The sequence below is a fragment of the Cryobacterium sp. TMT1-19 genome, from assembly GCF_004403055.1.
GTDB classification, from domain to species: Bacteria; Actinomycetota; Actinomycetes; order Actinomycetales; family Microbacteriaceae; genus Cryobacterium; species Cryobacterium sandaracinum.
In genome coordinates, this window is the sequence record NZ_SOHB01000034.1 from 1 (window position 1) to 56,477 (window position 56,477).

Sequence of the window (56,477 nt, forward strand, 5' to 3'; positions counted from 1 at the left end):
ATGGCGGGGCAGTGGCAGGCTCGCCTCGATCCCGACGGCACCGCCCCCAACGAGCCCGTCGCCGAAGCCCGCAGCACTGTCGGCTTCGGGCTCTTCCGCGAGGGCCTCTACCCGCTCCGCGGCGGCGTCACCCCGGAGCTCCGCGGCATCATGAACGCCATCTTCGACACGTATCTCTCCGCCAACGCCACCCCGGCATTCCCCACGGCCGAGGAACAGGCGCGCATGGCGGCCGGGCAGCTGATCCCGGGCGCCGAGGCCGCGGCCCTCAGCGACGACCGTAACGGCGGTCAGAAGCGCGCCGACATCCTCCGTGGTGTGTTCGAAGCCGCCACCCGCGCCCCGGGGACCCCGACCATGGGCGGCGCCGCCCCCACCGTCATGATCCACGTCAACCAGGCCGACCTGGCCGCGGGCCGTGGGGTGGGCTGGATCGACGGCGTCGAAGCCCCGATCTCGCTGACAAGTGTGAAGCAGGCGCTCTGCGCCGGCGGATTTCAGGAGATCGTGTTCGGCCTGAGGAACGAGGTCCTCAGCCTCAGCACCGAGAATCGTTTCTTCAACCGGGCCCAGCGCCGCGCGATCGCCGCCCGCGACGGCGGCTGCATCATCCCCGGCTGCACCGTGCCCGCAGCCTGGTGCGAAGTACACCACGTCATCCCCTGGCACCGCGGCGGAAAAACCGAGATCACCAACGGGGTACTGCTCTGCTGGTACCACCACCACAGCATCGACACGTCGGGCTGGGACATCCGCATGATCCGGGGCACACCCCAAGTCCGGGCACCCTACTGCTACGACCCCACCCGCACCTGGCGGGCCGCGGGAGGGCACCGGGCTGGGGTCTCCTAAGAACGTGCCCACTTTCGCCACCACCCGGGCGCGAAGCGCCCCCACAGCTCGACATGCGCGACCAGCGTCAAGGTGAGTTCCTGGAATTGCGTCACCGGTCTCGACAGGCCCGATCAGCATCAACGTGAGTTCCCGGAATCGCGTCACCACGAGGGAACGACGGTCTGAAGCGGGGTCGTTGTACACTTTTTCAGGCGTTGCGCATCCGTGACCTTTGTTCGGCGCCGCGCATCTGGCGCCGGCCCGCACTTCTGGGCCTCTCCATTCAGCCTCACAAAGGAATTACAATTCACATGACGACACTTCCCCGCCTGGTTGCCTTCGACCTCGACGACACGCTCGCCGCGTCCAAGTCACCGATCGACCCGCGCATGGCGGAGCTCATGGTGAGCCTGCTCGGCGTCGTCGACGTGTGCGTGATCTCCGGTGGGCAGATCGCTCAGTTCCACATGCAGCTGATCGACAACCTCGGCACCGCGACCGAAGACATCCTCTCGCGCCTGCACCTGATGCCCACCTGCGGCACCCAGTACTACCGGCACGCCGACGGCGACTGGAACCAGGTCTACGCCGAGTACCTCAGCGACGACGAGAAGGCCCGCGCCCTCGCCGCCGTCGAGGCCACTGCGAAAGACCTCGGCTACTGGGAGAGCGACACTTGGGGCCCGATCCTCGAGGACCGCGGCTCGCAGGTCACCTTCTCCGCCCTCGGCCAGGCCGCCCCGGTGGTCGCCAAGACCGCCTGGGACCCCACCGGCGAGAAGAAGAACACTCTGCGCGAAGCCGTCCAGGTGCTGCTGCCCGACCTCGAGGTTCGTTCGGGCGGGTCCACCTCGGTCGACATCACCCGGCAGGGCATCGACAAGGCCTACGGCATGCTCAAGCTGGCCGCCCTCACCGGCGTGCCCCTCGACGATATGCTCTTCATCGGCGACCGCCTCGACGAGAACGGCAATGACTACCCGGTAAAGGTTCTCGGCGTCGAATGCTTCGCCGTGGGGGGCTGGGAAGACACCGCAGCCTTCCTCGAGACGCTGATCCCGAAGCTGGCAGCCTTCGCAAACTAACGGCTAATGGGGTGTCCGCTGAATGCGCGTTCGGGACACCCCAGAGTGCCGTGCTTCAGTTGCCCAGCAACCCCATCAGGTAGCGGCCATAGCCGCTCTTGATCAGCGGTGCGGCGAGTTCGGCCAGCTGCATGTTGCTGATCCACCCGGCGCGCCAGGCGATTTCCTCGATGCAGCCCACTTTGAAGCCCTGGCGGTCCTCGATGACACGCACATACTCCGACGCCTGCATCATTGATTCAACGGTTCCGGTGTCGAGCCAGGCGGTACCCCGGTCGAGCACCTGCACGTGCAGTCGCCCCTGTTTCAGGTAGCGCTCGTTGACCGTGCTGATCTCGAGTTCGCCGCGTGCGCTGGGCGCAATGGTCTTGGCCATGGCAACGACCGAATTGTCGTAGAAATACAGGCCGGGAACCGCGTAGTTGCTCTTCGGCTGTGCCGGCTTCTCCTCGATCGACAGCGCCGTCATGGTGCTGTCGAACTCGACCACTCCATATGAGGTGGGGTCGCTGACGTGGTACGCGAAGATGCGTGCGCCTTCGATGTCGGCGTTGCCTCGCAGGGACGTGCCTAGGCCGGTGCCGTGGAAGATGTTGTCGCCCAGCACGAGCGCGACGCTCTCGTCGCCAATGAACTCTTCACCGATGATGAACGCCTGGGCGAGGCCATCCGGCGATTCCTGCACGGCGTATTCCAGGCGCAGGCCGAGTTCGGAGCCGTCGCCGAGCAGAGCGCGAAACTGGTCGTTGTACTCCGGCGTCGTGATGATCAGGATCTCTTTGATGCCGGCCATCATGAGCGTTGATAAGGGGTAATAAATCATCGGCTTGTCGTAGATGGGCATGAGCTGCTTCGAGATGCCCTTGGTGATGGGCCAGAGGCGCGTGCCGGACCCGCCGGCAAGAATGATTCCTCGCATGGCTACTTCTTCGCGTTCAGCGAGGAGTAGTAGGCCCGGGCTTCATCCCAGCTGGGCAGCAGGCTGCTGGCGGCCGCTTCCATGAGACCGGGGGCGTCGGTGTCCTTGGGGGAGAGCAACAGCTCGCCGGCCTCGGGCGGGAAAATGAGCGCCACATCGCTGTCGAGCGGGTTGATGCCGTGTTCCCGGGAGACATTGAAGACATCCGTCACCAGGTAGCTCACGACCGCGTCTTCGGTGAGCGACACGAAGCAGTGGCCCAGCCCCTCGGCGATGTAGACCGCGCGGCGGTCCACGTCGTCGAGCAGCACGGAGTCCCAGGTGCCGAAGGTTGGAGACCCCACCCGGAGGTCGATCACGTAGTCGAGAACGGCGCCGTGCATGGCGGTGACATATTTGGCTTGTCCGGGCTGAGCGTCGGCGAAATGGATGCCGCGAACCACCCCGCGCTTCGACACCGAAGTGTTCGCCTGCTTCAGGTTGAGAGAGTGCCCGATCGTCTCCTCGAGACGGTTGAAGCGGTACCACTCCAAGAAGACGCCGCGATCGTCGGCATGCTTTTTCGGTGTGATTTCGTAGGAATCTGGGATGGAAAGTTCGCGAATCTTCACGCTGGCCAGCCTAGCAACCGCCTTCCGGTAGGCTCGCCGACGCATCCCCGCGAATGAAATGGACACCATTCAATGAGAATTCTTGTCACCGGTGGAGCCGGTTTCATCGGCTCGAACTTTGTTCGGCGCACCCTCGAAGATGCCTACCCGGGCCTCGAGGGTGCCGAGGTCGTCGTGCTCGATGCTCTCACCTATTCGGGCAACCTCGAGAACCTGGCCCCGGTCGCCGGGTCCTCGCGGTACTCGTTCGTGTACGGCGACATCCGTGACGCCGCACTGCTTGACGAGCTCTTCCCGTCCCTGGACGNCCTGGGGGAGGGAACCCGGCCAACCGGGCACGGCCTCGGCCTCGGCAGGCTCGACCAACGTCAGGGTAAGTCCCCCGGATCGGGTCACCGGTCTCGGCAGGCACGACCGACGTCAGCTTAAGTCCCCGGCCGCGAGCGACCTGAGCCCGGTGGTCGAGGTCGTCGAAACCAGGCGGGCCATCCTCCGAACCCGGCCCGGGGCATCCGTTAGCGCGGGTGGCGACAACGGATGCCGGTGTGGGGGCCTCCGAGGCCGGCGCACCGGGTCTCGACAGGCTCGACCACCGACAGGCTCGACCACCGATCGGCTCGACCACCGGAGGGTGTGCTCGACCGTCTAGGCGCGGAGCTTGGTGATCTGCAGCAGGCCGTCGCCCACAGGGGAGAGGGCACTGATGACTGCGGTGGACGAGGCGATGACGGTCAACAGGGTGCGGAAGCCGGTCGCCACATCGTCGCGCTGGGCCGGGTTGGCCACGCGGCCGCGCCAGAGCGCGTGGGCCACGAGCACGGTTCCGCCCGGGCGGGCCAGGCGCAGGGCATGCTCGACGTACTCGATCACGCACTGCGGATCGGCGTCGACGAACACAATGTCGTAGGAGTTCTCGTTCATGCGTGGCAGTACGTCCGCTGCCCGGCCCGTGATCAGGCGTACCCGGTTCGCGGGGATGCCGGCTTCGGCGAAGTTGGCTTTGGCGTGCTGCTGGTGGTCGACCTCGGTGTCGATCGAGGTGAGGGTGGCGCCGGGGGCGCCGGTGAGCAGCCAGATGCCGGAGACGCCGGCACCGGTGCCGACCTCGAGAATGCTCCGGGCCCCGGTGGCGGCCGCGATCACGGCCGATTGAGCGCCGACCGCCGGAGAAATCGCGTCGATTCCGAGTTCGAGGGACTGCTGTCTGGCCCGCGCCACAGCGTCGGACTCCACGACTGAGTCGTCGGAGAATTTCCAGTTCAGATCTTTGTCAGACACAGCGCAACTCCAGTAGGTGAATGGGTCAAGCCTAAGGGGGGCCGGGCATGGTCCGGGGAGGCCTCGCCGGGGGTTATTCTGGGGGAATGTTCGGTTTGACCTTCGAGAAGATATTACTGATCGGGATTGTCGCCGTCTTCCTGCTCGGACCCGAACGGCTTCCCCACTATGCCGCCCAGCTCGCCCGCCTCGTGAAGCAGCTCCGGAACCTGGCCAACGGGGCCAAAGACCGGATGCGGGACGAGATGGGCCCGGATTTCGACGACGTCGACTGGAAGAAACTCGACCCGCGTCAGTATGACCCGCGCCGCATCATCCGTGAAGCTCTCACCGACGAAGACGAGCTGAAAGGCCAATCGGCGACCGTGTCGCGGGCGGTGCCGAATCCCGACGGCGCCTATCTGCAACGCAAGCGCGCCAGGGAGGCCGCCACGCTGCCGGCGCCCTTCGACTCCGAAGCCACGTAGCCACGTAGCCACGCAGCCACGTGGCCAAACGAACTAGGTGACGAGCACACCGGACGCGGCGTATTCGAGCTGGCGGACGTCGGGAACGGGTACGTTGGGCAGGTTGGGCAGGTTGGGCAGGTCGGGCAGGTCGGGCAGGTCGGGCACGTAGACCCGCGACACGGGCTGAGTGCGCTCGGATCGTGTTCCCGACCGCTGCGATGACCTCGCCGGACAGCCCGAATGACGAGAAGTCGTCGTCGACTACGATCAGGCGCCCGGCCGGAAAGAGCGATGCGCGGAAGGTCCCCTGGTTGGCCGCACCCTCGCCGGTGTCCGCCACGGCCACTCGGTCGTTGCCCAGCCGGGAAGGGGCGACGGCCTGTCCGACGGCGGGCGATAGATCGTCGGCGATGATTCTCGAGCAGGAGAAATGCGTGCCGGGGTCGAACAGGTGTATGTGCCACCCGAGGCTGAGGCCGAGGGCCGGGCGGTGAGCGGGCGGTGAGCGGCGCAGTGCGCACCAGAATATGCAGGCCGGGCCATACGGGCGATGCGTGCACGCTACGCTGAACCCACGTATCTGAGGAGTGTGACCGTGTCGAAGCCGTCGAACACCCACGCGAAGCCCAAGCGGGTGCCGCTGCCCGTCTACTCCGCCGAGTTGCGCAATCTGCAGACCGAGTTGGTCGCCATGCAGGAATGGGTCAAGGAGTCCGGGGCCCGCATCGTCGTGATCTTCGAGGGCCGGGACGCGGCCGGCAAGGGGTCCGCGATCAAGCGGGTCAGCGAGTTCCTCAATCCCCGCGTCGCCCGGATCGTCGCCCTGCCGGTGCCGACCGAGCGCGAGCGCGGCCAGTGGTACTTCCAGCGGTACATCGAACACCTGCCCTCCACGGGTGAGATCGTGCTGATGGACCGCTCCTGGTACAATCGCGCCGGCGTCGAACACGTGATGGGGTACTGCACCCCCGACGAGTACCGCCGGTTCCTGCACCAGGCGCCCCTCTTCGAACGGATGCTGGTCGAAGACGGCATTCTGCTCGTCAAGTACTGGTTCTCGGTGTCCGACACCGAGCAGGAGAGGCGGTTCCGGTCACGGCTGAACGACCCGATGCGCCGCTGGAAGCTGTCTGGGACCGACCTTTTCTCGATCACGAAGTGGGTCGATTATTCCCGCGCCAAAGACGAGATGTTCGTGCACACCGATCTGCCGGAGGCCCCATGGTGGGTCGTCGAGAGCGAGGACAAGCGGGCCGCGCGCCTCAACATGATCAGCCACCTGCTGTCGATCGTCCCCTACACTCATCGCGAGCCGCCCCAGGTGACCATTCCGACTCGCCCCGCCGGCTCGGAGTACGAGCGCCCGCCGCGCGAGCTGAACCGGCCAGTGCCGGACATCACGACCACGCTGGGAAAGCCCACGGCGAAGCCGAAGGGCAAGGCCAAGATCAAGAAGAACGCGAAGAAGGCGACCAAGGCGGAGGCGGCGAAGCTGGCGCCGGAGAAGGCGGCCCAGCAGGCGGCCCAGCAGGCGGCGGCGTCGGCCAAGCTGACCGTCTGAGCCGGGTTCGCGGAGCCGGGTCACGGCTCTGCTGCCCGGGGTCAGCGGCGGCGGATGCCCTTCAGCACGGCCGCCAGCAGCAGCATCGGCCCGGCCAGCCGCTCGAAGTCGTGGCCGGTGCGCGGCAGCTGCACGAGACCCGTCGGGCGCGCGATGGTGACGGCGTCCACGAACCTGAGCAGTCCCTCCGGGCCGTTGCGTCGGCCGAGACCGGACTGCTTCAGGCCGCCCATCGGGGCCGCCACCGAGGAGAACGAGCCGCGATAGCCCTCGTTGATGTTCACGCTGCCGGCCTCGAGGGCCCCGCCCACGCGCAGAGCCCGCCGCACGGAACCGGAGAACACCGACGCGTTCAGCCCGTAGTCGCTGTCGTTGGCGGCCAGGATGGCCTCCTGCTCCGAGTCGATCACGGTGACCGCAACCACAGGGCCGAACGTCTCGCCGGCGAAGCACTCCATCGCCGGGGTGACCCCGGTCAGCACGGTGGGTTCATAGAAGAACGGTCCCAGGTCGGGGCGGGCACGGCCCCCGACCTCGACCGTGGCGCCGTGGGCGACCGCGTCGGCCACCTGCGCGCTCACCCGGTCCAGCTGGGCCTGCGAGGTGAGGGAACCGACGTCCGTCGTGTAGTCGTAGTCGGCGCCGAGCCGGAGCGACCGGGTGACGGCCACGAATTCGTGCAGGAACGCGTCGGCCACACCTCGCTGCACGAAGATGCGCTCAATCGACACGCAGAGCTGGCCCATCGCCGTGAAGCAGGCCGGGGCCGCGTCGGCGGCCGCGCGGGCCGGGTCGGCGTCGTCAAGCACGATCAGCGGGTTCTTGCCGCCCAGCTCGAGCGAGACGCCGGTGAGGTTGCCGGCCGCCTGCGCCGCCACCCGCTTGCCCGTCGCGGTCGACCCGGTGAAGCAGACGTAGTCGGCCTCCGCGGTGACCGCCCCGCCGATCTCCGCGCCGTCGCCGACGACCACGGCCCAGAGCTGCTCGGGCACGCCGGCGTCGATGAATGCCTGACGCAACGACAGGATGCTCAGCGCACCCTGGTCGTCGGCCTTCTGCACCACACCGCAGCCGGCGGCGAGGGCCGGCACGACATCCATGGCGGCGAGGCTGAGCGGGTAGTTCCACGGGGTGATCACGCCCGCGATGCCCTTGGGCCGGTAGCGCACAGTGGCCGTGATGACGAGCGGGATCGCGGAGTGGCGGCGCCCGCCGCGCAGCACGCGCGGCGCGGCGAGGGCATTGAAGCGGGTGACGCCGGCGGCCTGGAAGACCTCCTCGAAGGCCTGGCCGCGGGTCTTGCCGGTCTCCGCCTGCACGGTGTCCTGCAGCAGCCCGCGGCGCTCGAGGATCAGGTCGTGCGCGCGCAACAGGATCGCCCGGCGCCGTGCGAACCCGGCCCGCGCCCAGGCCAGCTGGGCCAGGCGTGCCTGCGCGTAGGCCGCCTGCACGTCGGGCAGCCCGCTGACGGGCAGCTCGTGCAGCACCTCCCCGGTGAAGGGCGCGATCACGGTGACCGTGGCCCCCGTCGTGGAACGTATGGAGCGGGTGAGAGTCGTGATCCCGGCAGGGTCGAGGGGGGAGGCAGGCATGCCGAAAGTCTAGGTGGGGGCGGCGCATGCGCTCCGCCGCGGCGCCGGTGCGGCGACGCTACTTTGGGGTGATGCCGAGGCTCAATCCGGAGAGGCCGCGCGCCCGGGTGGCGAGGCGGTCGGCAACCAAACGGATAGCCACGGCCGCGGGGTCGGTCGGGTCGCCGTGCACCACGGGCACCCCGGTGTCTCCGCCGCTGCGGAGCGGCACGCTGAGGGGAACCTGGGCGAGCAACGGTACGGGGAACTCGTGCCCGGCGCCGAGCCGGCGCGCGACCTCGGCGCCGCCCCCGGAACCGAACAGCTCCAGCACCGTGCCGTCGGGCTGCACGATCCCGGCCATGTTCTCGATCACGCCGTAGATGGTCTGGCCGGTCTGCCGGGCCACGACACCGCTGCGTTCGGCGATGTCGGCGGCGGCCGGTTGCGGGGTGGTGACGACGATGACCTCGGCCTGGGGCAGCAGCTGCCCGACCGAGATGGCCACGTCGCCGGTGCCCGGAGGCAGGTCCAGCAGCAGGATGTCCAGGTCGCCGAAGTAGACGTCGGTGAGGAACTGGGTGATCGTGCGGTGCAGCATCGGCCCGCGCCAGGCGACCGCGACGGATCCGTCCTCCACGAACATGCCGATCGAGATGACCTTCACGTCGAAGGCGATCGGCGGCAGGATCATCTCGCCAACCTGGGTCGGCTTGACCGCGGCGGACTTGCCCGTCTCGGGGGAAGGCGGGGTGACCAGGCCGAGGAGTCCGGGGATGGAGAACCCGTAGACATCCGCGTCGACGATGCCGACCCGCAGGCCGCGCCCGGCCAGGGCCACGGCCAGGTTCGCGGTGATTGTGGACTTGCCGACCCCGCCCTTGCCGCTGGTGATGGCGTAGACCCGGGTGAGCGAGTCCGGGCCGAATTGGTTGCTGCGGGCTTCCTTGCCGCCGCGCAGCTTCTCCGTCATCGCACGGCGCTGCTCGCGCGTCATCACGCTCACATCCACGGTCACGTTGCCGGGGCCGGCCACGGACTCCACGGCGCGCAACACATCGCGCTCGATCTGCCGGGCCGCCGGGCAGCCGGCGATGGTGAGACGGATCCCCACGAGGGCGCGGCCGTCGACGATCCGCACCCCGGCGACCATGTCGAGGTCGGTGATCGGCTTGCGGATCTCCGGGTCGATCACCCGGGCCAGGGCGGTGAGCACCTGGTCGGCGGAAAAGAGGGGCTCAGGCACTGGGCGATCGCTCCTCGCGGTCGCGGTCTCGCTCGCGGTCGCCCTTGCGGAGGCGTTTCCGGGTCTGCTTGTCCGGGTCTTCGCGCTCTTCCAGGTTGTCGAGAAGGGCGCGCAGCTCGGAGCGGAGGAAATCGCGGGAGGCGAGGTCCTTCATGCCGAGGCGCAGCGCCACCACCTCCCGGGCGAGGTATTCGGTGTCGGCCAGGTTGCGTTCGGCGCGCTGCCGGTCCTGTTCGAACTGCACCCGGTCTCGGTCGTCCTGGCGGTTCTGCGCCAGCAGGATCATCGGGGCCGCGTAGGAGGCCTGCATCGACAAGACCAGGGTCAGTGCGATGAAGCCGAGCGACACGGAGTCGAAGCGCCACTGCACCGGTGCGAGCGTGTTCCAGGCGATCCAGCTGACGGCGAAGAACGTCAGCCCGAGCAGGAACCACGGCGTGCCCATGCCGCGGGCGATGGCCTCGGTGAACCGGCCGAAGCGGTCGCGGCTGGGGCGGTCGCGGCTACGCCGGCGCTTGCGGCCGAGGGCGGGCGTGCGCACACCCTTGGGGGAGTCGAGGCGGAGATCCGCTCGGTTAGCTCGGGCCATTGCCGGTCCTCCGTCCGTGGTGCAGCGGGATGCTTCCCGTGGTCAGTTCGGTGCGGGCCTCGGCCCGGCGGCGCACGTCGTCGTTGCCATCGTGGCTGCGCCAGTCGTCGGGCAGCAGATAGTCGAGGACGTCGTCAATCGTCACCACCCCGACGAGTCGGTGGTTCTCGTCGACCACGGGCACGGAGACGAGGTCATAGCTGGCGAGGATGCGGGTGACCTCTGCGGCCGAGGTGTCGGCGGTGACGGGATCGAGACCCTGGTCGAGCAGTGTGCCGAGGCGTTCGTGGGGCGGATAGCGCAGCATCCGTTGGAAATGCACCATGCCGAGGAAGCGGCCGGTGGGCGGCTCGTAGGGCGGGAGGGTGACGCAGATGGCCGCGCCGAGGGCCGGCGCCAGGTCGTGGCGACGGATGAGCGCGAGCCCCTCAGCGACCGTGGCATCGGCCGAGACGATGATCGGTTCGGTCGTCATCAGGCCGCCGGCGGTGTCGGGGGCGTAGGTGAGCAGGAAACGCACGTCGTCCGCTTCCTCCGGCTCCATCAGGTCGAGCAGCTGTTCGCCGAGCTCTTCCGGCAGCTGCGCGATCAGGTCGGCGGCGTCGTCGGGCTGCATGTGGTCGAGCACGTCGGCGGCGCGGGCGTCGCCGAGCCGGGTCAGGATGCTGACCTGCTCACTTTCCGGCATCTCCTCGAGGGCGTCGGCGAGGCGGCCGTCCGGCAGCTCGCCGGCAACCTCGTGCATGCGCTCCGGTGGGAGGTCGAGCAGGGTATTCGCGAGGTCGGCGGGCTTGAGGTCGGAGTAGGTGGCGATGAGCTGCTCGGCCGACTGGGCCTGGCCCTCGGTGGTCTGCTCGCGCACCTCGGCCCAGTCCGTGAAGGTCGTGGCGCCCTTCGCGAAGAGGGACAGGCTGGTCTTGGGGCGGCGCACGAAGAGCTGGCTGATCGCCCAACCGCCCTGGGGGAGCTCCTCGATCGAGACGTCTTCGATGGTCGCCTCACCGGAACCGTCGTTGAAGACCACCGTGCGCCCAAGCATCTCGGCAATGACGCGCACCTCTCCGCCGCGCTGCTCGAAGCGGCGCACGTTGATCAGGCCGGTGGTGATGATCTGACCCGAACCGATGCTGGTGACGCGCCCGATGGACACGAAAACGCGGCGTTTGCCCGGGATCTCCACGATCAGGCCGACGACGAGGGGCGGGTCGTTTTTTCGGTAGACCACCAGCACGTCCCTGACCTTGCCCACACGGTCTCCCGCGGGGTCGAAAACGGTACACCCGGCCAAACGGGCAACGAAGACTCTGGTGGCAGACACAGATCAAATCTAGGCCACCTTCAGGGCAGATCGGTCCTGTGAAAGAATGGACTCATGAGCAATCAGAACCCCTTCGGCGGGCGCAGGGCCGCATTGTTCCCCGTTTTACCCAAGGGGGAGGTGCTCGCGACATACGCCACCTATGGCGAGGCTCAGGAAGCTGTGGACACTCTGGCGAAGTCCGACTTCCCGGTGAAGCAGGTCTCCATCCTCGGCAGCGACCTCAAAACCGTCGAGCGGGTCACCGGCAAACTCACCTGGGGGCGCGTCGCTCTCGCCGGTGCGGCCTCCGGCGCCTGGCTGGGCGTGTTCTTCGGGCTGCTGTTCTTCATTTTCTCGCCGGATGGCGCGGGCCTGCCGTTCGTATTCGCCGCGGTGATGATCGGCGCCGGGTTCGGCATGCTGTTCGGGGTCGTCAGTGCCGCGCTCAATCGCCGTCGCCGCGACTTCACATCGACCATGCAGGTGATTGCCAGCACCTATCAGGTGATCGTCGACGGCGCCCTGGTCAATCGGGCCCGGAACCTGCTCGCCGGGCACGCTGAGGCCGAGCAGGCGGTGCCGGCCCCGCCGCATCCGTCGGAGCCCCCTCGCGTCGAAGAGCCCCCTCGCGTCGAAGAGCCGCCCGCGGCTCCGCAGCATCCGCTGCCCTGACAGTCCGCGGCCAGGTTTAGGTGGTGAGGGCGGCGATCCAGGCCTCGACCTCCTCGACGGTGCGGGGGATGCCGGCCGACAGGTTCTCCGGGCCGTCCGCGGTGACCAGGATGTCGTCTTCGATCCGCACGCCGATGCCGCGGTACTCCGCAGGCACCGTCAGGTCGTCGGGCTGAAAGTAGAGGCCGGGTTCGATCGTGAACACCATTCCGGGCTCGATCACGCCGTCCATGTACATCTCGCGGCGCGCCTGCGCGCAGTCGTGCACGTCGAGGCCAAGGTGGTGGCTGGTGCCGTGCACCATATAGCGGCGGTGGTGGCCGTTGTCGGGCAGCAGGGCCTCCTCGGCGGTGACGGGCAGCATGCCCCATTCGGCCGTGCGACGCGCGATGACCGCCATCGCCGCGGCGTGCACGTCGCGGAACACGGCGCCGGGACGCGCCATGGCGAACGCGGCATCCGCTGCCTCGCGCACGGCGTCGTAGACGCGGCGCTGCACGTCGGTGAAGGTGCCGTTCACCGGGAGGGTGCGGGTGATGTCGGCGGTGTAGTAGCTGTCGACCTCGACGCCGGCGTCGATCAGGATCAGGTCGCCGGGCACGACGGCGCCATCGTTGCGGGTCCAGTGCAGGATGCAGGCGTGAGGGCCGGACGCGGCGATCGTATCGTAGCCGACCGCGTTGCCGTCGGACCGGGCCCGGGTGTTGAACACGCCCTCAACGAGCCGTTCGCCGCGGTGGTGGGTGCTCGAGCGGGGCAGGTCCCGGATAACGTCCTCGAAGCCGCGGGCCGTGGCGGCGACGGCGAGGCGCATCTGGGCGATCTCGTAGGAGTCCTTGACCAGGCGCAGCTCCGACAGGCCGCGGGCGAACTGCTCGTCGGCGGCGTGGTCGCCGTTGATCTCGAGGCTGAACGGCGAGTCGGAGGCGTCGGTCGTGAGCACCTTCTCCGCCGCGAATCGGAGGCGGGCCTCGTCGACCTCGGTGGTGAAGAGCGGGTCGGCCTCCCGCAGCACGAGGCTCTCGGTGTCGATCGTGTTCATGACCAGGGCCAGGTCGGCGATGCCGCGCACCGGCACGCCGAGGTCGGCGGCAACCTGGGCGACCCCGGGGCGTGGGCCGATCCAGAATTCGCCGATATCGGGGTTCGCGTAGAACTCGTCCGAGTCGCGGCCGGCCCGCTCTCGGAAGTAGAGGGTGGCGTCGTGGCCGGTCGCTGTGGGTTCGAGCACCAGCACGGCGCCGGGCTCGGCGTCGCTGCCCCAGCCGGTGAGGTGCGCAAAGGCCGAGTGCGCGCGGAACGCGTAGTCGGTGTCGTTGGAGCGTTGCTTGAGACGGCCGGCGGGGATGATCAGACGCTGTCCGGGGTGCATTGCGGAAAGGAGTTCGCGGCGGGCGGCCGCGAAGCGCGCCTGCTCGCGGGCGAGCGGTAGCTCTTCGGTGCGCTCGGCCCAGTCGCTGGAGATGTACGCCTTGAACCCGGCCGAACCGGGGGTGGTGGAGCGGTTCTCGTTCGATCGGGGAGCAGGGGTGATCGCGGTTTCGCTGGAAGTGGCCATGGCCCATTGTCCCATTGAGCTAGGAGGTCGGGGCGAGGGTGGCCACGATCGGGCGGTGGTCGCTGCCAGCGCCGTCTTCCGCCTCGATCACGCGCAGGCCCTGCACCTGCCAGTTTGCGGTGGCCAACACGTGGTCGATCGGCAAGCCGAGCAGGGCCGGCGCGAAAGTTGGCCAGGTGCCGCCGCGCCCGCACCGGTCGCCGGTCCGGCGTCGTTGCTGACCGTGTAGTCGCCCAAGTCGGGGTGATCAGCAGGGTCGTGGAGCGGGCCTTGGAGATCTGGTCGAAGGCGATGGTGTGCACCCACATCGGACGTCCGCCCTCGCGCATGGCTTCGGCGACGGCCTCACCGGTGGCCTCGGTGGTTTCCGGCAGGGTGACGATGTCGGCGTTCTGGCCGAGGGCGAGTCGGGCGATGGCGGCGGCTGGGAACCCCGCGGGACGGTCCGGGTCCGCCGCACAACTAGCATGGGGGAATGCTTGGTGCTCGACGATTCCGTGGTCCGATCGATCTGCACACGCATTCGAGCGTGTCAGATGGCACGGAGACCCCGTCGCAGCTCGTGCGGGCCGCCGCCGCGGCCGGCCTGGGCACGGTCGCACTGACCGACCACGATTCGACCGCCGGCTGGGCCGAGGCCGGTGTTGCCGCCCGCACCGCCGGACTCACACTCATCCCCGGCATGGAATTCAGCACCCGGGTGGGCTTTTCCAGCGTGCACCTGCTCGCGTACCTGTTCGACCCGTCCAACGCCGGCATCGTGGCCGAAACCGCCCGGGTGCGGCAGGCCCGGCTGGTGCGCGCCGAGCAGATGGTGGAGCGCATCGGCGTCGACTACGCCCTGACCTGGCAAGACGTGCTCGCACAGACCACGCCGGATGCGACGGTCGGCCGCCCGCATATCGCCGACGCACTGGTGGCCCGCGGGTTCGCGCTCACCCGGAGCGAGGCCTTCGCGGGAATCTTGCACTGGGAGGCCGGCTACTACCAGCCCCACTACGCGCCGGACCCGCTGCGGGCCATCACCCTCGTGCGCGCGGCCGGTGGGGTGCCGGTCATCGCACACCCGGCGACGCGCGGGGCGGTCGACGTCATCCCTGAAGCGAAACTGGCCCGGTTGGCCGAGGCCGGCCTTTTCGGGCTCGAACTCGAGCACCGTGAGAACAGGCCCGAGGCGAAGGCCCACCTCTACGCGCTCGCCGAGAAGTACGGACTCTTCGTCACCGGGTCCAGCGATTACCACGGCGAGGGCAAGCCGAACCGCCTGGGCGAGAACACGACGGCGCCCGAGGTGCTCGAGCGCATCATCGGACAGGGAACGGGCTCGCCGCCCGTCTACGGCTGACGCCGCCCACCCTAGGGAACAGGGCGCGCGGTCTACCATGCGCCGCGAGCCCTCACGTGAGCCGCCGCGGAGGCAAACGAAAAGCGCCCCCGCCGAAGCGGAGGCGCTTACGGCCGGAACTGCCGTGCCGGAACTGCCGTGCAGGAACTGCCGTGCAGGGGGTGCCTAGCTGGGGGTGCCGGCCTGCGGGGCGTGGCGACGCGAGCGGCTCCGACGCCGCGGGGCGCTGTTGCCGTCGTGGTGCTCGGCGCCGCCGCCGTCGTGAGTGCCGGCGGCCGGGGTGATGACCGGGGCATCCGGGTTGGTGGTCGCGCTGACCCGGGTGCGCGAGCGCGGCGGGCGGCTGCCGGCCAGTTCGCCGGAGTGGCTCGCGCCCGAGCGTGCGGCGTCGGTATGACCGGCGCCGGAGCGACCGGCGCCCGAGCGCGAGGAGTCGCCACCGGTGCGGCCCCCGCTGGAACGGCCCGAGTCGGAGCGGCCGGTGCGGCCTGCGCCACCCGTGCGTGCAGCCGAGGCGGCGGTCTCTCGGTTGGGCGAGGCGCGGAGGCGCCCCTTCGACCCGGCCGGGATGTTCAGGTCGGCGTAGAGGTGCGGCGACGACGAGTAGGTCTCCATCGGAACCGGCGTGCCGAAGTCGAGCGCGTTGTTGATCAGCGTCCACTTGTGCATGTCGTCCCAGTCGACGAACGTGACCGCAATGCCGGTCTTGCCCGCACGGCCGGTGCGTCCCACGCGGTGCAGGTAGGCCTTCTCGTCCTCGGGGATGGTGTGGTTGATCACGTGAGTGACGTCGTCCACGTCGATGCCGCGCGCGGCGACATCCGTGGCGATCAGGATGTCCTTCTTGCCGGCCTTGAAGGAGGCCATGGCGCGTTCACGCTGTTCCTGGTTGAGGTCACCGTGCACGGCCGTGGCGTTGAAGCCGCGATCGCCGAGCTCCTCGACCAGCTTGGCGGCGGCGCGCTTGGTGCGGGTGAAGATCACGGTCTTGCCGCGGCCTTCGGCCATCAGGATGCGGCCGATCACCTCGTCCTTGTCCATGTTGTGTGCGCGGTAGACAAGGTGCTCGATGTTGGCCTGCATCAGGCCCTCGTCGGGGTCGGACGCACGGATGTGGATCGGTCGGTTCATGAACCGGCGCGCCAGGGCGACGATCGGGCCCGGCATCGTGGCCGAGAACAGCATCGTGTGGCGGGTGGACGGCGTCTGCGAGAACAGCTTCTCGATGTCGGCGAGAAAGCCGAGGTCGAGCATCTTGTCGGCCTCGTCGAGCACCATCTCGCTCACGTTGGCGAGGCTGAGCAGGCGCTGGCTGGCAAGATCGAGGAGCCGGCCGGGGGTGCCGACGACGATCTGCGCGCCGGCCTTGAGCGCCTCGATCTGACCTTCGTACGCCTTGCCGCCGTAGATGGAGACAACCTTGGTGTTGCGGTTGCTGGACGCCATCTCGAGGTCTTCGGAGACCTGCACGCACAGCTCGCGGGTCGGGACGACGACGAGTACCTGCACGCCGGGTGCGGGGTCGAGCCCGAGTCGCTGAATGATCGGAAGGCCGAAGCCGAGGGTCTTGCCGGTGCCGGTCTTGGCCTGACCGATGATGTCCTGGCCGCTCAGGGCGAGGGGGATGGTCTGCACCTGGATGGGGAAGGGCTCGATGATGCCTTGATCAGCGAGAGCCTGAACCATGTCCTGGTCGATGTTGAGTTCGGAGAAAGTCACGAATTATTGCCTTGTCATTAGCTGGAAGCGGGATGCGCCCGTCTTTTGCTTCGGGCACCTGGCCATCGATCCATGCCGATGGCGTGGTCCCAGCCTATCGGGCGGCCCTGTGAAGTCTCTTATACCGGACCTGGACGCATCGATTCGCCCAGCGTGGGCCGGAACCCGCGGTGGCGGCACGACACTGTCCTAAGCTGGGCCTGTGATCATGTGGACCGATGGGCGCAAGAAGCGCGTGGAGGCACCCCGGCAACCGGCTCGGCGGGCACGTCAGTCGACCACGAAAATGGACATCGCCGGTTTCACGCCGGAGTTGCTGCCCTACCTCGGCCAGGCGGCGTACTTCCAACTCGGCATGTTCGAGAACCTCGCCCTGGCCATCGCGATCGCTCCGGACCTCACCGCGAAGGAGGCGCTGAGCGTCGCCGCCGGCCGGGCCCTCGCCAAGCACCAGGGGCTCGTGGCCGAGATCCGTCGCCGCGGCGGTGAGCCGTCCGAGGTGATGGCCCCGTTCGCGCCCCACCTCGACGCGTTCCGCGAGCAGACGGCCGGCGCCGACTGGAACGAACTGCTGCTCAGCTGCTATCTCGCCGGGGGACTGCTCGACGACTTCTTCATCCGGCTGTCCGACGGGCTGCCCGGCGATGTGGGCCCGCGGGTGGCGCACCTGCTCGGCCAGGACGCCGGCACGGAGGTTCTCGTCACCCACCTGAAGGCCGCCATCGGCGCCGCCCCGGCGCTCGGGTCGCACCTGGCCCTGTGGGGACGACGCCTGGTCGGGGACACCCTGCTGGTCGCCCGCTCGGCTCTGCCGATGGAGGGCATCACCGCAGCCGAGTCCCGGATCGAACCCGTGTTCACCGAGCTCATCGCCACGCACACGCGGCGCATGGACGGGCTCGGCCTGACCGCCTGACCGCCGGCCGCACGGGGGAGCCTTCGTCACGCGCCGGCCGGGTGCCCGTCGCGCATCAGGGTGTGCAGCATCCGCTCGTCGCCGGCGGTGCGCGTGCGCACCAGGGCCAGGTCGGCTGCGACGGATGCCAGTGCGGTCACCCCGAGGGTGACCCACCAGATCCAGCCACCGTCCCAGGGCGCGCCGAGCCAGCTCAGCGCCACCCAGACGACGGACGCGACCATGGTGCCGATCGCCGGGACGAGGACAGCGCCGTGTGCGCGGCGCCCCGGAATGGCATACCGTGCGGCAATCCCCAGAACCGCACCGCCGAGGGCGATGAAGAGCAGTTCCACGGTTGTTCAGGCGACGAAGCCGACGCGGCGGGACGCCTCGGAGCCCAGCTCAACGTACGCGAGCCCGACGGTCGGAACGATGTAGACCTTGCCCTTGCTGTCGGAGAGCTTCAGGTACCCGGTCTGCCCGGCGAGGGCGGCAGCGACCGTTTCCTCGACCTCGTTCGCGGGCTGTGAGGTCTCGAAGCCAATCTCACGGGGAGAATTGAAGATGCCAATGCGGATATCCACCAGATGCGCCTTTCGTTGCCTAAGCGCCCAGATTACGACAGAACCGCGCACCGGGCCGACATCGTTCACTGTCGGCGCAACCCGTTACGTTTGAAAACGTGACAACCCTGGGACTCCCGCTCCGTACCGAGCAAGAAACGGTCGTTCTCGACGACTCGCAACGCGCCGTTCTGGCGCTGGTAGCGCAGCCTGCCCTGCCCGTTGGTCGACGCCACATCCCGGGAGTCAGCGCCGCCGTGATCGGCGCACCCGGCACCGGCAAGACCACCACGCTGGTCGAACTCGTCGCCGAGTGCGTGCGGGGCCACGGGTATTCGCCCAGCGAGGTGCTTGTGCTGGTGCCCACTCGCACGGGGGCGACGGCCCTGCGTGACCGGCTTGCGCTGCGCCTCGGCGTGCCCACCAACGGCCCGCTGGCCCGCACCGCGAACTCGGTCGCGTTCCAGATCGTGCGGGATGCCGTGGCCCGGGCGGGAGGCGCGGCTCCCACCCTGCTCACCGGCGGCGAACAAGACCAGATCATCGCCGAGCTGCTTGAGGGGCACCGGCAGGACCACGCCGAAGCGCAGCAGGCCGAAGCGCAGGGCGGGTCGCAGCACATCGAGTCACACCCTGAGTCGCGGCACGCCGCACCGGACTGGCCCGACACCCTCGGCGCCGACGTGCGCAGCCTGCGCGGGTTCCGCACGCAGCTGCGCGACCTGATGATGCGCGCCGTCGAATACGGCGTCACCCCGGAGGCGCTCGCGGCTCTCGGCCGCAGCGAGCAGCGCCCGGAGTGGGTGGCCGCGGCCGAGTTCATCCGCGGCTACGACGACGTGAAAGACCAGTCCCGCCCCGGCCAGTACGACTCCACCGAACTGGCCCAGTTCGCCGCGGCCATCGTGGCCCGGGCCCCGGCCGGTTCCGCGGCGCTCGGCTCGCTCGGCAGCCTGCGCCTGATCCTGCTCGACGATGCGCAAGAACTTACCCAGGCCAACCTGACCCTCCTCGCCCAGTTCGCGGCGCGCGGCGTGGGCGTCATTGCGTTCGGCGACCCCGATATCAGCACCGGCTCCTTCCACGGCGCCCACCCGGATGCCCTCGGCCGGCTGGGCGCGTACCTGTCCGGCGCCGTGCTGCCGACCCTGGTTCTCAGCACGGTGTACCGGCACGACGCGGCCATCCGCGGGGTGGTGCGGGGTCTCACGCACCGCATCGGCGCAGCCTCGGCCGGCACTCAACGGTTCGCCGTCGGCGTGGCTGACCCGGCCGCGCAGGCAGTCCAGCCCGGAGGGCAGGCGGACCAGGCCGAGCCTGCCGGGGAGCCGAACCCCGTGCAGACCATGCTCGCGGACAGCCCCGCCGACCAGCTCGCCGTGATCGCCCGCCGGCTGCGGGAGCGGCACGTGCTCGGCGGCATTCCGTGGGGTCAGATGGCGGTCGTCGTGCGCAGCGGCTCGCTCGTGCCCGCCCTGTCCAAGGGGCTCGCCGCGCTCGAGGTGCCCACCCAGGTGTCGTCGGCGCAGACCGCGCTCCGCGACGATTACGCCGTGCGGGCCTTCATCCTCGCGCTCGAGGTGACCATGGGCCGCACACCCCTGGGGCCCGAGGAGGCGACCCTGCTGCTCCGCGGCCCGCTCGGCGGCCTCGACCCGATCACCCTGCGGCGCCTGCGTGCCGCGCTGCGCCAACAGGAACTCAGCAGTGACCGGAACCGCTCCGCCGACGAGCTCCTGGTGGAGGCCCTCGGCGACCCCGGCCTGTTCGCCGCCATCGACAACCGCACGGCCCGCCGGGCCGCCAGCTGCGGGGAGAGCCTCCGGGCGGCCGCCGTGGAATACGCTGCCGGCGCCACGATCGAGGAACTGCTCTGGGGTCTCTGGCAACGAAGTGGCCTCGCTCGGGAGTGGAAGGACCAGTCCACCGGCACGGGCATCGTCGCCGACGAGGCCAACCACAACCTCGACGCCGTGGTGGAGCTCTTCTCCGCCGCGCAGCGCTACGTGGAGCGCACCCCGACCGCCCCGCCGGTTTTGTTCCTCGAACACCTTGTCGACACCGACGTGCCCGAAGACACCCTCGCCCCGCGCGCGCTGGGCGACGCGGTCATCGTGTCCACCCCGAGCGGCCTGATCGGCCGCGAATTCGACGTCGTCGTCATCGCCGGGGTGCAGGAGAACGTCTGGCCCGACCTGCGCATCCGTGGTTCGCTGCTCGGAGCCGGCGACCTGGCCACGCTCGCCGCCGGCCGGCGCCCGGAGGAGGCCGGCGCCCGCACCACCGTGCTGCACGACGAGCTGCGCATGTTCGCCCAGGCGGCCAGCCGCGCCCGCAGCGAACTGCTGGTGACTGCCATCGACAACGAGGAGAACCAGCCGTCGGTCTTTTTACGGCTGCTGCCGAAGCCCGCACCGCGCACGGCTCCGGAGCCCGGCGACATCAGCCGCTACCCGCTCTCCCTGCGCGGCCTGGTGGGCCGGCTCCGCCGGGATTTGACCCGGGGCACCGCGGCCCACGGCGACGAGGCCGCGAGCCGGGCCACGGATGCCGCAGCGACCCTGGCCCGGCTGGCCCGGGAGAACGTGGTCGGTGCCGCCCCCGACCAGTGGTACGGCCTGAACGAGCCCAGCACCGTGCGCCCGCTCAACGACCCGGAGGCCGGCGACGCCCCGGTGCGCGTCTCGCCGTCGCGGATGGCGGCCTTCGAGACCTGCCCGCTGCACTGGGTGATCGGGCAGGTCGGCGGCGGCACGTCCAACACCGCCGCGAACCTCGGCACGATCATCCACAAGGTGATGGAGGACTCCACCACTCATAGCCCCGACGCGCTCTGGAAGGGCGTCGAGGCGCGCTGGGGTGAGCTTCAGTTCGACGCCGACTGGCAGTCCCGGGTGCAGAAGGTAGAGGCGCGTGCGCTGACCGACCGGCTCGCCTCCTACCTGCTCGACTTCGAACACGGCGGTGGCAGCCTGCTCAGCGCGGAGGGCACCTTCCAGCTCGATGTCGACGGCGCCGTGCTGTCCGGCACGGTCGACCGGGTCGAGCGGCTCGGCGACGGGCGGGCGGTCATCGTCGACCTGAAGACGGGCCGCGGCGACCCGATCAGCGACGCCGGGGTGGCCCTGCATCCGCAGCTCGGCGCCTACCAGCTCGCGTTCAGCGAGGGTGCCATCGAGGGCATCCCCGCCGGAATGCCGCTCGCCGGCGCTCGCCTCCTGATCGTGTCCAGCGGCACGGTCAAGCAGAATTACCGCAATCCCACCCAGCCCACCTTCACCCCTGAGGAGCTTGCGGCCTTCCGCAGCCGGGTCGGTTGGGACGCCGCCGGCATGGGCGGCGCCACCTTCCTCGCCGAAATCAGTTCCCACTGCCTCGACCCGCGCTCGCACGGGTCCTGCCGAATCCACGTCATCAAGCAGGTCAGCTCATGAACCAGTCCGTCACCCCGCCGCCCATCTCGGCCCGCCAGATCGCTGCGACGCTGGGCATGTTCCCCCCCACGGATGAACAGCAGGCCGTGATCGAGGCGCCGTTGGCGCCCACCCTCGTGGTGGCCGGGGCCGGCAGCGGCAAGACCGAGACCATGGCCAACCGGGTGCTCTGGCTGCTCGCCAACGGGCACGCCCGGCCCGACCAGATCCTCGGCCTCACCTTCACCCGCAAGGCCGCCGGCGAACTGTCCGAGCGCATCCGCGACCGCATCGACCAGCTCGACGCGCAGGGGCTGCTGCCGAAGCCGCCGGCGCCCGCGGCGGGGGTGGTCACGATCGATTCCTCCGACCTATTCAACATGCCCACGGTGTCGACGTACAACTCGTTCGCCAGCCGCCTGTTCACCGACAACGCCCTGCTCCTCGGGCGCGAACCCGAGTCGGTGCTGCTCAGCGAGACCAGCGCCTGGCTGCTGGCCCGCCGGGTGGTGATCGAGCACGGCGACAGCCGGCTCGTACCCTTCGGCAAGAAGCTCGACGCGGTGACGGATGCCGTGCTCGCCTTCAGCCGTTCCCTCGCCGAGAACCCCCCGCCCGTTGTCCCGGGCGTTCCGGCCGCGCCGCACGACCTGACCGGCCTCTCCGCCGGCTTCGGCTATCTGCGAGACCTGCCCTACGGCAACCCGCGCAAGAAGATCCCGTATGCCTCGGTCGCCGAGTCGCTCGCGGCGGTGGAGCCGCTGCCGGTTCTGTTCGAGCTCGCCGAACGCTTCGCAGTGGAGAAGCGCCGGCTCGGGCTGATCGAGTTCTCCGACCAGGTGGCTCTCGCCCTGCAGGTCTGCCAGAAGGCCCTGCAGGTCGTCGCTCGCTACCGCGACCAGTACCGGGTGGTGCTGCTCGACGAATACCAGGACACCTCGGTGCTGCAGACCGAGCTGCTGCACACCCTCTTCAGCCGGCATCCGGTGATGGCCGTCGGTGACCCGCACCAGTCCATTTACGGCTGGCGCGGGGCCAGCTCGGCGAACCTGCTGGGTTTCTCGCAGAGCTTCGCCGGACTCTCCAACCGCCAGTCGCCGTCGATGAGCCTCTCCGTCACCTGGCGCAACCCGGTCACGGTGCTCGACACCGCGAACGCGCTGGTGGCGCCGCTGAGCGAGGCGCTCCGGGCCCGGCCCGACGGCATCCAGGTCGACACCCTCGCGGTGCCGGCCGGCAAGGCGAACGGGCGGGTCGAGGCGTCGATGCTGGAGACCATCGCCGACGAGGCCCGGGTCGTGGCGGACTGGTTCGCCACGCGCCTCTCCAGCGGCACCGACAAGTCCGGCGCGATGCTCTTCCGGGCCCGGCGCGAGATGGAGTTCTTCGCCGAGGTGCTACGGGAGCAAGGCGTCCGCGCCCACGTGCTCGGCCTCGGCGGCCTGCTCTCCACCCCGGAGGTCACCGACGTCATCTGCGTGCTGCGGGTCGTTCACGATCCCGCCGCCGGCAGCGAACTGGTGCGACTGCTCGCCAGCGGTCGCTACCGGGTCGGCCCCCGCGACCTGCAGCACCTCGCGGCCGTGGCGCGCTGGCTGGCGGCACACGACTGGGCCCAGCAGGCGGTGACGCAGGAACTCAAAGACAAGATGCGGGCATCCGTCGCCGTCGACGAGGGCGCGTCGCTCGTCGACGCCCTCGACTTCGTGGCTGCCGCCCCCGAGACCCACGGGCAGCTCGCGGGCTTCAGCGACACCGGCCGGGCCCGGGTGCGGGCCGCCGGCCGCCAGCTGGCCTGGCTGCGCGCGCGGGCCGGCCTGCCGCTGCTGGACTTCGTGCGGCTGATCGAGCAGGAGCTCCTGCTCGACGTGGAACTCGTCGCCAACGAGGCCAACGGCCTGGGCCTCGCGAACCTCTACGCTTTCCACGACACGGTCTCCGCCTTCCTTGCCAGCGACGAGGTCGGCAGCCTCGCCGGTTTCCTGCGCTGGCTGGGCAGGGCCGCCGCCTACGACGACCTGGGCCCGCGGATCGAGCCGGGCGAGAGCGGCACCGTGCAACTGCTCACCATCCACGGGGCCAAGGGGCTCGAGTGGGACTATGTGGCCATCCCCAACCTGACCGAGAAGAGCCTGCCGGCTCAGACCCGGGACGGGGCCGGCTGGCTGAAGTTCGGCGAGCTGCCCTACCCGTTCCGCGGCGACCGGGCCGAGCTGCCCGAGCTCGCCTGGCAGGAGCATGAGACCCAGCTGTCGTTCGACACGGAATTTCAAGCCTACAAAGAGCAGCTCGCCGCCCGCCACGACGACGAGGAGCGGCGCCTGATCTATGTGGCCACGACCCGCGCCCAGGAGGAGCTGCTGCTCACCGGATCGTACTGGGGCGGCGGCAGCACCGTGCGCGCCCCCAGTCGGTACCTCGAAGAGCTCGCCGAGGCCGGGCTGATCGCCGCGCTGCCGGAGGGCAGCGAGCACGACGAGAAACCCGACACCGGGGAGGGCGTCGACGAGCACTGGCCCTTCGACCCGCTCGGCACGCGGCGGCCCCTCGTCGAGGCCGCGGCCGCCCGGGTGCGCGCCGAAGCGCAGAGCGAACGCGACACCCGGTGGTCCCACGCGGTCACCCTGCTGCTCGAGGAACGGATGCTGCGCCTCGCCGGCGCGGGCGCCGTCCCGCTGCCCACGCGCATTCCGGCTTCCCGGTTCAAGGACTACATCGACGACCCGGTGGGGGTGGCCGCCGCCCTGCGCCGCCCCATGCCCGAGCGACCGTACCGGGCCACCCGGCTGGGCACCCTGTTCCACTCCTGGGTGGAACAGCGCGCCGGCGGGGCGTCGGGCGGCGACCTGATCGACGCGGACGAGAGCGAACTGGACCTCGGTGACCAGGGCCCCGACGCCTTCGACCTCGACCTCGATCAGAACCAGCCGCTGGAGCAGGCCCAGCTCGAACGGCTGCAGCGCACCTTCGAGCACTCGCCGTGGGCGTCGGTGCAGCCCGAAGAGGTCGAGATCGAGATCCACCACGTGCTGGCCGGGCAGGTCTTCGTGTGCAAGCTCGACGCGGTCTACCGCACCGAGACGGGCTACCAGGTCGTCGACTGGAAGACCGGCCGGGCGCCTTCGAGCGCCGCGGACCTCGAGCTCAAGCAGACCCAGCTGGCCCTGTACCGGCTCGCCTATGCGCGCTGGAAGGGCATCGACCCGGAGATCGTCGACGCGGTGTTCTACTTCGTCGCGGACGACACGATCGTCGCCCCGGACCGGCTCTACTCCGAGGAGGACCTGGTGCGGGCCTGGTCGTCCGTTCGGCTGAAGGCGGTGTCGCCCACGGTGTCGATCGCGCCGGTGGTGGCATCGTCGGCCGATGACGATGACGATGACGATGACGACGAGCCTGGACCCGAACCGGAGCCGGTCTCATCGTCGTCCTCGAACTCGCCGCCGAACTCCGACAGGTTGTAGGCGTCGGTGTGCATGGAACCACCCAGGTCGCGGCGGGGGATGCCGCGCGGTGTGGACTTGAGCATGCTCTCCACCCCGGCAACATCGAGGATCGGGCCGGTGGCCGGTGACAACGGATGCGACGTAGCCTGGTGCACGTTGTCCACCAGACCGTCGAGCATGGCCACGGCGTCGTCGACGATCCCCTGGCTGCGCGTGTCCGTGCCGTGCAGCAGCCAGCGGGCCAGCTCCAGCTCGGCGTAGAGCATCGCGCGCTGCGTGATCCTCGGGTCGTTGCCCTGGCGGGCCGACGCGTACGACGCGACGGCGGTCTCGCCGGCCGCCCCGCGGGAGGCAAGCAGCCAGTGCAGGTCGCGGGCCGGGTCGCCCACGCTCAGTGCGGACCAGCCGAGAACCCCGGAGACGGAGTCGTCGGTGATCAGGAACGAGTCGGCCGACAACGACCCGTGCACCACGCAGGGCGCGAACTGCCAGAGCCCGTCGTCGTCGGTGGCCTGTTCCCAGCGGCGCAGGATCGCGGCGGGCAGGTAGCCAGTGGTGGCCGCCCGGTCGATCAAGGCGATGGTTCCGGTACGGCATTCCTGAGCGCTCTGCTGAGGCAACCCGGCGGTGCCGACGAAGGCCGTCGGCAGTGAGTGCACCGCGGCGATGGCGCGGCCGATCGAACCGGACACGCCCGCGTGGCCGGTGAGGGCATCCGCGTCGAAGGAATCGCCCTCCAAAAACTCGTAGACGACGGCCCGGGTGCCGCTGAGCGGCGCCTGGCCCACGAACTGCGGCACGTCGAAGGGGAGCCGGCTCCGGTTGCCGACGGTGAGCGCGCGCAGGGCTACCAGATCGGCGGACTGCTCGGTTTCGGCAGCCTGCGAGGCGGGGACCCGGATGATGAGGGCACGGTCGTCGCGGTCGATCAGCAGTGCGGATTCGAACGCGCCGCTGGCTCCTCGAGAACGCGCGACGGAGCCGTGCAGACGCACCTGGACGACGTCGAGACCGGGGACGGCGGCAGTGGCCAGCGCGGCTAGAGTGAGAGGGGATCTGACCATACCTTCTAGGTTAGGTCGACTTCCCCTCGGCGCGGTTGTTCGCCACGCCTGGACACAACTTCGGCAGTCTGTCCGAGACCGAGGAGCACCATGTCGTTTGCGTTCACCTCCCGTCTGCCGCTATCCCGTCACGCGGTCGACCGTGACGGCGAGGCGCGCGCCACCCCCGGTTTGCTCAACACGCTGCAGACGGATGCCGGCACGCGCCTGCTCGTGCTGTGGCGAGGCTCCGCGCTGATGGAGGCCGCCGCCCCCGCCCGACTGCGCCTGCTGGCTCCCGACCGAGTTCCCGCCGGCGAGTTCCGGCTCTACCTCGGCCGTTCCCTGGCCGAAGATGCGCCGGAGCCCGTGGGCACCCCGCTGGTCGCGGCCGTGCTGACCGACGAGGAGGCCCTGGCGCTCGAACCCGACGAGTCCCTCTGGGTGTCCCTGCGCCCTGTGGCGACCACCCTGTCCGACCGCGACGCGGGACTGTTCACCGAGACGCTCGGCGTCGTGAACTGGCACGACTCCCACGCCCACTGCCCGCGCTGCGGCACGGCCACCCTGGTCGAGAACGCCGGTTGGACGAGGCGCTGCCCCGACTGCGGCGGCCAGGTGTTCCCTCGCACCGACCCGGCCGTGATCGTGCTGATCACCGACGCCGACGACCGCATCCTGCTCGGCTCGAACGCCCTCTGGGAGGGCAACCGCTACTCGCTCCTGGCCGGTTTCGTCGAACCGGGCGAGTCGCTCGAGGCGGCCGTCATCCGGGAGATGTTCGAGGAATCCGGCCTGCGCGTGGCCGACCCGGTCTACCTCGGCTCCCAGCCGTGGCCGTTCCCGGCCTCGATCATGTTCGGCTTCACGGCCCGGCTCGCCGACGGCCAGGCTCCGGCGGCCTTGCTCCCCGACGGGGAGGAGATCCTCGACCTGCGCTGGTTCAGCCGCGACGAGCTACGGGCCTCCGGCGACGTCATCATCCTGCCCGGCCGTTCCTCGATCGCCCGGGCGATCATCGAGCACTGGCTCGGCGAACCCCTCGAATTCGGCCCCGACAAGGTGCACGGATGGCGCTGACCGCCGGTTCCCTGCTGGCCGGCCTCGACGACCAGCAGCGGGTGGCGGCCGAGGCGCTCGTGGGTCCGGTGTGCATGCTCGCCGGCGCCGGCACCGGCAAGACCCGGGCCATCACCCACCGCATCGCCTACGGCGTGATGACCGGCGCGTACTCGCCGAACCGGGTGATGGCCCTCACCTTCACGGCGCGCGCCGCCGCGGAGCTGCGCGGCCGGCTGCGCCAACTCGGCGCCGGGGGCGTCGCCGCCCGCACGTTCCACTCGGCGGCCCTGTCGCAGCTGAACTATTTCTGGCCGCACGTCGTCGGCGGCCAGGCGCCCCGCATCCTCGACGGCAAGGGCCGTCTGCTCGGGCACGCCGCCGAAACCCTGAAGCTCAAGCTGGACACGGCCACCCTGCGCGACCTGGCCGCGGAGATCGAGTGGCGAAAGACCTCCGGAATCGGCATTGAGGCGTATGGGGCCGGCATCGCCAAGCGCGGCCTGCCCGGCCGGCTCGACGTGGACCAGGTGCTGGCCATGATGGAGTCCTACGAGCGCCTCAAGGACGACCGCAAGCAGATCGACTTCGAGGATGTGCTCCTGGCGATGGCCGGGATGATCGAGGCCGAGCCATCCGTCGCCCTACAGGTGCGCGAGCAGTACCGTTTCTTCGTCGTCGACGAATACCAGGACGTCTCCCCGCTTCAGCACGACCTGCTCTCGCTCTGGCTGGGCCAGCGCCGCGACCTCTGCGTCGTCGGGGACGCCAGCCAGACCATCTACTCCTTCGCGGGCGCCCGCAGCGACTACCTGCTTGACTTCCCCAAGCGGTGGGAGGACGCCACCGTCGTGCGCCTCGAGCAGAACTACCGGTCGACGGGGTCGATCGTCGCCACCGCCAACCAGCTCATGCGCGGGCGGACCGGTGCCCTCACCCTGCGCGCCCACGCCAGCGAAATCGGCACCGAGCCGGGCGTGCGCGAGTACCCGAACGACATGGCTGAGGCCCGCGGCGTCGCCCAGAACATCGTCGAGCTGATCGAGGGCGGCACCCGCGCGGAGGACATCGCCGTGCTGTTCCGGGTGAACGTGCAGGCCGCCTTCCTCGAAACGGCCCTCGGCGACATCGGGGTGAGCTATCAGATCCGCGGGTCGAAGCGCTTCTTCGACCTGGCCGAGGTCAAGCAGGCGGTGATGCAGCTGCGCGCGGCATCCGTCTCGATCATCGGCGAACCGCTGTTCAAATCCGTCAGCGACGTGCTGCGCTCCCTCGGCTGGAGCCAGAGTGCGCCGGAGGCCCAGGGCGCGGTGCGCGACCGGTGGGAGTCGCTGAACGCGATCATGGGCCTCGTCGACCAGGCAGCCCCGGAGACCACATTCCGCCAGTTCACCGACGAGCTGATGGAGCGCCAGGCCGGCCAGCACGAACCCACGGTGTCCGCGGTGACCCTGGCGACGCTGCACTCGGCGAAGGGCCTCGAATGGGACGCCGTCTTCCTGATCGGTCTGTCCGAGGGACTCGTGCCGATCAGCTACGCAGGCACCTTCGAGCAGATCGACGAGGAACGCCGGCTGCTCTACGTGGGCATCACCCGGGCACGCAAACGGCTGTCCCTGAGCTGGTCTGCTGCGGGCCACCAGCAGCGCGGCCCCAGAGAGCGTTCCCGGTTCCTGTCCGAGATCGGCGCCCGAGGCGTGCGTGCGCCCGCCGCCCGCGGCTCCTGAGACCGGCGCGGGGTAGCCTCGGGGCGTGCCCACTTTTCCGTTCACCCGCCTGGCTGCGGTGCCCTACGCGCCGTTGCTGGTGACGCAGGCACGCCGGCTGCGCCGCGACACGCCCCGGCTGCCCGACGCCGCCCTCCCGTGGACCGGTTCCCGGCCCGGCCCCGACCCGCTGCGCATCCTCGTGCTCGGCGACTCGACCGCCGCCGGCGTGGGCGCCGAGACCCAAAGCGAGGCCCTGCCGGGCTGGATCGCCCACGAGGTGGCCGAGCGCTGGGGCCGCGGCAGCACCTGGCGGGCGATCGGTGAGAACGGCGCCACGGCCCGGGACGTGCGCGAGCGCTTCCTGACGGACGCCGCCGCCGTGCCCTTCGACCTGGCCCTGCTGACCATCGGCGCGAACGATGCGCTGGGGCTGCGCTCCCGAAACGCCTTCACGAACGATGTGCGCCGAATCGTGCTCGCCCTGCGGGACGCGGCGCCGCAGGCGGCCGTGCTCGTGTCGCTGATGCCGCGCTTCGACCGCTTCGCGCTGCTGCCCGAACCCCTGCGCGCCACCCTCGCGCGGCACGCCGCGAGCCTCGACACCGGCGCCCGCCTGGCCGTCGAGGGTCTCGACGGGGTCGCCGCGATCCCGACCCCGCCGCCCTACGTCGAGGGCTTCTTCGCCAGCGACGAGTTCCACCCGAGCGCGCTCGGCTACCGCCTCTGGGCCCGGTTCGTCTTCGACTCCGCGCCCGGCCTCCGACTCGACCGCCCGGTCGGCTGAGAGCACCTGATGGCCCTGCTCCGTACACTCGACGAGGTTGTCGCGGTCGTCCGGGCGGTCGAACTCGAACGCACCCGGCAGGCGACGGATGCCGGCTCGCGCACCCTCGTCGGCCTGGCCGGCGCCTCGGGATCGGGAAAGTCGACCGTGGGGGAGGCGCTGGTCGCCCGGCTGAACGCCGGCGCCTCGTGGTGGTGGAGGGCAACTACCTGCTGCACGGCGAGGGCGGCTGGGCCGAAGCCCGGCCGCTGCTCGACCTGACCCTGTTCGTGGGGCTGGAGCGGGGCATCCGGCTCGCCCGAGCCTGATCTGGGCCCCGGTCTGCGACCGGGTCTGACCTGGACCTGTCCCGTCAGTCCCGGGCGGGGCGCCCGGCCCCGGGCAGCGCGGTCACGTTCCCGGGAACGGTGCGGCAGCCGCACGACTCATGCGGCCGGTAGCCACGACGTTTGAGCGTGCCGGACGCCACGTCGAAGACGAGCGCGGTCTCCGTGAGGGTGGACCGCCCGAGGACCAGCCGGTCGTGGCCGATCCCGGCGACGAGGGCGGCCACATCGATGCCGGCCCGCGGGGTCTCCGTGGGTGCCCGGCGGCTGAGCAGCTGGCAGGCCAGGGCGGCCCACGACGGGTCGGAATCCATGTGCGCCAGCTCCAGGCAGTACAGGCAGGGGCCGACCCCCGGCTCGACCAGGGGTCCGATCCGCACCTCGCTGTCGCTGAAGACCACGGGCAGGTGCGGGATGTCCCGGCGCAGCCAGCGCCCGTGCCGCTCCGGTTCCAGGGCGTAGTGACCCAGGACCACGGCCAGCCCGGTGCCGGGGTCGTCGGTCTTGGCCAGGGTCAGACCCAGGGTGCCGATCAGGGTGCGGATCAGGTCCGCCGTGAGCCCGCACCCGTCGACGCAGATTCTGGGCGGCGGTGCCACGGCGACCGGTTCGGGCATCCGGGCCGGGCCCGGAACATTCTCGGCGGTGACCAGAAGAGCCGGCCGCAGGGCGCGGAGCAGCGCCAGGATGGCCTCGTCGGAGGCCCCGCCCTCCCGCCCGATCATCAGGGCTCCGGAGCGGGGCACCCCCACGAACAGGGCCGCGAGCACCCGCTCGAGTCCCGGGCTCAGGGCGGTGATCACGACCAACGGGCGGTCGACGCCGACCTGGATGATGTCGGGCGAGCGCCAGACGACCGGATACCGGGGATCGAGTCGGAGTGTCATTCGGCGATGATGCCGCACTCGGCGCGCGCCCGCGCGAGTCATCCACAGCCCTGGCCCACAGCCACAGCTCCGCACGGCGCGGCCGTTTGCCCGATCCTCGGCGTCAGTCCAGCATCCGCCCCTAGGCTTTCACTATGACGACGCAACGACGTGTACTTGTGACCGGCGCTACCGGGTATATCGGCGGCCGACTCGTTCCCCTGCTGCTGGAAGCCGGATACGACGTGCGCGTGCTCGTGCGCACACCCCAGAAGCTGAAGGATGTCCCGTGGGTCGAACAGGTGGAGGTCGCCGAGGGCGACCTCGGGGACCTGGCCAGTGTGCGATCCGCCGTCGCCGGGGTCGATGTGCTCTACTACCTGGTGCACTCGATGGGCACCCGCGGCGACTTTGAGAGCACGGAACGCCTCGCGGCCACGAATGTGGCTACGGCCGCCGCCGCGGCCGGCGTCTCCCGCATCGTCTACCTGGGCGGGCTGCACCCGGACACCGAGGAGCTGTCCCAGCACCTGCGCTCCCGGGCAGAGGTCGGCCGCATCCTGGTGGAGTCCGGTGTGCCGACAGCAGCCCTCCAGGCCGGGGTGGTCATCGGGTCCGGCTCCACGTCGTTCGAGATGATCCGGCACCTGACCGACGTTTTGCCGTACATGCCGGCGCCGCAGTGGGTGCGCAACAAGATCCAGCCGATCGCCGTGCGTGACGTGCTCTACTACCTCGTCGCGTCGGCGGAGCTTCCCGCCGACGTCAACCGCACCTTCGACATCGGCGGCCCCGACGTGCTGCGTTACGGCCAGATGATGAACGGGTACGCCCTCGAGGCCGGCCTTCGCCAGCGCCCCATCGCGTCCCTGCCCGTGTTCACGCCCTGGCTCGCATCGCAGTGGGTCAATTTGGTCACGCCCATCCCGCGCAGCCTGGCCGTGCCGATCATCGCAAGTCTGCAGAACGACTGTGTGGTGCACGAGCGCGACATCGACCAGTACATTCCCCAGCCGAAAGAGGGCCTCACCGGGTATCGCACCGCCGTGCGCCTGGCCCTCGGCCGCATGCGCGACGGCGACGTCGAGACCAGCTGGCGAAACGCGTCGATCGCGGGCGCGTCGAGCAACCCACTGCCCAGCGACCCCGAATGGGCCGGGCACCTCGTCTACACCGACCTCAAGGAAAAGCACACCGCCGCGAAGCCGGAAGACCTGTGGCGCGTGATCGAGAGCATCGGCGGTGACAACGGCTGGTACTCATTCCCGCTGGCCTGGGCCATCCGCGGCTGGATGGACAAGCTCGTCGGCGGGGTCGGCCTGCGCCGCGGCCGTCGTAACCCCGACCACCTGCATACGGGCGATGTGCTGGACTTCTGGCGGGTCGAACGCATCGACACCGGCCGGTTCCTGCGTCTCCGTGCCGAGATGCGCGTTCCCGGCCGGGCGTGGCTGGAGATGACGGCGGTTCCGGCGCCGGGCGGCGGCTCCGTGTACCGTCAGCGCGCCGTCTTCTTCCCGCGGGGACTGGGCGGTCGGCTGTACTGGTTCGCGATCCTGCCCTTCCACGGCGTCATCTTCACCGGCATGGCCAACCGGATCACGGCGGCCGCCGTAGGGGAGGCTGCCGTGGAGGTGGCCGTGACGAACGCGAACGCCACGACTGCCCCGACTGCCCCCGGATCGGGCCGGCCGGTCGCCGAGCGCGCCGCCTGAGCGGTGAGTTCACCGAGGTTGACCTGACCGGGCCCTGACCTGACCGGGCCCTGACCGCGCCCTGACCGGGCCCTGACCTGACCTGACCGGGCCCTGACCTGACCGGGCCCTGACCTGACCGGTGAAGACCGGGACCGCGACGCGGTATGAATCCGCGTTCCAACCGCCCGGGTTTCCGAGTCCGAGGCCCTGCAGCCACTCAGCCCGGAACGGAGTCGACGGCGATTCTGGCGCCCCGGACGCTTTCGTCGGTCAGGCCCGGCTGAGCCCGCGCGTGTGGCCAACTCAGGACATCCGCCGCCTGGGTCCGCCAGCCGCCGCAGACTAGTGCGGAACCAGCGCGGATGCCCGGCATGCCCCGAGCGGATCTCCTGAGTTGGCCACACCATCTGCCGGATACCAAACGGTGATCGCCGGAGGCGCCGCATGACTTGTGCGGCTCGGGCCTTGACCGGGGCACTCGCCGCCTCGCCGGTGATGACCCGCGTGCACGCGGTGCCTTCGGACCCGATCGTGTGCGCGCGACGCCGCGAAGCGATGAGGACTCACTCAGGGGCCGGTGCGGTCACGGCGAGGCACTATGGAAGACTTGCGAGCAACGCGATGCCGATCCAGCAGATCTGATGTGGGGCGAGTCTGCGCAGTGACTCGTGCGCAGTGGCTAGTGCGTGGGAAGGTGCGCAGAGATCTGCTCGTCGGGCTCGAGTTCCAGCTGGCGCTCACGGAAGAGATTGAGCTGGCGCTGGCGGTATTCGCCGACCAGATTCGTGATGTCGTGGTGTTCGGTGTGGCCGGAAAGGTTCGGCAGGGATGCAGATTCTGAAGTCAATGGGAAAACCAATTCGTCTCGGGGGAACGACCGATGCCCGGATTTGGAGCATTCAGAGACGCTAATTGATTCCACCGGTGATGTCAACGCGGCGGTGCCGCCGGCGTCAGCCTCGGTTGTTGTTGAGTTCGAAGACCTTGAGCAGCTCCGCGATGGCGGTCCCCCGAGCCTCGCCCCCGGCCTCGAACATCTCGGTCACGTGGGTTTGCAGGTGATTGTCCACCAGGAGCTTGTTGAGCGAGCCGAGCGACTTCTGGATTGACAGGGACTGCGTGAGGATGTCGATGCAGTAATCCTCGTTCTCGATCATCTTCTCCAAACCACGCATCTGACCCTCGAGGATGCGGGCACGGTGCAGGGCACGCCGTTTGATGTCGTCAATCATGGGTCTACAGTACCGCGATTCCAAATACCCCGGAGGGGTATTCTGTCGTCTGCCAGCGACGTCACCATCGTGTGCGGCCACCTGGCACCAGGCCCGACGTCATCCGGCTGTCCCGACGCACCCTGCGCGTGATCAGGGGTACCCTGTTCTGCACCTTCTGCTACGGCCGGGCGGCGCTGCCGCTGGCCGTGTTCGACCTGATCAACCCGTTGATCTCCGCCGCAGCGATGGCGTTCTCCAGCCTGTTCGTGGTGCTCAACAGCCTGCGCTCGAACACCGTCCGGTAGCCGCGCCGGCGGTTCGGCTATCCGTGGAGTGAAGGCATGCGTCGTGCGCTCATCCTCTTGCTCACAGCCACACACGGAGCATGCGCGCTGCTCGGCCTGTCCGCCCCCGGCCTCGCGGTAGCCGGCCCGGTGCGGGGGCCGTCCGCAGTGTCGGCGGGCGTCGAGGACTTCACCTTCGACTCGTGGCACTCGGACTTCCGGCTGTTGCTCACCGGCGACGGGCACTCGCGCCTCACCACTACCGAGACGATCGTGGCCCGGTTTCCGGAGACCGACCAGAACCGGGGCATCCTGCGTGCCATCCCCACCCACTACGACGGACATCCGACCGACCTGGAACTGGTCAGCGTCACCGACGAGAACGGGCGGCAGCGCGACGTCGAGACCGAAACCACCAGCGAAGACGGCGGAGACCAGTTCCTGGCGGTGACGATCGCCACCGATGTCTTCGTGCATGGCGCGCAGACCTATGTCATCACCTGCGAACAGGTCGACGTCACGCTCGACCCGGAGGATGCCTCGATCCAGGAGTTCTACCGTGAGGTCAACGGCATCGGCTGGGCCCAGCCGTTCGGCGATGTGTCCGCCACCCTCACCGTCGACCCGGTGGTTGCGCCCCGGCTCACCGGGGATGCCGCCTGCTATCAGGGCACCGGCGATTCGTCGGAACCCTGCGCCTCGCTGACGACGGATGCCGCGGGCGAGGCCGTCACGATCGACGTCACCGCCGGGGCACTCGGCCCGGCCGAGGGGCTCACTCTGTCCGTCGGGTTCGCGCCCGGCACCTTCGTGCCCCGCGACCAGTCGTTCACGGCGAACCCGTTCCCGGGTATCGGCCTCGCAGCGGCCCTGATCGGCCTGCTCGGCGCCGGTCTCGCCGTCGCCTCCCGGGCCACCCGCTGGCGGAACGCACCGGGTCGGCCGACCGTCGTCGCCGAGTACCTGCGGCCGCAGGGCGTCAACCTGCTCGTGGCGGGAAACGTGATGCGCACGAGCGCCAAGGCCATGACCGCCCAGTTGCTCAGCTTCGCTGTGCGTGGCAATGTGCGGGTCCTGGAGGGGGAGGGCACAAAGCACTACCTGCTCGAGCTGCTGCACACCAGAGACCTCGACCCGGCCGAGCAGGCGGTGCTCCGGCTGCTGTTCCCGGGGCTGCACGCGGGCACGAGCCGCGACCTCAAGACGAAGGACACCAAGCTGGGCGCCGGGCTGGCCAAGCAGCTCCAGGCGGTCACCGAGCAGGTGCTGGCCGACGGGCTGCGGGAGAGGAAGGGTGGCCGGCTGCGCCGTTGGCTGCTCGTCGGCGCTGTGCTCACCGGCATTCTGACTCTGGCCGGCTGCGTCGGGGCGTTCGTCACGGAGGTCGGCTGGGGCTGGCCGGTGCTCGTACTGGTGCTCGGCATCGCCACCTCGGTCACGACCCTCGTCGTGTCCGCGAGTGTGCGCCCACTCACCGCTGCCGGCGCCGAGCTGCGCGATTACCTGGCCGGCGTGAAGCTATACATCGATATAGCCGAGGCCGACCGGCTGCGAGTGCTGCAGAGCCCCGAGGGAGTGCTGAGGTCGCCCTACCGGCCGGACCCGGCATCCGTTCTCGGCCTGCCCGATCCGGGGCAGCCGGGGCAGGTGCTGAAGCTCTATGAGCACCTGCTGCCGTTCGCGGTGCTGTTCGGTCAGGAGAAGGAGTGGGCCCAGGTTCTCGGTGACTACTACGCCCGGAGTGACGCGCAGCCGGACTGGTACGCTGAGTCCGCTCCGTTCAACCCGGTCTGGTTCGCCGCCGGGTTGAGCTCGTTTACGAGATCCACCTCGGCCTCCTGGTCGGGAAGCGCGTCGAGTTCCTCCAGTTCCGGTTCGGGTGGAGGTGGCTCGGTCGGCGGTGGAGGCGGCGGCGGAGGAGGAGGCGTCTGATGGGCACCCCGGTCGAACCCACAGTCACACGTTCCGCTCTGGCCCCCGGTCTGCTCGGGGCGGTCATCCTGCTCGGCGGGCTAGCGCTGCTGGACTCCGAAAGCTTCATCATCATCCGGTACGCGGTCAGCATCCTTGCGATGATCCTCTGCGTCTTCGCCATCCAGGCGAAGGCCTGGCTGTGGCTGATCGGTCTCGTTCCGATCGCGGTGCTCTGGAACCCGATCGTGGTCATCGACCTGTCCGGCCGGGGCTGGGTGTCCGCCCAGTTCATCGCCGCGCTGGTCTTCATCCTCGTCGGGGTCGTCACCAAGGTGCCGGTGCATCGGGATTGACCAGCGGGCGTAGACTGAATTCGCGTCGAAAAAGCCCGATTACCGTCTTGACCGTGCCGCTGCATCCTAAATGCCGGTGGCGCAAATAGGGTTGGCACGTTGCTCGATTCAGGCTTCGACGTATCGATCGCACCGGTGTCCACGGATGCCGCACCACGTCGAGCACGGCCTTTGTCTGCTGTGCTGCTGTGAAGTTGGAGAAGAATGGCTTACACCCGCCACCAGGCCGCCGGTTCGAACAACCGTGTTGCCGCCGGAGGTCGCGCTCGGCAGCGACCTCGTTCCCGCGACGATGACGCCCCCATCATTCCCATCCTCGCCCGCAAGGTGCGCGAGGTGGAGGCCAAGGCGCAGATCGGCGCCAAGCTGGGCCCGACCAACCGCACCAAGTACCAGGTCATCGCGCTGCTCATGCGCGAGGAACGCGCCCGGGTCAAGGGCGACAAGGACCTCACCGACGCGAACCGCGCGGAACTGCTGAAACGCCTTGACGGCATCGCCCAGATCCTGGCGAAGACCGCGGCCCGCGACACCAGCCTGATCACCCTGCTGGAACCGGATGCCGGCGTGTCCACGGTCGCGCAGCGGTTCCGCCGCGACTGGCTGCTTGAGTCCGGTGCCGAACTCACCCCCGACGAACTGATCATCACCCGCGAGGCCGAGGCCAAGCCGGAAATTCCGGTCAACCAGGTCATCCCTCAGTCGGTCAAGGCCCGCCAGCTCGCCAACCCGTTCCTCGCGCCCGATTTCAGCGCCGCAACGGCCCAGCCGGTCGTCTCCGGCCGTCGCCTGGCCAACTGGGAACTCATCGGCCCGCTGTTCAAATCCTTCGAGTATGGTTCCGGCGGTCAGGCCGCCAGCATGGACCTGCCCGAGGCACCCCGCGTCGACCGGCTCTCGCCTCGCGGCATGGAGCTGATGCGCCACCAGGCCCGGTTCGTCGAAAGCGCGCGCCTGGGCCACCGCAGCTACCTGCTCGCCGACGAGCCGGGGCTCGGGAAGACGGCGCAGAGCCTGCTCGCGGCATCCGTCAGTGGGGCCTACCCGCTGTTGGCCATCGTTCCCAACGTCGTCAAGATGAACTGGGTGCGCGAGGTCGAACTGTGGACGCCGAACCGCCGGGCCACCGTCATCCACGGCGACGGCGACACGCTCGACGCCTTCGCCGATGTGGTCATCGTCAACTACGACGTGCTCGACCGGCACCGCACCTGGCTGGGCACCCTGGGCTTCAAGGGCATGGTCGTCGACGAGGCGCACTTCATCAAGAACCTGCAGTCGCAGCGCTCCAAGCACGTGCTGGCCCTGGCTGAGCAGATCCGGCGCCGCACGCCCGGCGGCAACCCGCTGCTGATGGCTCTGACCGGAACCCCGCTGATCAACGACGTCGACGACTTCCGGGCGATCTGGCAGTTCCTCGGTTGGCTCGACGGCGACAAGCCGGCCCCCAGACTCATGCAGAAGCTCGAAGCGATCGGGCTGACCCCGGCCGACTCCGGGTTCTACAGCGCCGCGCGTGCCGCGGTGATCGACCTCGGCATCGTGCGCCGCCGCAAGGTCGACGTCGCCGCCGACCTGCCGGCCAAGCGCATCGCCGACATCCCGGTCGAGCTGGACGACGACCTCGGCCGCTCCATCCGCCAGGCCGAGCGGGAGCTCGCCGCCCGCCTGGTCACCCGGTACCACTCCCTCGTCGCCGCCCGCCATCCGGGCCAGACGCCGCCCGTCCTCGACGGCGAGCAGCGGGCCGCCTTCATCCGCGCGGTTGCCCACGCCGAACTCGAGGAGTCGAAGGGGCAGACGACCGGTGAGAACGTCTTCACCATGGTGCGCAAGATCGGTCAGGCCAAGGCCGCCCTCGCGGCGGACTACGCCGTGCAGCTGGCGCACTCGGTGGGCAAGGTCGTGTTCTTCGCCAAGCACATCGACGTGATGGATGCCGCCGAAGACATCTTCGCCAAGCGCGGCCTGCGCACGGTTTCCCTGCGCGGCGACCAAAGCGCACTGGCCCGCCAGGCCGCCATCGACTCCTTCAACGATGACCAGGGGGTGGCCGTGGTGGTCTGTTCCCTCTCTGCCGCCGGAGTCGGCGTCAACCTTCAGGCCGCCTCCAACGTCGTGCTCGCCGAGCTCAGCTGGACTGCCGCCGAGCAGACACAGGCCATCGACCGGGTGCACCGCATCGGCCAGGACGAGCCGGTCACCGCGTGGCGGATCATCGCCGCCCACACCATTGATGCGCGCATCGCCGAACTCATCGGCAGCAAGCAGGGCCTCGCGGCCCGCGCCCTGGACGGCGCCGTCGACGAGATCTCGTCCGCCGATTCCGCGCAGGCCAGCGCCCTGATCTACCTGCTGACCCTGGCTCTCGACGGGGAGTTGTAGAACGCGCCCCTCACCGGCGTGGATTTGAACCGGGCCTCGTTTGGGGTCCATCATTGAGTGGCGGCGGTGTGGGCGCCAATCTGATCACTTGTGCAACAAGGAGCAACGACAAATGAAAATTGGTATCCTCACCAGCGGCGGAGACTGCCCCGGCCTGAACGCGGTTATTCGCGGTTCCGTCCTTAAAGGTATCCGCGTCCTCGATGCCGAATTCGTCGGCATTCGCAACGGCTGGAAAGGCCTGGTCGAGGGCGACTTTATGACTCTGGACCGGCACAGCGTGCGCGGTCTCTCCCGTCAGGGTGGCACCATCCTCGGCAGCTCCCGCACGAACCCGTTCGAGGGTGAAAACGGCGGCCCCATTAACATTCAGAAGACGATGGACGCGGAAGGAATCGACGCGATCATCGCCATCGGCGGCGAGGGCACCCTCACCGCGGCACGCCGACTGACGGATGCCGGACTCCAGATCGTCGGCGTTCCCAAGACCATCGACAACGACCTCGAAGCCACCGATTACTCATTCGGCTTCAACACCGCCGTCGAGATCGCCACCGAGGCCATCGACCGACTGCGCACCACGGCCGAATCCCACGGCCGCTGCATGATCGTCGAGGTCATGGGCCGCCACGTGGGCTGGATCGCCCTGCACTCCGGCATGGCCGGCGGCGCCCACGCCATCCTGATCCCGGAGCAGCCCCAGACCATCGAGCAGATCTGCGACTGGGTCATGCACGTGCGCGACCGCGGCCGCGCACCCGTGCTCGTCGTCTCCGAGGGCTTCAAGCTCGCCGGCATGGAGGAGGCGCTCTCGACCAAGGGCCTCGACGCGTTCAACCGCCCCCGCCTCGGCGGCATCAGCGAGATGATCGCCCCGATGATCGAGGAGCGCACGGGCATCGAATCCCGCGCCACCGTCCTCGGCCACACCCAGCGCGGCGGCGCTCCGTCGGCCTATGACCGGGTGCTCGCCACCCGCCTCGGCATGGCGGCCGTCGACGCCGTCTACGCCGGCCAGTGGGGCTCCATGGTTTCCCTTCGTGGCACCGACATGGAAATCGTCAGCATCGCGGAAGCGACCATCGGTCTGAAGACCGTGCCGCAGGCGCGCTACGACGAGGCCGCGGTGCTGTTCGGCTAAACCCGCACGAGGCGCTGAGGGGATCCGGATCGATTTCCGTCGATTGGCGGAGGTTCAACCGGGACCCCTTCGTTCGTTCCGGGACCGACTCAGGCGAGTTTGGCCTGAACCTGCGCCAGCGACGGGTTCGTCGCGCTGGAGCCGTCCGGAAAGAGGACTGTCGGAACCGTGCGGTTGCCGTTGTTCAGGCTCATCACCAGCTCGGACGTGCCGTCGACCTCCTCCACGTTGATCTCGGTGTAGGCGATGCCGGCCTTGACCAGCTGGGTCTTCAGGCGGGTGCAATAGCCGCACCAGGTCGTCGTGAACATGGTTATGGTTCCGGATTCCGGCACGAAGTTCATAACTGGACCCTAACAAACCGGCCTGAACGGGAGCCGGACCGTACCTCGTTACCATTGGTTCATGTCTCTTCCTCAGGTCTGCGTGGGCTACCTCACCCGGCGTTCTCCATCAGGGGACCTGCAGGTGCTACTCGGCCGCAAGAAGAAAGGACTGGGCCGGGGCAACATCGTCGGCCTGGGCGGCAAGCTCGAGCCGGGGGAGTCGGCCGTAGAGGCGATGGTGCGGGAGATCGAGGAGGAGTCCGGCCTGGTCGTGGCGGCATCCGCCCTGACCCCGTTGGGTCTGCTGACCTACCTGTTTCCGCACCGGGAGATCTGGAGCCAGGAATCGAGCGTGTTCGTCTGCACGCAGTGGAGCGGCACCCCGCGAGAGTCCGACGAGCTGAACCCGGTCTGGTTCGACGTGGCCGCGCTACCGGTGGACGAGATGTGGGACGACGCCCGGCACTGGCTGCCGGGGGTGCTCGCCGGCATTCCGGTGCGGGCCACCTACACCTTCGGCCCCGACTTGGCCACGGTGGTCGACCCGGTTTGAATTGACCTGCTTCCCCGGGAGTGTCAGGCTTATCACTGCGGTGCAGCTTGAGATAACCCCGGCTGTCGTACACCCAGAGGAAGACGCCGGTGGATTTCACCCTGATCGTTGCGCTTGTGATTGCGCTCGCACTGATTTTCGACTTCACCAACGGCTTCCACGACACCGCGAACGCGATGGCAACCCCCATCGCGACCGGCGCCATGCGCCCGAAGGTCGCGGTGGGACTCGCCGCCATTCTGAACCTGGTCGGGGCTTTCCTCTCCACCGAGGTCGCCAGGACCATTTCCGGCGGCATCATCAACAAGGATGACGCCGGAGTTCAGATCACTCCCGAGATCATCTTCGCGGGGCTGATCGGCGCCATCGTCTGGAACCTCATCACCTGGCTGCGTGGCCTGCCGTCCAGCTCGAGCCACGCCCTGTTCGGCGGACTCATCGGCGCGACGATCATCGGCGTCGGCTCGCAGGCGGTCGCCTACGACGTCGTGCTGGCCAAGGTCATCCTGCCGGCACTGATCGCCCCGATCACGGTGGGCATCGTCGCCTACCTCGCCACCAGGCTCGCCTACTTCATCACCCGGCGGGATTCCGGCAAGGCGGATGGCCGGGGCGGCTTCCGCTACGCGCAGATCATCTCCTCGTCGCTCGTTGCCCTCGCACACGGCACCAATGACGCCCAGAAGACCATGGGCGTCATCACCCTCACCCTGATCGCCGGCGGGATGCAAAACGTGGGCACCGGCCCGCAGCTGTGGGTCATCACCACCTGCGCGATCGCGATCGCGATCGGCACGTACACCGGCGGCTGGCGAATCATCCGGACCATGGGTCGCGGCCTCACCGACATCAAGCCGGCCCAGGGCTTCGCTGCGGAGACCAGCACCGCGGCCACCATCCTCGCGTCCAGCCAACTCGGCTTCGCGCTCTCCACCACGCAGGTCGCGTCCGGGTCGGTGATCGGCTCGGGCCTGGGCCGCCGCGGCTCGACCGTGCGCTGGGGCATGGCCGGCCAGATCGCGCTCGGCTGGGTGCTCACCCTGCCGGCGGCGGCCATCATGGGTGCCTTCGCGGCCGGACTCGCCCTGATCGGACCGATGGGCATCGTGCTCGACCTGGTGATCGGTTCCCTCGTTGTCGCCGTGCTGTTTCGCCGGTCCCGCCAGAGCCGGGTCACGCACGACAACCTGCACGACATCGACGACGCCGGGCGGGTCGTGAAGATCCGGAAGACCCCCCGCAAGGCCTCCCGCACGGCCTCTCGCAAGGATCGGAAGCAGGTCGCGCTGTGATCGATTGGTCTGCGTTCCTCGTCGTCGCGGTCGCTTCGCTCCTCTCGTCCGTGGTCGTGGTGAGCCTGTATTCGCTCGGGCTGCGGCTGCTCACCACCGCCGGCCGCGTTCCCGTGGTCGAACCGGCCGAATTCACGGGAGCCATCACCGTGCTCACCCCCAAGCGTGCGGCCAAGGAGGCCAAGCGCGCGCGCAAGGCCGCCGCCGGCCCACTGAGCCCCCTGCAGAAGCAGGTCGCCCTGATGGGCGCCTACGCCTGTTTCGTGCTCTGCAGCGCGGCCGTGCTCTACGGTGTCTACCTGATTGTGCCGGCCCTGCACCGCTGACCCGCAGCGTCCCTGTTGCGCTTCCCTCGCAGCGTTCCGTGCCGTAACGTGCGTTCTCGGTCGCCGCGCGGTAGCCGCGCCGCTGCGCTGGTGGCACGCCACGAGCGGCACGGCGCTGCACGCGCGCAACGCCGGATGCCTGCGAGACCTGGTCCGTCAGGCTGGCGGCGCACCCTGTGGAGCTGGGCGCACGGTAGAACGTGCGCCGCGAGCCAGAACGTGCGCCGCGAGCCACTACCTGCGACGCTGCGGAGGGCCGCGGATGCTACCGTGCGGTGCCGCGCACCCGGGCCACCCACGTCATCAGGTGGTAGATCACGATGGCGGCGACCGTGCCGAGCGCGATGCCGTTGAAGCTGAGGGTGCCGGCCGAGAAGGTGTAGTCGGCGATGCCGATGATCAGCGCGGTGGCCGCGGTGAACTGGTTGACCGGCTTGCTGAAGTCGACCTTGTTGTCGAGCCAGATCTTCACGCCGATGATGCCGATCAGGCCGTAGAGGGCCGTGGTGACGCCGCCGAGCACCCCCGCCGGGATCGTGTTGATGACCGCACCGATCTTGGGGGAGAGTCCGAGCAGCACCGCGGTGATGCCCGCGACCCAGTAGGCGGCCGTGGAGTAGATGCGGGTGGCCGCCATGACGCCGATGTTCTCGCCATAGGTGGTGGTGCCCGATCCGCCGCTGAAGCCGGCGAGCATCGTGGCCAGGCCGTCGGCCATCAGGGCGCGACCCGTGAAGCGGTTCACCTTCACATTCGTCATCTGGGCAACGCCCTTGATGTGGCCAACGTTCTCGGCCACCAGCACGAGCACGACCGGCAGGAACGCCGGCAGCACGCCGAGGGCGGCGGACGGATCCGCGAACGGGTTCATCGCCGCGGTGAACTGGGGCAGGCCGATCCAGGCAGCCTCGCCCACCCCGCTGAAGTCGACCTCGCCGGCCACCACGGCGGCCACATAGCCCACGATCACGCCGATGAAGATGGACAGCCGGCCCAGGATGCCGCGGAACACCACGGTCGAGAGGATCACGGCGAGCAGGGTGATCAGCGCGGTGAGCGGGGCCAGCTCGAAGTTCGACTTGGCGACGGGCGCCAGGTTGAGGCCGATCAGGGCGACGATGGCCCCGGAGACGACGGGCGGCATCAATGCGTCGATCCAGCCGGTGCCGGTGAGCTGCACGATCACGCCGATCAGGGCCAGGAGTAGGCCGACGACGATGATGCCGAACAGGGCGCTGCCCATGCCCGCGCTCGCGGTCGCGGCGGTGATCGGCGCGATGAAGGCGAACGAGGAGCCGAGGTAGCTGGGCAGCTTGTTGCGCGTGATGATCAGAAAAAGCAGGGTGCCGATGCCCGAGAAGAGCAGCGTCGTGCTGGGTGGGAAGCCCGTGAGCAGCGGTACCAGGAACGTGGCACCGAACATGGCGATGACGTGCTGGGTGCCGATCCCGATGGTCAGCGGCCAGTTCAGGCGCTCGCCGGGGCCGACGACATCCGTGGCTCCGACCGTTTTTCCGTCACCGTGCAGGGTCCAGGGCAGAGCCATGTGTTTCTCGTTTCCGTGTCGTGCGTAATCCCGATGGTAGTGAACAATTAAGATCGGACGGTGAGACCATCCGTTCAGCCGGCCCAAGCAGAGCCACTCTCGGTGCGGATTGAGACCGGCTTGCTGCACGGAATCCGGGTGCGCGGGGTGCGCCAGTGGCGCGGGATTCCCTACGCGGCCGCCCCTGTGGACGAGCTCCGATTCCGCGCCCCGCAGCCGGTCGCGCCTTGGCAGGGCGAACGGGATGCAAGCTCCTTCGGCCCGGTCGCCACGCAGAGCCACCGCGGCCAGTTCATCGGCGCGAAACCGACGATCCCGCAAAGCGAGGACTGCCTCAACCTCAACGTGACCGCTCCCGACGAACCGGTCGACCCGCGGATGCTGCGGCCCGTCATGGTCTTCATCCACGGCGGCGCCTACAGCGTCGGGTCCTCGCGGGAGGTGCCCCGGCAGGGCGAGGGGCTCGTGCGGCGCGGCGGCATCGTCTATGTCAGCCTCAACTACCGGTTGGGGGCGCTTGGCTACATCGACTTCAGCCGTTACTCGACCGCGGAGCATGCGTTCGAGAGCAACCTCGGGCTGCGCGACCAGGTGGCTGCGCTCGGCTGGGTGCGGCGCAACATTCGCGCGTTCGGCGGCAACCCGGATGCCGTCACCCTCTTCGGCGAATCGGCCGGAGCCAACGCCGTGACCACCCTGATGACCGTCCCGGCCGCCGCCGGACTCTTCCAGCGCGCGATCGCGCAGAGCGCCCCGCCGAACGCCGTCTATGCTCCCGATGTCACCGCCGAGTGGGCAGCGGACTTTGTGCGGCTCCTGGCCCGGCGCACCGGGCAGGCCGACCCGACGAACTCGACCAACACGGCGACGGATGCCGCTGCCCTGCTTCTGCAGGCCGACCCGGCACATCTGGCCGAGGCCACGAGCGACCTGACCCGGCGCGCCCCGGACCGGTACCCCGGGACGATCCCGCTCTCGCCCGTGATCGACGGCGACTTCCTGCCCGAACGACCTCTCGACGCCTTCCGCGACGGCCGCGCCCACCGGATTCCGCTGATCATCGGCACCAACTCGCGAGAAGGTTCGCTGTTCAGTGGGCGCATCGACATCCTCGCCACGACGCCCGGGCGCATCCGCGCCGTGTTCGCGAACACCAAGAAGAAAGCTCGCACGCGCCTGCGGGCGCAGTACCCCGGGATACCCGCGCTGCGGCCCGCCCTCGATTTCGGTGGTGATTTTTCGTTCTGGTACCCGAGCGTGCGCGTGGGCGAACGGCACTCCCGGTATGCCCCGGTGCGCTTCTACCGCTTCGATGCCGCGCCGCGCCTGGTGCGTTTGATGGGGCTCGACGCCACGCACGGCCTCGAGCTGTTCCCGCTGTTCGACCGGCTCGACGGCTGGTTCGGCCGCGGCATGACCGCGCTCGGCGGTCGCCGCGACTTCCAGCGGATCGGTGCCCGGATGCAGCGTTGGTGGCTCAGTTTCGCCGCCTCCGGGGTGCCGGATGCGGCCTGGCCGCTCTACGACGAGGCCGAGCGCCTGACCCTGGTCATCGACGCCGTCGACCGTGTCGAGTCCGACCCGCGCGGGGACCGCCGCCGGGCCTGGGACGCCTTCGTGCCGCACATCTGAGCCCGGCGTGCCACAGCCCGGCAGCCCGGCCGGTTGCCTCCGCGGGCCATCCTCGCGCAGCCCCGCGGAATCGGCCCGCACTCCGGGGCCGTAAACTGGGCAACTGAGAATCAGCTGAGTCGGACACCAGGAGCACCCCATTTCTGAAACAGAGACCCACACGTCATCCACGCCTGCCCCAAAGCCGGACACTCCGGCGGGCACGAACCCGGGGGTCAAGGCCCGCATCGATCGGTACTTCGAAATCACCCGGCGCGGTTCCACCTACGGCCGGGAAATCCGCGGCGGTCTGGTGACGTTCGTCACGATGGCCTACATCGTGATCCTCAACCCGCTCATCCTCGGCGGCTTCAGCGCCGACCAGGCCGCGGTCGACGTGGCCGGCGGATGGCTGCCCAACGGCCAGGTTGCCGCGGTCACCGCCCTCACCGCCGGCGTCATGACCATCCTGTTCGGCGCCGTCGCCCGGCTTCCATTCGGTTTCGCCGCGGGCCTCGGCATCAACTCCTTCCTGGCCGTGAGCGTCGTCGGCCAGGTGACCTGGCCGGAGGCCATGGGCCTCGTGGTCATCAACGGGCTCATCATCGTGCTGCTCGCCTCCACCGGCCTACGCGAGCTCATTTTCAACGCCGTGCCGCGCCAGCTGAAGATCGCCATCACGGTCGGCATCGGCCTGTTCATCGCCTTCATCGGCCTGGTCGACTCCGGCTTCGTGCGCGCGAGCGGCGCCGCGTCGCCGCCCGTGCAGCTCGGCGACAACGGCTCCGTCGTGAGCCTGCCGACCGCCGTGTTCGTGCTCGGCCTGATCATTCTCGGCATCCTGGTCGCCCGCAAGGTGAAGGCGGCCCTCCTAATCGGAATCGTCGCCACCACGCTGATCGCGGTGGTCCTCGAGGCGATTTTCAAGGTCGGGCCGTCGTTCGGGCAGAACCCCGACGGTTGGAACCTGAACGCGCCGGTACTGCCGAGTTCCATCGTTTCGCTGCCCGACCTGAGCCTCGTCGGACAGGTCAGCTTCGGCGCCTTCGACCGGATCGGCATGCTGGCCGCGTCGATGCTCGTTTTCACGCTCGTCTTCACGAACTTCTTCGACGCCATGGGCACCATGACCGGCCTTGCCAGCGAGGCCGATGTGGCCGACGAGAAGGGCAACTTCCCGCGCCTGAAATCCGCCCTGATCGTCGAGGGCGTCGGCGCCGTCGTCGGCGGGGCCACCTCTGCCTCGTCGAACACGGTGTTCATCGAGTCCGGTGCCGGCATCGGCGAGGGTGCTCGCACGGGACTGGCCAACATCGTCACGGGACTGCTGTTCCTCGCGGCCATGTTCTTCACCCCGCTCACCCAGATCGTGCCGCTCGAGGTGGCCGCGGCCGCCCTCGTGATCGTCGGCGCGATGATGGTGTCCCAGATCCGGTTCATCGACTTCACGGAATTCTCCATCGTGCTACCGGTGTTCCTCACGATCATCGTGATGCCGCTGACCTACTCGATCGCCAACGGAATCGGGGCCGGCTTCATCACCTGGGTGCTGGTGCGTTCGTTCTCGGGGAAGGCGCGCGAGATCAGCCCGTTGCTCTGGGTGGTCGCGGCCGGCTTCCTGGTCTTCTTCGTGCGCGGCCCGATCGAGGTTCTGTTCGGCGCGTGACCGCGTGGCCGCCCCCGGCCCGATTCGGGGGCTAACCCCATGGGTGCCAGAACGGATGCTCCGTAGTGTCGTTGGGAGAGCGGCATCCGTCGCTCCCCATCGAAACGGAGAACCACCCATGTCAACCATCGCTCCCGACCAGGCCACGGTCTACACTGCCGAGCCCGTACCCCCGCGGAGCAGCACCCTGGCCGTGTCGAGCCTCGTGCTCGGCCTCGTGTCGATCGTCGCCGGCTGGACCTTCCTCGTGCCCATTGCCGGCCTGGTCGTCGGCATCCTCGCCCTCGGCCGGGAACCGCAGGCGCGCACCCTGGCGATCTGGGGCATCGTGCTCAACGCGGTGCTGCTGGCCGGCTCGCTCCTGCTCGTGCTGCTGGCGCTGGCCCTCGGCCTGCTGGCGCTGCCGTTCGCGTTCTTGATCTGACCTCGATCTGGCCCGGCGCGGCCTCGCGCTACTCCAGGAAGCCGCGCAGTAGCAGGGCGGTGCCGGCCAGGTGCTCGGCCATCGCATGCGCGGCGGCGTCGGGCCGACCGGTCAGGATCGCGGTCACGATCTGCTCGTGCTGCCGGTCCGAGTGTGCGATGTTCGGGCCGAGTGACGGGATGTTGTCGAGCAGTTCGTTGATCCGCATCCGCACTTCGGCCAGCAGCGGCACGAGCGACGGTGAGCCGGCCAGCTCGCCGATGGTGAGGTGCAGCCTGGAGTCGAGCCGGCGGTAGTCCTCGCCGGTGGCGCCGATCGAGTCGGCCAGGCTGTTCCACAGCACTTCCCGTTCGCCGGGCGACAGGGTGCGCGCGGCGGCATGCCGGGCGGCGCCCTCCTCCAAGATTTCCCGGAGCGCGAGCGCGTCCTCGATCTCGGCCACGGAGATGTCCCGGCGCGCCGGCAGTCCACGCTCGTGGCCTCGGCCGGGCGTCTGCTGGGGCAACGAATCGTTGACGAAGGTGCCGCCGTAGCGGCCGCGTCGGGAGACCAGATAGCCGGCCTCGGCCAGGGATGCGATCGCATCCCGCAGCGTGCCCCGACTCACGGCGAGCATGGCGGAGAGTTCGCGTTCGGCCGGCAGTCGTTCGCCGGGCGCGACGAGTCCCAGCCGCACGGTCTGCAGCAGCCGCTGCACGGTCTCCTCGAAGGCGTTGCCACTGTGCACGGGGCGCAGCAGCAGGCCACTGTCGAGCCCGGGCTGTTCGTCGTCGATCACTGTTCTGGTCCTGGCTCCTGGTCGAACTTCCAGTCCATCACGGTTTCCGCACCCTCCCGCACCGCTACATCGGCGTCACGTAGGCCGAGCTGATGCCGCCGTCGACCAGGAACGTGGAGCCCGTGATGAACGAGGAGTCATCGCTGGCCAGGAACGCGACCGCGGCCGCGAGCTCCTCGGGTTCCGCGAACCGGCCGACTGGGATGTGCACCAGCCGCCGGGCCGCGCGCTCCGGGTCCTTTGCGAATAGCTCTTGCAGTAGCGGGGTGTTCACCGGGCCGGGGCAAAGGGCGTTGACCCGGATGCCCTGGCGCGCGAACTGCACGCCCAGCTCGCGGCTGAGCGCGAGCACGCCGCCCTTCGAGGCGGTGTAGGAGATCTGACTGGTCGCGGAGCCGAGCACGGCCACGAACGAGGCCGTGTTGATGATCGACCCGCGGCCCTGCTTCACCATGTAGCGCAGGGCGGACCGGCAGCACAGGTACACCGACTTCAGGTTGACGTCCTGCACCCGTTGCCAGGCCGGCAGCTCGGTCGTCTCGATCGAGTCGTCGTCGGGCGGGGAGATCCCGGCATTGTTGAACGCGATGTCGACGGAGCCGTAGGTGAGATAGGCGGTGTCGAAGAGGTTGTTGACCTCGTCCTCGTCGGTGACATCCACCTTGACGAAGAGGCAGTCGAGCTGGTCGGCCGCCGCGAGCCCCGCCGCCTCGTCGAGGTCGCCGATCACGACCGTTGCTCCTTCCGCGGCGAACCGTTTCGCCGTGGCCAGGCCGATGCCGCTGGCGCCGCCTGTGATCACGGCGACCCGGCCCGCGAGCCGCTGGGTGAGGTCGATGGGGGTGAGGGTGCTCATGCTGGCTCCTTGGGGTTCGTCTGGGGGTGTGGCGTCTAGTCGACGGCGATGAAGACGTTCTTGGTCTCGGTGAACGACAACGGGGCGTCCGGGCCCAGTTCCCGGCCGAGGCCCGACTGCTTGAAGCCGCCGAACGGAGTCGAGTAGCGCACGGAGGAGTGCGAGTTGACAGACAGATTGCCGGATTCCACGGCCCGCGCCACTCGGATCGCCCGGCCCACGTCGCGGGTCCAGATCGATCCGGAGAGGCCGTAGTCGGTGTCATTGGCGAGGTTCACGGCGTCGTCCTCACCGTCGAACGGCAGCACGGTGACGACGGGTCCGAAGATCTCGTCGGTGACGCAACGGTCCGTGCGGGAGTCCGGGGTGAGCACGGTCGGCGGGAACCAGAAACCCGGTCCGGTCGGGGCGCTGCCCCGGAAGGCCACGGGGGAGCCCTCCGGCACATAGGCCGAGACCGCGGCGTGGTGCGCGGCCGAGACGAGCGGGCCCATCTCGGTGCTCTCGTCGGCGGGATCACCCACCCGCACACCGGCGACGGCCGGCTCGAGCAGCTCGAGAAACCGGTCGTAGACGCTCCGCTCCACCAGGATGCGGCTGCGGGCGCAGCAGTCCTGGCCGGCGTTCTCGAACACCCCGGAGGGTGCGGTGGCGGCGGCCTTCTCCAGGTTGGAGTCGGCGAACACGATGTTGGCGCTCTTGCCGCCGAGTTCCAGGGTGACCCGTTTGACCTGGGCGGCGCAGCCGGCCATGATCCGCTTGCCGACATCCGTCGACCCGGTGAAGACGACCTTCCGCACTTGGGGGTGCGTCACGAACCGTTCACCGACCACCGATCCGCGGCCCGGCAGCACCTGGAACAGCCCCTCGGGCAGGCCGGCCTCCCGGGCGAGTACGCCCAGATGGATGCTGGAGAGCGGCGTCCACTCCGCCGGCTTCAACAACACCGCGTTGCCAGCCGCGAGGGCGGGAGCGAAACCCCAGGCCGCGATCGTCATCGGGAAGTTCCACGGGGTGATGATGCCGACCACACCCAGCGGTTCCTGGAAGGTCACGTCGAGACCGCCGGACACCGGGATCTGCCGCCCGAAGAGTCGCTCGGGGGCGGCCGAGTAGTAGGTCAGCACGTCGCGCACATGGCCGGCCTCCCAGCGCGCCTGCATGATCGGATGCCCCGAGTTGGCCATCTCGATGCGGGCCAGGTTCTCCCGGTCCCCGTCCACGGCCTCAGCGAAGCGGCGCAGAACGGCAGCCTTGTCGGCCGGCGCCACCCGGGACCAGAGCCGCTGCGCGGCCACCGCCCGGGAGACGGCCTCATCGGTCGCATCCGTGTCGAGGTGTTCGATTACGGATACTGTGGTCTCGTCGGCCGGGTTGATCACGGTGTAGCTGCTCACAGGGTGTCCCTTTCCTGGTCGTGGTCGTGCTCGTGCTCGTGCTCGTGCTCATGGGTCGCCCGGTAGCGGGCGGCCGCGTCGACGAGGCCCGCGAAGAGGCGTAGGTCGTCGTGCTGTTCCGGATGCCACTGCACGGCCAGCCCGAACGGGACGTCGGTGAGTTCCACGGCCTGCACGACCCCGTCGTGAGTGCGTGCGGACACGGTGAGGCCGGCGCCGATCCGGTCGATGGACTGGTGGTGGTAGACGGGAACGGGAAGCGGCACGTCCAGGGCGTCGAGCAGCCCGTGCAGCCGCGACTCGGGTTCCACGTGCACGTCCACGATGTTGAAGACGCCACCGCCGGCCTGGTAGCCGCCGTGGCCCACGACGTCGGGCAGGTGCTGGTGCAGGGTGCCGCCCTGTGCGATGTTGAGCATCTGGGCGCCGCGGCAGATGCCGAGCAGCGGCAGCTCCCGGTCGATGGCCCGGTGGATCAGCTCATGCTCCCAGGCGTCACGGTCCCGCCGCGGCTCGTCGGTTTTCGTGTGGGCGGCCTGACCGTAACGCGCCGGATCGACGTCCTTGCCGCCGGTGATGACCAGGCCGTCGAGGCCGTCGAGCACCCGGTCGGCAATGGCCGCGTCCACGGGCTGCGGCGGCAGCAGCACGGCGATGCCGCCCGCGCGGATGACCGAGTCGAAATAGGCCTGGGGCAGGAAGGCGGCCGGCACGTCCCAGACACCGGTCTGGGACTGCTCGAGATAGGTGGTCAGGCCGATCACGGGGCGCGGGTCGGCTCCGGGGCGCGGCGAGGTGCCGGGGTCAGAGGCGCTCAAAGCCGCGCACCCGCTCCCAGTCGGTCACCGCCGCGTCATAGGCTTCCAGCTCGATCCGCGCGTTGTTGAGGTAGTGATCGACGACCTCGTCGCCGAACGCCTCCCGGGCGACCGTGGATGTCGCGAACAGCGCGGTGGCCTCCCGCAGCGAGGCCGGCACCCGCTCGGCGACGCTCTCGTAGGCGTTGCCGACGAAGACATCGTCCAGTTCGAGTTCGTTCTCGATGCCGTAGAGGCCGGCCGCGATCAGCGCGGCCACGGCCAGGTACTGGTTCACGTCGCCGCCGGGCACTCGGTTCTCCACCCGCAGGCCGTGGCCGGCCCCCACCACGCGCAGGGCGCACGTGCGGTTATCGAGCCCCCACGCGATCGCTGTCGGCGCGAAGCTGCCGCTGACATAGCGCTTGTAGGAGTTGATGTTCGGCGCCGAGAACAGGGTCAGCTCGCGCATCACCGCGAGCTGGCCGGCGAGGAAGTGACGGAACAGCGTCGACATGCCGTGATCGGCATCCTTGTCGGCGAAGACCGCGGATCCGTCGGTGCCGCGCAGGCTGATGTGGATGTGGCAGCTGTTGCCCTCCCGCTCGTTGAACTTGGCCATGAAGGTCAGGCTCTTGCCGTGGGCATCCGCGATCTCCTTGGCGCCGTTCTTGTAGATGGAGTGGTTGTCGCAGGTGGCCAGGGCGTCGGTGTAGCGGAACGCGATCTCCTGCTGGCCCAGGTTGCACTCGCCCTTGACGCCCTCGCAGTACATGCCGGCGCCGTCCATGGCGTTACGGATGTCCCGCAGTAACGGTTCCATCCGGGTGGATGCGAGCAACGCATAGTCGATGTTGTAATCGCTGGCGGGGGTCAGGTCGCGGTAGCCCTTCTTCCACGCCTCCCGGTAGCCGTCGTCGAAGACGATGAACTCCAGCTCGGTGCCGACATAGGGCACCAGCCCGCGGTCGGCCAGCCGGGCCAGCTGGGTTTTCAGGATCTGGCGGGGCGACGCCACGACGGGTGACTTGTCGAGCCACCGCAGGTCCGCGGTGACGAGGGCGGCACCGGGCAGCCAGGGCGCGCGTCGCAGCGTGGCGAGGTCGGGGATCATGGCCATGTCGCCGTAGCCGCGTCGCCAGCTCGACATCTCATAGCCGTCCACCGTGTTCATCTCCACGTCGACGGCCAGCAGATAGTTGCAGCACTCCGCGCCGTGGCCGGCCACGTCTTCCAGGAAGAGCCGCGCGGAAACCCGCTTGCCCACCAGCCGCCCCTGCATATCGGTGAATGCGACGACGACCGTGTCGATGTCGCCGCCGCGAACCAGGGAGGTGAGGTCTTCAAGCGAGAGATTTCCGGAGCGGGGTGTCATCAACTTCTCCTCATCGAGCCGGTCAAAGGGTGAACATTCGACCATTAGACCACAGATCGAGCGCGGCGTAACGGCCAATTTTTGTTCCGCTCGACTCAGGAATCGGGCACCTAAAGGTATGTACAAGCCACCATTGGAGCCCTATAGTCATGCCAACGTAAACTCCCGGAGTTGCCGCTCGATCGCTGAGGTGCGCAACCAGAGCGCAAAGGAATCCAGGATGTCCAAAGACACCTTGAACGTCTCGGGCGTGACCTACACGACGGCAGAGGCAGGGTACTTCGAGAAACGCAAGCTCCGCCGCAGCGCCGGGATCTGGGGGCTGTGGGGACTCGCCGTCGCCGCGGTCATCTCCGGCGATTTCTCGGGCTGGAACTTCGGCATCGATTTCGCCGGATTCGGCGGAATGCTGATCGCCTTCGCCCTCTTGATCGTCATGTACTACGGCATGATCTTCGCGATCGGGGAGATGGCGTCGGCCATGCCGCACACGGGCGGCGCCTATTCCTTCGCCCGGGCGGCGCTCGGGCCCTGGGGCGGTTTCGTCACCGGCCTGGCCGAGACCATCGAGTATGTCGCGACCACCGCGGTGATCGTGTACTTCTCGGCGTCCTACGCCGACGGCATCACGAGTGAGCTGCTCGGAGTCTCACTGCCCGCCTGGGCGTGGTGGGCCATCCTCTACGCCGTATTCATCGGCCTGAACTCGGCTGGCGCCGCGATCTCGTTCAAATTCGCGATCGTGGTCTCGATCATCTCCATCGGCATCCTGCTGGTGTTCTCGGCAATGGCGGCCTTCTCCGGGCTCTTCAGTGTGGACAACCTCTTCGATATCGCCCCGGAGGCCGGCCAGTCCGAGTTCCTGCCCTTCGGCGTGGTGCCGATCCTGTTCGCCCTGCCCTACGCCATGTGGTTCTTCCTCGGAATTGAGGAGCTGCCGCTGGCTGCGGAGGAATCCCACGACCCGGTGCGGGACATCCCGCGAGCCGGTCTGATCGCCCGCACGACCCTGATCGTGACCGGGCTCCTGGTGCTGGTGCTCAACACCGGGATAGTCGGGGCCTCGAACATCGCCACCGCCGGGGAGCCACTGCTCGACGGTTTTCGGGCGATGGTCGGCGACGAGGCGGCCGCTGTGCTGGCCCTGTTCGCCCTGGTCGGACTGCTGGCCTCCCTGCAGGGCATCATGTTCGCGTACGGGCGCAACATGTACTCCCTGTCGCGGGCTGGCTATTACCCGAAATTCCTCTCCCTGACCGGCCGCCGCCAGACTCCGGCGGTGGCGCTGCTCGTGGGGGCCCTGATCGGCTTCGTGGCCCTGATCCTCGTCGACTCGCTCGGCGGCGCCGGCGGCGTGGCCGGGGCGATCGTGCTCAACATCGCCGTTTGGGGAGCCGTGATCGCCTACATCCTGCAGATGATCTCGTTCGTCGTGTTGCGTCGAAAGTACCCGAATGCGAACCGGCCCTACCGCAGCCCGTGGGGCGTACCCGGGGCGGTGATCGCGGGCATCCTCTCGCTGGCGATCTTCTTCGGGTTCTTCATCAACGAGCCGGCCCGCCCGGCCATCGCGGCCATCGCCGTGGTCTACGTGGTCATGCTGCTGATCTTCGCGCTCTACGGGCGCAAGCGCCTCGTGCTCTCCCCGGAGGAAGAATACGCGGTGTCCGGCGGCCTGCACGGCGACCCGCAGAAGGAAGGCTACGGCGGCGCCGTGGAGGAGCAACTGCTCGCTCTCGATGGCCGGGACGACCAGCGCGCGCCGTAGCCGAACGAGTTTCGATCGATTGGTTGGGTCGCCCTCCGCGGGTCAGAGCTGACGCACCCGCGTGGACGCTGTTCAGCACAGGCGGAGCGACCTGCCGGTGTTGAACCAATTCGACGGAGATTCTCGAGGAAAACGGCCATTTCGACGTGGTGAGGTCCGTTTTCGGCAAAATCTCCGTCGAATTCGTTCGGGCTGCGGGGCGGGAGCGCTACTGTGACGCCATGTGCGTCTGGGAGCGGCGTTCCCGCGGCCGACCGGGTTCCGCGCCGGCCGCTCGGCCGGCAGGGAACCCGGCCGATGTGATGGTGCCGCGCGACCACACCCTCCCCGACCGGGACTGGACGGTGCTGCCCGCAGGCAGCCGCGCCTTCTGGTTCCCGGCGCCGAGCGGGAACCTCACCGCCTTCGAGCTGGGCGACCCGGCCGCTCCGAGAATCGTGCTGCTGCCCGGCGCGACCGGCTCCAGGGAAGACTTCGTGCTGTTGGCCCCGCTGCTGGCCGACGCCGGCTACTTCGTGCAGAGCCACGACCTGGCCGGGCACTACCAGGCGTGCGCGGCCGGGCCCGGCGGCACCGAGCCCTGGGACTACGCCCTGTTCGTGGCCGACCTGATCGCGTTCCCCGACGCAGGGTCCACCCCGGTGCACGTGCTCGGCTACTCGATCGCCGGGATCGTCGCCGAGCTGGCCCTCGCCGCGCTTTACCGGGCGGCTGGCTGATGAGGCGGGCCGAATCGGCAGGCTGATCCGGCTGGTAGCAGGCTGAACCGGAGGCCGGCGGGCTGATCCGATGCCCCCGCGAAACAGGTCAGTGCCCGATCGTGGGACGCCCGGCCCGGTGGCACCGCACCGCGTACCGGGCGGCATGCCGGTGCCACGGGTTATTCTCCGGCCAGCCCTGCAGCAGGGTGCGCCCGCCCCACCGCGCCCGGCGGGCGATGGCGCTCCAGGAATCGAAGGGCCGGCCGGAGATGGCTACCCGCAGGGTCGGGTCGTAGCGCACGCGCACCGCGGGGCTCAGGTTCATACTGAGGTCGAGGTCGTCGTGGATGTCGTCGCGGTCGCGGTGCACCCGGAGGCGGGCCTCCAGCCAGACCGCCCGGCGCATGGCGAAATTCGAGCCGAAGACCGGGCGGTGCCCCAGCCAGAACGGCATCCAGAAGAAATATCCGCCGATGTAGAAGGTCCCGCCCAACCAGGCCACGAGGGTGTTGCAGCCGTAGAAATCGCCGGGGCCGGTGACCATGTCGCTCCCGGGGGACTCCGCCAGCGCGGACTCGATCCGCGCCAGCCAGTCGGCCGGCGGCACGGAGTCGGAGAAGGGCGGCGTCGTTGTAGCAGGGGATCACGACCGAGATCGTCATCATCGCTGCCTCCTTTCCCGCCCGCAGCGAGCTGTCGCGTTGATCCGCCATCTGGCGGTCACGGTCAGATCGCGCGGCAATGCGTGGTGAGGAACCCGATCTTGTCGATGGTGATCGTGACCGTCGAGCCGTCGCGCAGGAACACCGGAGGTTTGCGGCTGTAGCCGGCGCCGCCCGGGCTGCCGGTGGAGATGAGCGTGCCCGGCAGCAGGGTCGAGGTTTTGGAGAGGTAGGAGATGATCTCGGCGACCGAGCGCACCATGTCGCCGCTCGAGGCATCCTGCAGGATGCGGCCGTCGACGTGGGTGGTCAGCCACAGGTCCTGCGGGTCGGCGATCTGGTCTGCCGTGATGACGACCGGCCCGGTGGGCGTGAAACCGTCGAAGGACTTGCAGCGCGACCACTGCGCCTCGGAGAATTGCAGGTCGCGCGCCGTGATGTCGTTGACGACCGTGTAGCCGAAGACATGGTCGAGAGCGTCCGCCACCGACACGTGGTGTGCGGCCGTGCCGATGATCACGCCGAGCTCGGCCTCGTAGTCGACCTGGCTGGTCAGATCGGTCGGCC

At 69.1% G+C, this 56,477-nt stretch carries 52 protein-coding genes and 2 pseudogenes (1 of these 54 running past the window's edge); 28 read left to right on the forward strand and 26 right to left on the reverse strand.

From position 1 onward, the window contains the following. Both E3T40_RS09235 and E3T40_RS09240 read left to right on the forward strand, forming a co-directional pair. Positions 1 to 852, forward strand: an 852-nt coding sequence (locus E3T40_RS09235) for an HNH endonuclease signature motif containing protein (protein WP_134543194.1), incomplete at its 5' end; no start/stop codon positions are given. Positions 853 to 1,145: 293 nt separating this feature from the next. After that, entirely contained in the window at positions 1,146 to 1,919 is a 774-nt protein-coding gene (locus E3T40_RS09240) for an HAD-IIB family hydrolase (protein WP_134543196.1), read from the forward strand. A gap of 55 nt (positions 1,920 to 1,974) precedes the next feature. On the opposite strand, the gene rfbA is transcribed toward E3T40_RS09240, so the two are convergent. Beyond that, positions 1,975 to 2,838, reverse strand: coding sequence for a glucose-1-phosphate thymidylyltransferase RfbA (gene rfbA / locus E3T40_RS09245; protein WP_104170775.1), 864 nt, complete (start codon positions 2,836 to 2,838; stop codon positions 1,975 to 1,977). A 2-nt stretch (positions 2,839 to 2,840) separates the two neighbouring features. Then, positions 2,841 to 3,449, reverse strand: coding sequence for a dTDP-4-dehydrorhamnose 3,5-epimerase family protein (locus tag E3T40_RS09250; protein WP_104170807.1), 609 nt, complete (start codon positions 3,447 to 3,449; stop codon positions 2,841 to 2,843). A 72-nt stretch (positions 3,450 to 3,521) separates the two neighbouring features. Here E3T40_RS09250 and E3T40_RS09255 point away from each other — a divergent pair. Then, positions 3,522 to 3,761, forward strand: a pseudogene (locus E3T40_RS09255) (GDP-mannose 4,6-dehydratase); the annotation flags it as partial. A gap of 333 nt (positions 3,762 to 4,094) precedes the next feature. Here the strand turns inward: E3T40_RS09255 and E3T40_RS09260 are convergent. Beyond that, positions 4,095 to 4,727 (reverse strand): O-methyltransferase, encoded by a 633-nt coding sequence (locus E3T40_RS09260; RefSeq protein ID WP_104101036.1) that lies wholly within the window; start codon positions 4,725 to 4,727, stop codon positions 4,095 to 4,097. A gap of 86 nt (positions 4,728 to 4,813) precedes the next feature. Here E3T40_RS09260 and E3T40_RS09265 point away from each other — a divergent pair, with 86 nt between their 5' ends. Beyond that, entirely contained in the window at positions 4,814 to 5,194 is a 381-nt protein-coding gene (locus tag E3T40_RS09265) for a Sec-independent protein translocase TatB (RefSeq protein ID WP_104101037.1), read from the forward strand. A 33-nt stretch (positions 5,195 to 5,227) separates the two neighbouring features. On the opposite strand, the gene E3T40_RS17325 is transcribed toward E3T40_RS09265, so the two are convergent. Then, the gene (locus E3T40_RS17325) at positions 5,228 to 5,356 is read right to left on the reverse strand and encodes a hypothetical protein (RefSeq protein WP_255453814.1); all 129 of its coding nucleotides are present in this window, start codon (positions 5,354 to 5,356) and stop codon (positions 5,228 to 5,230) included. A 511-nt stretch (positions 5,357 to 5,867) separates the two neighbouring features. Between E3T40_RS17325 and ppk2 the strand changes: the two genes are divergently transcribed. Further along, on the forward strand, positions 5,868 to 6,737 hold the full coding sequence (gene ppk2 / locus E3T40_RS09270) for a polyphosphate kinase 2 (RefSeq protein ID WP_369828412.1): 870 nt from the start codon (positions 5,868 to 5,870) through the stop codon (positions 6,735 to 6,737). Positions 6,738 to 6,778: 41 nt separating this feature from the next. On the opposite strand, the gene E3T40_RS09275 is transcribed toward ppk2, so the two are convergent. The 4 genes from E3T40_RS09275 to E3T40_RS09290 are packed head-to-tail and all read right to left on the reverse strand — an operon-like array spanning position 6,779 to position 11,461. Further along, the gene (locus E3T40_RS09275; RefSeq protein ID WP_134543198.1) at positions 6,779 to 8,329 is read right to left on the reverse strand and encodes a succinic semialdehyde dehydrogenase; all 1,551 of its coding nucleotides are present in this window, start codon (positions 8,327 to 8,329) and stop codon (positions 6,779 to 6,781) included. A 58-nt stretch (positions 8,330 to 8,387) separates the two neighbouring features. After that, positions 8,388 to 9,554: an Mrp/NBP35 family ATP-binding protein gene (locus tag E3T40_RS09280; RefSeq protein ID WP_134543200.1), complete on the reverse strand. Its 1,167-nt coding sequence runs from the start codon at positions 9,552 to 9,554 to the stop codon at positions 8,388 to 8,390. Continuing rightward, entirely contained in the window at positions 9,547 to 10,143 is a 597-nt protein-coding gene (locus tag E3T40_RS09285; RefSeq protein ID WP_104101041.1) for a DUF1003 domain-containing protein, read from the reverse strand. The genes E3T40_RS09280 and E3T40_RS09285 overlap by 8 nt, the downstream gene beginning before the upstream one ends. Beyond that, a complete protein-coding gene (locus tag E3T40_RS09290) occupies positions 10,130 to 11,461 on the reverse strand; it encodes a magnesium transporter MgtE N-terminal domain-containing protein (protein WP_104101042.1) in 1,332 nt (443 codons plus the stop codon). Before E3T40_RS09290 ends, E3T40_RS09285 begins: the two co-directional genes overlap by 14 nt. Positions 11,462 to 11,515: 54 nt before the next feature. Between E3T40_RS09290 and E3T40_RS09295 the strand changes: the two genes are divergently transcribed. Further along, positions 11,516 to 12,115 (forward strand): general stress protein, encoded by a 600-nt coding sequence (locus tag E3T40_RS09295; protein WP_233199214.1) that lies wholly within the window; start codon positions 11,516 to 11,518, stop codon positions 12,113 to 12,115. A gap of 16 nt (positions 12,116 to 12,131) precedes the next feature. On the opposite strand, the gene E3T40_RS09300 is transcribed toward E3T40_RS09295, so the two are convergent. Together E3T40_RS09300 and E3T40_RS17595 are read right to left on the reverse strand one after the other, a co-directional pair. Beyond that, the gene (locus E3T40_RS09300) at positions 12,132 to 13,673 is read right to left on the reverse strand and encodes an aminopeptidase P family protein (RefSeq protein ID WP_104169977.1); all 1,542 of its coding nucleotides are present in this window, start codon (positions 13,671 to 13,673) and stop codon (positions 12,132 to 12,134) included. A 19-nt stretch (positions 13,674 to 13,692) separates the two neighbouring features. Next, a complete protein-coding gene (locus tag E3T40_RS17595) occupies positions 13,693 to 13,818 on the reverse strand; it encodes a hypothetical protein (RefSeq protein WP_370287909.1) in 126 nt (41 codons plus the stop codon). 330 nt (positions 13,819 to 14,148) lie between these two features. Here E3T40_RS17595 and E3T40_RS09305 point away from each other — a divergent pair, with 330 nt between their 5' ends. After that, entirely contained in the window at positions 14,149 to 15,018 is an 870-nt protein-coding gene (locus E3T40_RS09305) for a PHP domain-containing protein (protein ID WP_104195352.1), read from the forward strand. Positions 15,019 to 15,183: 165 nt separating this feature from the next. On the opposite strand, the gene E3T40_RS09310 is transcribed toward E3T40_RS09305, so the two are convergent. Continuing rightward, positions 15,184 to 16,737, reverse strand: a complete 1,554-nt coding sequence (locus E3T40_RS09310; RefSeq protein ID WP_134543202.1) for a DEAD/DEAH box helicase — start codon at positions 16,735 to 16,737, stop codon at positions 15,184 to 15,186. 208 nt (positions 16,738 to 16,945) lie between these two features. Here E3T40_RS09310 and E3T40_RS09315 point away from each other — a divergent pair, with 208 nt between their 5' ends. Next, positions 16,946 to 17,653 carry a ferritin-like fold-containing protein gene (locus tag E3T40_RS09315; RefSeq protein WP_233194223.1) on the forward strand — a complete coding sequence of 236 codons (708 nt, stop codon included), beginning with the start codon at positions 16,946 to 16,948 and terminating at the stop codon, positions 17,651 to 17,653. 26 nt (positions 17,654 to 17,679) lie between these two features. On the opposite strand, the gene E3T40_RS09320 is transcribed toward E3T40_RS09315, so the two are convergent. Continuing rightward, the gene (locus E3T40_RS09320; RefSeq protein WP_104169972.1) at positions 17,680 to 17,988 is read right to left on the reverse strand and encodes a hypothetical protein; all 309 of its coding nucleotides are present in this window, start codon (positions 17,986 to 17,988) and stop codon (positions 17,680 to 17,682) included. A 6-nt stretch (positions 17,989 to 17,994) separates the two neighbouring features. Beyond that, on the reverse strand, positions 17,995 to 18,219 hold the full coding sequence (locus tag E3T40_RS09325) for a DUF3107 domain-containing protein (RefSeq protein WP_104169971.1): 225 nt from the start codon (positions 18,217 to 18,219) through the stop codon (positions 17,995 to 17,997). Positions 18,220 to 18,317: 98 nt separating this feature from the next. Here E3T40_RS09325 and E3T40_RS09330 point away from each other — a divergent pair, with 98 nt between their 5' ends. Continuing rightward, entirely contained in the window at positions 18,318 to 21,632 is a 3,315-nt protein-coding gene (locus E3T40_RS09330) for an ATP-dependent DNA helicase (RefSeq protein ID WP_134543204.1), read from the forward strand. Next, entirely contained in the window at positions 21,629 to 25,075 is a 3,447-nt protein-coding gene (locus E3T40_RS09335) for an ATP-dependent DNA helicase (protein WP_134543206.1), read from the forward strand. The genes E3T40_RS09330 and E3T40_RS09335 overlap by 4 nt, the downstream gene beginning before the upstream one ends. A 284-nt stretch (positions 25,076 to 25,359) precedes the next feature. Here the strand turns inward: E3T40_RS09335 and E3T40_RS17600 are convergent. Beyond that, a pseudogene (locus tag E3T40_RS17600) lies at positions 25,360 to 26,121 on the reverse strand (phosphotransferase); the annotation flags it as partial. A 90-nt stretch (positions 26,122 to 26,211) separates the two neighbouring features. On the opposite strand from E3T40_RS17600, the gene nudC reads away from it, so the two are divergent. From nudC to E3T40_RS09360, 4 genes are read left to right on the forward strand one after another with little or no spacing between them, the layout of a single operon-like run. Then, complete coding sequence (gene nudC / locus E3T40_RS09345) at positions 26,212 to 27,180, forward strand: NAD(+) diphosphatase (protein WP_134543210.1); 969 nt, start codon at positions 26,212 to 26,214, stop codon at positions 27,178 to 27,180. Beyond that, positions 27,171 to 28,886, forward strand: a complete 1,716-nt coding sequence (locus E3T40_RS09350; protein ID WP_134543212.1) for an ATP-dependent helicase — start codon at positions 27,171 to 27,173, stop codon at positions 28,884 to 28,886. The genes nudC and E3T40_RS09350 overlap by 10 nt, the downstream gene beginning before the upstream one ends. A gap of 25 nt (positions 28,887 to 28,911) precedes the next feature. Beyond that, a complete protein-coding gene (locus E3T40_RS09355; RefSeq protein ID WP_134543214.1) occupies positions 28,912 to 29,652 on the forward strand; it encodes an SGNH/GDSL hydrolase family protein in 741 nt (246 codons plus the stop codon). Between the two features lie 9 nt (positions 29,653 to 29,661). Continuing rightward, positions 29,662 to 29,913, forward strand: coding sequence for a hypothetical protein (locus E3T40_RS09360; RefSeq protein WP_134543216.1), 252 nt, complete (start codon positions 29,662 to 29,664; stop codon positions 29,911 to 29,913). A gap of 91 nt (positions 29,914 to 30,004) precedes the next feature. On the opposite strand, the gene E3T40_RS09365 is transcribed toward E3T40_RS09360, so the two are convergent. After that, entirely contained in the window at positions 30,005 to 30,865 is an 861-nt protein-coding gene (locus tag E3T40_RS09365) for a TOMM precursor leader peptide-binding protein (RefSeq protein ID WP_104195343.1), read from the reverse strand. A 134-nt stretch (positions 30,866 to 30,999) separates the two neighbouring features. On the opposite strand from E3T40_RS09365, the gene E3T40_RS09370 reads away from it, so the two are divergent. Beyond that, positions 31,000 to 32,559, forward strand: coding sequence for an SDR family oxidoreductase (locus E3T40_RS09370; protein WP_104169963.1), 1,560 nt, complete (start codon positions 31,000 to 31,002; stop codon positions 32,557 to 32,559). Between the two features lie 661 nt (positions 32,560 to 33,220). Here E3T40_RS09370 and E3T40_RS16340 read toward each other — a convergent pair. Together E3T40_RS16340 and E3T40_RS09375 are read right to left on the reverse strand one after the other, a co-directional pair. Next, on the reverse strand, positions 33,221 to 33,388 hold the full coding sequence (locus E3T40_RS16340; RefSeq protein WP_166786614.1) for a hypothetical protein: 168 nt from the start codon (positions 33,386 to 33,388) through the stop codon (positions 33,221 to 33,223). A gap of 106 nt (positions 33,389 to 33,494) precedes the next feature. Continuing rightward, positions 33,495 to 33,773: a metal-sensitive transcriptional regulator gene (locus tag E3T40_RS09375; RefSeq protein ID WP_104101060.1), complete on the reverse strand. Its 279-nt coding sequence runs from the start codon at positions 33,771 to 33,773 to the stop codon at positions 33,495 to 33,497. Between the two features lie 71 nt (positions 33,774 to 33,844). Here E3T40_RS09375 and E3T40_RS09380 point away from each other — a divergent pair, with 71 nt between their 5' ends. The 5 genes from E3T40_RS09380 (at position 33,845) to E3T40_RS09400 (ending at position 39,832) form a co-directional block, all read left to right on the forward strand. Further along, positions 33,845 to 34,060 carry a cation-translocating P-type ATPase gene (locus E3T40_RS09380; protein WP_206750357.1) on the forward strand — a complete coding sequence of 72 codons (216 nt, stop codon included), beginning with the start codon at positions 33,845 to 33,847 and terminating at the stop codon, positions 34,058 to 34,060. Positions 34,061 to 34,096: 36 nt separating this feature from the next. Beyond that, a complete protein-coding gene (locus tag E3T40_RS09385) occupies positions 34,097 to 35,971 on the forward strand; it encodes a DUF2207 domain-containing protein (protein WP_134543218.1) in 1,875 nt (624 codons plus the stop codon). Beyond that, positions 35,971 to 36,306, forward strand: coding sequence for a DUF6804 family protein (locus E3T40_RS09390; protein WP_104169961.1), 336 nt, complete (start codon positions 35,971 to 35,973; stop codon positions 36,304 to 36,306). The genes E3T40_RS09385 and E3T40_RS09390 overlap by 1 nt, the downstream gene beginning before the upstream one ends. Positions 36,307 to 36,510: 204 nt before the next feature. After that, positions 36,511 to 38,691, forward strand: a complete 2,181-nt coding sequence (locus E3T40_RS09395; protein ID WP_134543220.1) for a DEAD/DEAH box helicase — start codon at positions 36,511 to 36,513, stop codon at positions 38,689 to 38,691. A gap of 112 nt (positions 38,692 to 38,803) precedes the next feature. Next, positions 38,804 to 39,832: a 6-phosphofructokinase gene (locus E3T40_RS09400; RefSeq protein WP_104101064.1), complete on the forward strand. Its 1,029-nt coding sequence runs from the start codon at positions 38,804 to 38,806 to the stop codon at positions 39,830 to 39,832. An 89-nt stretch (positions 39,833 to 39,921) separates the two neighbouring features. Here the strand turns inward: E3T40_RS09400 and E3T40_RS09405 are convergent, their stop codons facing one another. Continuing rightward, positions 39,922 to 40,176 (reverse strand): mycoredoxin, encoded by a 255-nt coding sequence (locus tag E3T40_RS09405; RefSeq protein WP_104101065.1) that lies wholly within the window; start codon positions 40,174 to 40,176, stop codon positions 39,922 to 39,924. A gap of 61 nt (positions 40,177 to 40,237) precedes the next feature. Here E3T40_RS09405 and E3T40_RS09410 point away from each other — a divergent pair, with 61 nt between their 5' ends. From E3T40_RS09410 to E3T40_RS09420, 3 genes are all read left to right on the forward strand, one after another. Next, entirely contained in the window at positions 40,238 to 40,711 is a 474-nt protein-coding gene (locus E3T40_RS09410) for an 8-oxo-dGTP diphosphatase (protein ID WP_104169959.1), read from the forward strand. A gap of 89 nt (positions 40,712 to 40,800) precedes the next feature. After that, entirely contained in the window at positions 40,801 to 42,003 is a 1,203-nt protein-coding gene (locus E3T40_RS09415; protein ID WP_134543221.1) for an inorganic phosphate transporter, read from the forward strand. Then, positions 42,000 to 42,329, forward strand: coding sequence for a peptidase (locus E3T40_RS09420; RefSeq protein WP_104169957.1), 330 nt, complete (start codon positions 42,000 to 42,002; stop codon positions 42,327 to 42,329). Before E3T40_RS09415 ends, E3T40_RS09420 begins: the two co-directional genes overlap by 4 nt. Before the next feature lie 265 nt (positions 42,330 to 42,594). Here E3T40_RS09420 and E3T40_RS09425 read toward each other — a convergent pair whose 3' ends face one another. Continuing rightward, positions 42,595 to 43,875: a uracil-xanthine permease family protein gene (locus tag E3T40_RS09425; protein WP_134543223.1), complete on the reverse strand. Its 1,281-nt coding sequence runs from the start codon at positions 43,873 to 43,875 to the stop codon at positions 42,595 to 42,597. A 60-nt stretch (positions 43,876 to 43,935) separates the two neighbouring features. Here E3T40_RS09425 and E3T40_RS09430 point away from each other — a divergent pair, with 60 nt between their 5' ends. The 3 genes from E3T40_RS09430 to E3T40_RS09440 all read left to right on the forward strand — a co-directional run bounded on the left by E3T40_RS09430 (position 43,936) and on the right by E3T40_RS09440 (position 47,576). Beyond that, positions 43,936 to 45,507, forward strand: coding sequence for a carboxylesterase/lipase family protein (locus E3T40_RS09430; protein WP_104195337.1), 1,572 nt, complete (start codon positions 43,936 to 43,938; stop codon positions 45,505 to 45,507). Positions 45,508 to 45,646: 139 nt separating this feature from the next. Then, positions 45,647 to 47,152 (forward strand): NCS2 family permease, encoded by a 1,506-nt coding sequence (locus E3T40_RS09435; RefSeq protein ID WP_134543225.1) that lies wholly within the window; start codon positions 45,647 to 45,649, stop codon positions 47,150 to 47,152. Positions 47,153 to 47,270: 118 nt separating this feature from the next. Beyond that, a complete protein-coding gene (locus E3T40_RS09440; RefSeq protein ID WP_233194207.1) occupies positions 47,271 to 47,576 on the forward strand; it encodes a hypothetical protein in 306 nt (101 codons plus the stop codon). Between the two features lie 28 nt (positions 47,577 to 47,604). Here E3T40_RS09440 and E3T40_RS09445 read toward each other — a convergent pair whose 3' ends face one another. From E3T40_RS09445 to E3T40_RS09465, 5 genes are all read right to left on the reverse strand, one after another. Further along, entirely contained in the window at positions 47,605 to 48,354 is a 750-nt protein-coding gene (locus E3T40_RS09445; protein ID WP_166786615.1) for an FCD domain-containing protein, read from the reverse strand. Between the two features lie 64 nt (positions 48,355 to 48,418). Then, positions 48,419 to 49,210 (reverse strand): 3-oxoacyl-ACP reductase, encoded by a 792-nt coding sequence (locus E3T40_RS09450; protein ID WP_166786616.1) that lies wholly within the window; start codon positions 49,208 to 49,210, stop codon positions 48,419 to 48,421. 35 nt (positions 49,211 to 49,245) lie between these two features. Next, entirely contained in the window at positions 49,246 to 50,607 is a 1,362-nt protein-coding gene (locus E3T40_RS09455) for an aldehyde dehydrogenase (RefSeq protein WP_134543227.1), read from the reverse strand. Next, positions 50,604 to 51,425 carry a gamma-glutamyl-gamma-aminobutyrate hydrolase family protein gene (locus tag E3T40_RS09460; protein ID WP_198411973.1) on the reverse strand — a complete coding sequence of 274 codons (822 nt, stop codon included), beginning with the start codon at positions 51,423 to 51,425 and terminating at the stop codon, positions 50,604 to 50,606. The genes E3T40_RS09455 and E3T40_RS09460 overlap by 4 nt, the downstream gene beginning before the upstream one ends. Beyond that, the gene (locus tag E3T40_RS09465; RefSeq protein WP_104169989.1) at positions 51,412 to 52,779 is read right to left on the reverse strand and encodes a glutamine synthetase family protein; all 1,368 of its coding nucleotides are present in this window, start codon (positions 52,777 to 52,779) and stop codon (positions 51,412 to 51,414) included. The genes E3T40_RS09460 and E3T40_RS09465 overlap by 14 nt, the downstream gene beginning before the upstream one ends. A 220-nt stretch (positions 52,780 to 52,999) precedes the next feature. Here E3T40_RS09465 and E3T40_RS09470 point away from each other — a divergent pair, with 220 nt between their 5' ends. Both E3T40_RS09470 and E3T40_RS09475 read left to right on the forward strand, forming a co-directional pair. Next, positions 53,000 to 54,547 carry an amino acid permease gene (locus E3T40_RS09470; protein ID WP_104101074.1) on the forward strand — a complete coding sequence of 516 codons (1,548 nt, stop codon included), beginning with the start codon at positions 53,000 to 53,002 and terminating at the stop codon, positions 54,545 to 54,547. 299 nt (positions 54,548 to 54,846) lie between these two features. Continuing rightward, positions 54,847 to 55,266, forward strand: a complete 420-nt coding sequence (locus E3T40_RS09475; RefSeq protein ID WP_134543229.1) for an alpha/beta fold hydrolase — start codon at positions 54,847 to 54,849, stop codon at positions 55,264 to 55,266. A gap of 88 nt (positions 55,267 to 55,354) precedes the next feature. Here the strand turns inward: E3T40_RS09475 and E3T40_RS09480 are convergent, their stop codons facing one another. Next, a complete protein-coding gene (locus E3T40_RS09480) occupies positions 55,355 to 55,855 on the reverse strand; it encodes a hypothetical protein (RefSeq protein WP_134543231.1) in 501 nt (166 codons plus the stop codon). Positions 55,856 to 55,974: 119 nt separating this feature from the next. Then, positions 55,975 to 56,477: the 3' portion of a fumarylacetoacetate hydrolase family protein gene (locus E3T40_RS09485; RefSeq protein ID WP_233194206.1), read on the reverse strand. It continues 373 nt past the right edge of the window; only the last 503 of its 876 coding nucleotides appear in the window; the start codon falls outside the window, past its right edge; its stop codon occupies positions 55,975 to 55,977.

Bases quoted from the DNA above. Each gene is read 5' to 3' on its own strand.
- E3T40_RS09240 (WP_134543196.1), top strand. From the start codon at position 1,146: ATGACGACACTTCCCCGCCTGGTTGCCTTCGACCTCGACGACACGCTC.
- rfbA (WP_104170775.1), bottom strand. From the start codon at position 2,838: ATGCGAGGAATCATTCTTGCCGGCGGGTCCGGCACGCGCCTCTGGCCC.
- E3T40_RS09265 (WP_104101037.1), top strand. From the start codon at position 4,814: ATGTTCGGTTTGACCTTCGAGAAGATATTACTGATCGGGATTGTCGCC.
- ppk2 (WP_369828412.1), top strand. From the start codon at position 5,868: ATGCAGGAATGGGTCAAGGAGTCCGGGGCCCGCATCGTCGTGATCTTC.
- E3T40_RS09275 (WP_134543198.1), bottom strand. From the start codon at position 8,329: ATGCCTGCCTCCCCCCTCGACCCTGCCGGGATCACGACTCTCACCCGC.
- E3T40_RS09285 (WP_104101041.1), bottom strand. From the start codon at position 10,143: ATGGCCCGAGCTAACCGAGCGGATCTCCGCCTCGACTCCCCCAAGGGT.
- E3T40_RS09295 (WP_233199214.1), top strand. From the start codon at position 11,516: ATGAGCAATCAGAACCCCTTCGGCGGGCGCAGGGCCGCATTGTTCCCC.
- E3T40_RS09300 (WP_104169977.1), bottom strand. From the start codon at position 13,673: ATGGCCACTTCCAGCGAAACCGCGATCACCCCTGCTCCCCGATCGAAC.
- E3T40_RS09305 (WP_104195352.1), top strand. From the start codon at position 14,149: ATGCTTGGTGCTCGACGATTCCGTGGTCCGATCGATCTGCACACGCAT.
- E3T40_RS09315 (WP_233194223.1), top strand. From the start codon at position 16,946: ATGTGGACCGATGGGCGCAAGAAGCGCGTGGAGGCACCCCGGCAACCG.
- E3T40_RS09335 (WP_134543206.1), top strand. From the start codon at position 21,629: ATGAACCAGTCCGTCACCCCGCCGCCCATCTCGGCCCGCCAGATCGCT.
- nudC (WP_134543210.1), top strand. From the start codon at position 26,212: ATGTCGTTTGCGTTCACCTCCCGTCTGCCGCTATCCCGTCACGCGGTC.
- E3T40_RS09350 (WP_134543212.1), top strand. From the start codon at position 27,171: ATGGCGCTGACCGCCGGTTCCCTGCTGGCCGGCCTCGACGACCAGCAG.
- E3T40_RS09360 (WP_134543216.1), top strand. From the start codon at position 29,662: ATGGCCCTGCTCCGTACACTCGACGAGGTTGTCGCGGTCGTCCGGGCG.
- E3T40_RS09365 (WP_104195343.1), bottom strand. From the start codon at position 30,865: ATGACACTCCGACTCGATCCCCGGTATCCGGTCGTCTGGCGCTCGCCC.
- E3T40_RS09370 (WP_104169963.1), top strand. From the start codon at position 31,000: ATGACGACGCAACGACGTGTACTTGTGACCGGCGCTACCGGGTATATC.
- E3T40_RS09375 (WP_104101060.1), bottom strand. From the start codon at position 33,773: ATGATTGACGACATCAAACGGCGTGCCCTGCACCGTGCCCGCATCCTC.
- E3T40_RS09385 (WP_134543218.1), top strand. From the start codon at position 34,097: ATGCGTCGTGCGCTCATCCTCTTGCTCACAGCCACACACGGAGCATGC.
- E3T40_RS09390 (WP_104169961.1), top strand. From the start codon at position 35,971: ATGGGCACCCCGGTCGAACCCACAGTCACACGTTCCGCTCTGGCCCCC.
- E3T40_RS09395 (WP_134543220.1), top strand. From the start codon at position 36,511: ATGGCTTACACCCGCCACCAGGCCGCCGGTTCGAACAACCGTGTTGCC.
- E3T40_RS09400 (WP_104101064.1), top strand. From the start codon at position 38,804: ATGAAAATTGGTATCCTCACCAGCGGCGGAGACTGCCCCGGCCTGAAC.
- E3T40_RS09405 (WP_104101065.1), bottom strand. From the start codon at position 40,176: ATGAACTTCGTGCCGGAATCCGGAACCATAACCATGTTCACGACGACC.
- E3T40_RS09410 (WP_104169959.1), top strand. From the start codon at position 40,238: ATGTCTCTTCCTCAGGTCTGCGTGGGCTACCTCACCCGGCGTTCTCCA.
- E3T40_RS09425 (WP_134543223.1), bottom strand. From the start codon at position 43,875: ATGGCTCTGCCCTGGACCCTGCACGGTGACGGAAAAACGGTCGGAGCC.
- E3T40_RS09440 (WP_233194207.1), top strand. From the start codon at position 47,271: ATGTCAACCATCGCTCCCGACCAGGCCACGGTCTACACTGCCGAGCCC.
- E3T40_RS09450 (WP_166786616.1), bottom strand. From the start codon at position 49,210: ATGAGCACCCTCACCCCCATCGACCTCACCCAGCGGCTCGCGGGCCGG.
- E3T40_RS09465 (WP_104169989.1), bottom strand. From the start codon at position 52,779: ATGACACCCCGCTCCGGAAATCTCTCGCTTGAAGACCTCACCTCCCTG.
- E3T40_RS09470 (WP_104101074.1), top strand. From the start codon at position 53,000: ATGTCCAAAGACACCTTGAACGTCTCGGGCGTGACCTACACGACGGCA.